Source organism: Lactiplantibacillus sp. C232 (genome assembly GCF_023806725.1).
GTDB classification, from domain to species: Bacteria; Bacillota; Bacilli; order Lactobacillales; family Lactobacillaceae; genus Lactiplantibacillus; species Lactiplantibacillus plantarum.
Genome location: NZ_JAMSKZ010000013.1, coordinates 1 through 57671 on the forward strand (window position 1 = coordinate 1; position 57671 = coordinate 57671).

General features: G+C 44.9%; 53 protein-coding genes and 1 other annotated feature (1 of these 54 running past the window's edge). Of the genes, 36 read left to right on the top strand and 17 right to left on the bottom strand.

All coding sequences use genetic code 11. The features are described 5' to 3' along the window. Positions 1-112 precede the first annotated feature (112 nt). Positions 113-820 carry an MFS transporter gene (locus MZO41_RS12000; protein WP_252129686.1) on the bottom strand — a complete coding sequence of 236 codons (708 nt, stop codon included), beginning with the start codon at positions 818-820 and terminating at the stop codon, positions 113-115. A 378-nt stretch (positions 821-1198) separates the two neighbouring features. On the opposite strand from MZO41_RS12000, the gene MZO41_RS12005 reads away from it, so the two are divergent. Further along, the gene (locus MZO41_RS12005) at positions 1199-3703 is read left to right on the top strand and encodes a CAP domain-containing protein (RefSeq protein WP_058906920.1); all 2505 of its coding nucleotides are present in this window, start codon (positions 1199-1201) and stop codon (positions 3701-3703) included. Positions 3704-3834: 131 nt separating this feature from the next. Here the strand turns inward: MZO41_RS12005 and MZO41_RS12010 are convergent, their stop codons facing one another. Next, on the bottom strand, positions 3835-4149 hold the full coding sequence (locus MZO41_RS12010) for a helix-turn-helix domain-containing protein (RefSeq protein WP_021355861.1): 315 nt from the start codon (positions 4147-4149) through the stop codon (positions 3835-3837). A 162-nt stretch (positions 4150-4311) separates the two neighbouring features. On the opposite strand from MZO41_RS12010, the gene MZO41_RS12015 reads away from it, so the two are divergent. From MZO41_RS12015 to MZO41_RS12110, 20 genes are all read left to right on the top strand, one after another. Beyond that, positions 4312-7023: an SEC10/PgrA surface exclusion domain-containing protein gene (locus tag MZO41_RS12015; protein ID WP_058906919.1), complete on the top strand. Its 2712-nt coding sequence runs from the start codon at positions 4312-4314 to the stop codon at positions 7021-7023. A 34-nt stretch (positions 7024-7057) separates the two neighbouring features. Then, positions 7058-7648 (top strand): hypothetical protein, encoded by a 591-nt coding sequence (locus MZO41_RS12020; protein ID WP_033098993.1) that lies wholly within the window; start codon positions 7058-7060, stop codon positions 7646-7648. Between the two features lie 2 nt (positions 7649-7650). Then, a complete protein-coding gene (locus MZO41_RS12025; protein ID WP_225868887.1) occupies positions 7651-8715 on the top strand; it encodes a DUF4767 domain-containing protein in 1065 nt (354 codons plus the stop codon). 66 nt (positions 8716-8781) lie between these two features. Beyond that, entirely contained in the window at positions 8782-9138 is a 357-nt protein-coding gene (locus tag MZO41_RS12030; RefSeq protein ID WP_013355305.1) for a hypothetical protein, read from the top strand. A gap of 594 nt (positions 9139-9732) precedes the next feature. After that, positions 9733-10116, top strand: a complete 384-nt coding sequence (locus MZO41_RS12035) for an MORN repeat-containing protein (RefSeq protein WP_128650890.1) — start codon at positions 9733-9735, stop codon at positions 10114-10116. Continuing rightward, a complete protein-coding gene (locus tag MZO41_RS12040; RefSeq protein ID WP_003641171.1) occupies positions 10106-11953 on the top strand; it encodes an acyltransferase family protein in 1848 nt (615 codons plus the stop codon). Before MZO41_RS12035 ends, MZO41_RS12040 begins: the two co-directional genes overlap by 11 nt. A 240-nt stretch (positions 11954-12193) precedes the next feature. Then, positions 12194-12448, top strand: a complete 255-nt coding sequence (locus MZO41_RS12045) for a GlsB/YeaQ/YmgE family stress response membrane protein (RefSeq protein WP_003641172.1) — start codon at positions 12194-12196, stop codon at positions 12446-12448. Between the two features lie 11 nt (positions 12449-12459). After that, entirely contained in the window at positions 12460-13005 is a 546-nt protein-coding gene (amaP, locus tag MZO41_RS12050; RefSeq protein ID WP_003641173.1) for an alkaline shock response membrane anchor protein AmaP, read from the top strand. A 12-nt stretch (positions 13006-13017) separates the two neighbouring features. Further along, positions 13018-13200: a hypothetical protein gene (locus tag MZO41_RS12055; protein WP_003641174.1), complete on the top strand. Its 183-nt coding sequence runs from the start codon at positions 13018-13020 to the stop codon at positions 13198-13200. 14 nt (positions 13201-13214) lie between these two features. Continuing rightward, positions 13215-13637: an Asp23/Gls24 family envelope stress response protein gene (locus MZO41_RS12060; protein ID WP_003644046.1), complete on the top strand. Its 423-nt coding sequence runs from the start codon at positions 13215-13217 to the stop codon at positions 13635-13637. A gap of 60 nt (positions 13638-13697) precedes the next feature. Then, positions 13698-14138, top strand: a complete 441-nt coding sequence (locus MZO41_RS12065; RefSeq protein ID WP_003641176.1) for an Asp23/Gls24 family envelope stress response protein — start codon at positions 13698-13700, stop codon at positions 14136-14138. Between the two features lie 203 nt (positions 14139-14341). Beyond that, positions 14342-15142: a fumarylacetoacetate hydrolase family protein gene (locus tag MZO41_RS12070; protein ID WP_016511031.1), complete on the top strand. Its 801-nt coding sequence runs from the start codon at positions 14342-14344 to the stop codon at positions 15140-15142. Between the two features lie 131 nt (positions 15143-15273). Continuing rightward, on the top strand, positions 15274-16284 hold the full coding sequence (locus MZO41_RS12075) for a DUF4767 domain-containing protein (protein ID WP_013355308.1): 1011 nt from the start codon (positions 15274-15276) through the stop codon (positions 16282-16284). Between the two features lie 361 nt (positions 16285-16645). Continuing rightward, positions 16646-16978, top strand: coding sequence for a PTS lactose/cellobiose transporter subunit IIA (locus MZO41_RS12080; RefSeq protein ID WP_003644049.1), 333 nt, complete (start codon positions 16646-16648; stop codon positions 16976-16978). 105 nt (positions 16979-17083) lie between these two features. After that, positions 17084-17656: a hypothetical protein gene (locus MZO41_RS12085; protein ID WP_003641180.1), complete on the top strand. Its 573-nt coding sequence runs from the start codon at positions 17084-17086 to the stop codon at positions 17654-17656. 181 nt (positions 17657-17837) lie between these two features. Then, positions 17838-20372, top strand: a complete 2535-nt coding sequence (locus MZO41_RS12090) for a M1 family metallopeptidase (RefSeq protein WP_058906918.1) — start codon at positions 17838-17840, stop codon at positions 20370-20372. A gap of 222 nt (positions 20373-20594) precedes the next feature. Continuing rightward, positions 20595-23468 carry a type I restriction endonuclease subunit R gene (locus MZO41_RS12095; protein ID WP_013355310.1) on the top strand — a complete coding sequence of 958 codons (2874 nt, stop codon included), beginning with the start codon at positions 20595-20597 and terminating at the stop codon, positions 23466-23468. Between the two features lie 13 nt (positions 23469-23481). Further along, the gene (locus tag MZO41_RS12100; RefSeq protein WP_011101215.1) at positions 23482-25068 is read left to right on the top strand and encodes a type I restriction-modification system subunit M; all 1587 of its coding nucleotides are present in this window, start codon (positions 23482-23484) and stop codon (positions 25066-25068) included. Beyond that, complete coding sequence (locus MZO41_RS12105) at positions 25065-26249, top strand: restriction endonuclease subunit S (RefSeq protein WP_119724044.1); 1185 nt, start codon at positions 25065-25067, stop codon at positions 26247-26249. Before MZO41_RS12100 ends, MZO41_RS12105 begins: the two co-directional genes overlap by 4 nt. 150 nt (positions 26250-26399) lie before the next feature. Further along, positions 26400-27317 (top strand): site-specific integrase, encoded by a 918-nt coding sequence (locus MZO41_RS12110; RefSeq protein ID WP_013355312.1) that lies wholly within the window; start codon positions 26400-26402, stop codon positions 27315-27317. Positions 27318-27327: 10 nt separating this feature from the next. On the opposite strand, the gene MZO41_RS12115 is transcribed toward MZO41_RS12110, so the two are convergent. Beyond that, positions 27328-27876: a restriction endonuclease subunit S gene (locus tag MZO41_RS12115; RefSeq protein ID WP_128650891.1), complete on the bottom strand. Its 549-nt coding sequence runs from the start codon at positions 27874-27876 to the stop codon at positions 27328-27330. 7 nt (positions 27877-27883) lie between these two features. Here MZO41_RS12115 and MZO41_RS12120 point away from each other — a divergent pair, with 7 nt between their 5' ends. Beyond that, entirely contained in the window at positions 27884-28447 is a 564-nt protein-coding gene (locus tag MZO41_RS12120) for a restriction endonuclease subunit S (RefSeq protein ID WP_261797959.1), read from the top strand. A 303-nt stretch (positions 28448-28750) separates the two neighbouring features. Here the strand turns inward: MZO41_RS12120 and MZO41_RS12125 are convergent, their stop codons facing one another. Both MZO41_RS12125 and MZO41_RS12130 read right to left on the bottom strand, forming a co-directional pair. Continuing rightward, positions 28751-29281, bottom strand: a complete 531-nt coding sequence (locus tag MZO41_RS12125; protein ID WP_013355314.1) for a histidine phosphatase family protein — start codon at positions 29279-29281, stop codon at positions 28751-28753. Between the two features lie 114 nt (positions 29282-29395). After that, positions 29396-33169: a MucBP domain-containing protein gene (locus tag MZO41_RS12130; protein WP_013355315.1), complete on the bottom strand. Its 3774-nt coding sequence runs from the start codon at positions 33167-33169 to the stop codon at positions 29396-29398. Positions 33170-33377: 208 nt separating this feature from the next. Here MZO41_RS12130 and MZO41_RS12135 point away from each other — a divergent pair, with 208 nt between their 5' ends. The 4 genes from MZO41_RS12135 to MZO41_RS12150 all read left to right on the top strand — a co-directional run bounded on the left by MZO41_RS12135 (position 33378) and on the right by MZO41_RS12150 (position 35552). Next, positions 33378-33497 carry a putative metal homeostasis protein gene (locus MZO41_RS12135; protein WP_003645748.1) on the top strand — a complete coding sequence of 40 codons (120 nt, stop codon included), beginning with the start codon at positions 33378-33380 and terminating at the stop codon, positions 33495-33497. 88 nt (positions 33498-33585) lie between these two features. Beyond that, on the top strand, positions 33586-34080 hold the full coding sequence (locus tag MZO41_RS12140; RefSeq protein ID WP_003644055.1) for a kinase: 495 nt from the start codon (positions 33586-33588) through the stop codon (positions 34078-34080). A gap of 68 nt (positions 34081-34148) precedes the next feature. Beyond that, the gene (locus MZO41_RS12145; protein ID WP_003644056.1) at positions 34149-34901 is read left to right on the top strand and encodes a helix-turn-helix domain-containing protein; all 753 of its coding nucleotides are present in this window, start codon (positions 34149-34151) and stop codon (positions 34899-34901) included. Between the two features lie 99 nt (positions 34902-35000). Next, complete coding sequence (locus tag MZO41_RS12150; protein ID WP_003644057.1) at positions 35001-35552, top strand: helix-turn-helix domain-containing protein; 552 nt, start codon at positions 35001-35003, stop codon at positions 35550-35552. Positions 35553-35622: 70 nt separating this feature from the next. On the opposite strand, the gene MZO41_RS12155 is transcribed toward MZO41_RS12150, so the two are convergent. Beyond that, a complete protein-coding gene (locus tag MZO41_RS12155) occupies positions 35623-36549 on the bottom strand; it encodes a LysR family transcriptional regulator (protein ID WP_003644058.1) in 927 nt (308 codons plus the stop codon). Between the two features lie 186 nt (positions 36550-36735). Here MZO41_RS12155 and MZO41_RS12160 point away from each other — a divergent pair, with 186 nt between their 5' ends. Continuing rightward, a complete protein-coding gene (locus tag MZO41_RS12160; protein ID WP_013355316.1) occupies positions 36736-38625 on the top strand; it encodes an FAD-binding protein in 1890 nt (629 codons plus the stop codon). Positions 38626-38900: 275 nt separating this feature from the next. Here the strand turns inward: MZO41_RS12160 and MZO41_RS12165 are convergent, their stop codons facing one another. The 7 genes from MZO41_RS12165 to MZO41_RS12195 all read right to left on the bottom strand — a co-directional run bounded on the left by MZO41_RS12165 (position 38901) and on the right by MZO41_RS12195 (position 46067). Next, positions 38901-39374 (bottom strand): MarR family winged helix-turn-helix transcriptional regulator, encoded by a 474-nt coding sequence (locus tag MZO41_RS12165; protein WP_003641193.1) that lies wholly within the window; start codon positions 39372-39374, stop codon positions 38901-38903. Between the two features lie 108 nt (positions 39375-39482). Next, complete coding sequence (locus tag MZO41_RS12170; RefSeq protein ID WP_003644060.1) at positions 39483-40112, bottom strand: NAD(P)H-dependent oxidoreductase; 630 nt, start codon at positions 40110-40112, stop codon at positions 39483-39485. A 169-nt stretch (positions 40113-40281) separates the two neighbouring features. After that, on the bottom strand, positions 40282-41577 hold the full coding sequence (asnS, locus tag MZO41_RS12175) for an asparagine--tRNA ligase (protein WP_003644061.1): 1296 nt from the start codon (positions 41575-41577) through the stop codon (positions 40282-40284). Positions 41578-41615: 38 nt separating this feature from the next. After that, entirely contained in the window at positions 41616-42623 is a 1008-nt protein-coding gene (gene asnA, locus MZO41_RS12180; RefSeq protein WP_003641196.1) for an aspartate--ammonia ligase, read from the bottom strand. A gap of 76 nt (positions 42624-42699) precedes the next feature. Then, positions 42700-42952, bottom strand: a binding site (T-box leader). Positions 42953-43075: 123 nt separating this feature from the next. Next, the gene (locus MZO41_RS12185) at positions 43076-44482 is read right to left on the bottom strand and encodes a C69 family dipeptidase (RefSeq protein WP_252129687.1); all 1407 of its coding nucleotides are present in this window, start codon (positions 44480-44482) and stop codon (positions 43076-43078) included. 35 nt (positions 44483-44517) lie between these two features. Continuing rightward, the gene (locus MZO41_RS12190) at positions 44518-45750 is read right to left on the bottom strand and encodes an RNA polymerase sigma factor sigma-70 region 4 domain-containing protein (protein WP_003645742.1); all 1233 of its coding nucleotides are present in this window, start codon (positions 45748-45750) and stop codon (positions 44518-44520) included. Between the two features lie 50 nt (positions 45751-45800). Further along, positions 45801-46067: a hypothetical protein gene (locus MZO41_RS12195; RefSeq protein ID WP_003644064.1), complete on the bottom strand. Its 267-nt coding sequence runs from the start codon at positions 46065-46067 to the stop codon at positions 45801-45803. 219 nt (positions 46068-46286) lie between these two features. Here MZO41_RS12195 and MZO41_RS12200 point away from each other — a divergent pair, with 219 nt between their 5' ends. From MZO41_RS12200 to MZO41_RS12210, 3 genes are all read left to right on the top strand, one after another. Then, positions 46287-46484, top strand: coding sequence for a helix-turn-helix domain-containing protein (locus MZO41_RS12200; RefSeq protein ID WP_003641200.1), 198 nt, complete (start codon positions 46287-46289; stop codon positions 46482-46484). A 257-nt stretch (positions 46485-46741) separates the two neighbouring features. Continuing rightward, positions 46742-48550, top strand: coding sequence for a DNA helicase RecQ (gene recQ, locus MZO41_RS12205; protein ID WP_003644065.1), 1809 nt, complete (start codon positions 46742-46744; stop codon positions 48548-48550). 42 nt (positions 48551-48592) lie between these two features. Next, positions 48593-49474, top strand: a complete 882-nt coding sequence (locus MZO41_RS12210; RefSeq protein WP_003644066.1) for an RluA family pseudouridine synthase — start codon at positions 48593-48595, stop codon at positions 49472-49474. Positions 49475-49665: 191 nt separating this feature from the next. Here the strand turns inward: MZO41_RS12210 and MZO41_RS12215 are convergent, their stop codons facing one another. After that, entirely contained in the window at positions 49666-49992 is a 327-nt protein-coding gene (locus tag MZO41_RS12215) for an ArsR/SmtB family transcription factor (protein WP_003641203.1), read from the bottom strand. Positions 49993-50327: 335 nt separating this feature from the next. Here MZO41_RS12215 and MZO41_RS12220 point away from each other — a divergent pair, with 335 nt between their 5' ends. From MZO41_RS12220 to MZO41_RS12245, 6 genes are all read left to right on the top strand, one after another. Further along, positions 50328-51110 (top strand): flavodoxin family protein, encoded by a 783-nt coding sequence (locus MZO41_RS12220; RefSeq protein ID WP_013355320.1) that lies wholly within the window; start codon positions 50328-50330, stop codon positions 51108-51110. A gap of 420 nt (positions 51111-51530) precedes the next feature. Next, on the top strand, positions 51531-52532 hold the full coding sequence (locus MZO41_RS12225; protein WP_013355322.1) for a hypothetical protein: 1002 nt from the start codon (positions 51531-51533) through the stop codon (positions 52530-52532). Next, positions 52496-53746 (top strand): YibE/F family protein, encoded by a 1251-nt coding sequence (locus tag MZO41_RS12230; protein ID WP_013355323.1) that lies wholly within the window; start codon positions 52496-52498, stop codon positions 53744-53746. Before MZO41_RS12225 ends, MZO41_RS12230 begins: the two co-directional genes overlap by 37 nt. Further along, on the top strand, positions 53743-54507 hold the full coding sequence (locus MZO41_RS12235) for a YibE/F family protein (protein WP_003641207.1): 765 nt from the start codon (positions 53743-53745) through the stop codon (positions 54505-54507). Before MZO41_RS12230 ends, MZO41_RS12235 begins: the two co-directional genes overlap by 4 nt. 2 nt (positions 54508-54509) lie before the next feature. Beyond that, positions 54510-55127, top strand: a complete 618-nt coding sequence (locus MZO41_RS12240; RefSeq protein ID WP_225871433.1) for a GNAT family N-acetyltransferase — start codon at positions 54510-54512, stop codon at positions 55125-55127. Positions 55128-55258: 131 nt separating this feature from the next. Further along, positions 55259-55927 (top strand): histidine phosphatase family protein, encoded by a 669-nt coding sequence (locus tag MZO41_RS12245; RefSeq protein ID WP_003644074.1) that lies wholly within the window; start codon positions 55259-55261, stop codon positions 55925-55927. 208 nt (positions 55928-56135) lie between these two features. On the opposite strand, the gene MZO41_RS12250 is transcribed toward MZO41_RS12245, so the two are convergent. The 3 genes from MZO41_RS12250 to MZO41_RS12260 form a co-directional block, all read right to left on the bottom strand. Next, a complete protein-coding gene (locus tag MZO41_RS12250) occupies positions 56136-56465 on the bottom strand; it encodes a bacteriocin immunity protein (protein ID WP_003641210.1) in 330 nt (109 codons plus the stop codon). 143 nt (positions 56466-56608) lie between these two features. Then, positions 56609-57625 carry an alpha/beta hydrolase gene (locus MZO41_RS12255; RefSeq protein ID WP_021356405.1) on the bottom strand — a complete coding sequence of 339 codons (1017 nt, stop codon included), beginning with the start codon at positions 57623-57625 and terminating at the stop codon, positions 56609-56611. Beyond that, positions 57609-57671, bottom strand: the end of a protein-coding gene (locus MZO41_RS12260; protein ID WP_033098986.1) for an MFS transporter. It continues 1338 nt past the right edge of the window; only the last 63 of its 1401 coding nucleotides appear in the window; its start codon lies beyond the right edge, outside the window; it ends in the stop codon at positions 57609-57611. Before MZO41_RS12260 ends, MZO41_RS12255 begins: the two co-directional genes overlap by 17 nt.

Genomic DNA, 57671 nt, shown 5'->3' on the forward strand with positions numbered 1-57671 from the left:
GCGGATCCACCGAGGGTTCAAAGGACTCCAGGACACCTTGGAAGCATCATTTATTTAAGTTAGATACATATTATATGTACGAAGGCATTTCATTTACACAAGATTCTTGACGCTACCCATAGAACCCAGTCATCCAAGTTAATGTAATCAGTAGGGCAGCGATGGCGTGAGGAGTGTGGACTAATGTTTTAAAACTTGTAAAATAACCGTCAGGCTGGGCATTCTGACTCGGTAATGAAGGTATGGCAATGGTTAAAATCGATAATGCAATCAAGGTTAGCATGGCTGAACCCCAGAAAGCCATATGCCAACTACTGAGTTGTGCTAGTAAAGCACCGAGTGGTACACCGGTAGCAATTGATAATGAAAGTGCCGACATAACGATGCCCATGACTTGGTTAAGTCGTTGACCATTGAAGTAAGTACCGATAAAAGCCCAAATGTTTGGGACAAATAAAGCTGCACCGATGCCAGCGATGGCACGGTAAAGATAGAATGTTAGCAATGAGTTTGCTAATCCACAGAGTAGTGTTCCTAGTAAGAAGATGCCACAGCCACTGATTAGCAAAAAACGTTTATTAAAGCGGTCACCTAATGGGCCGAATAAAGGTGCACCGATGGCATAACATAGTGCGTAAACGGTGACTCCGTATGCCGCGGTGTTAGTCGGCACATGCAGACTAGTAGCGATAGCGGGGAGTAGTGCTGAAATAATAAATGCGTCAGCACCAGTCACAAAAGCCCCACAGAAAAGGCCAATAATAAGCCAATTTTCAGTATGTTGGTTATGGATAGTGATTTGATTGAAAATAGGACTCACTCCTTTTGAATTAGGTACAACTAGGAGTTTAAGGGCCTTACAATAGAGAAACAAGTGAATAAAAGTATACCAGCGACTGTCGTTAATCGGATAGAAATATACCACCCTAGTTTCGTTTGTTTTTGAAAACAGTGGCTATTAATGATAACTAGGTAATGTTTGATTAGCAATTGTTGATTATCAAAATAACTTTATACTGTAAAATTGGAACAATGGTACTTCCTGATTTGCGACTTCTTCAACGACTAAAATTCATAATAGTCCTGATTAAATAAGGCTTTCCAATGTTCAATCAGGACATAAGGGTGTAAACACCATCTAGCATTATGGCATCATTGGTTTATAATGATATTTATATTAGCTTATTGGAGTGAGTTTATGAATAAGAAATTATTGTATACCAGTATTACCACTGCGGCATTATTCGTGGGGACCCAATTGGGTGTTAACAATGCGCAGGCCGACACGGCAACTGATAACAGCGATACGACGAATCAGACGAGTGCCACGCAGGGGAGCGCTCAGACGGCAACTAACGAAAAGTTAGCAACGGTCAAACCGACTAGTCAGCAACAGTATCAAGCCAACGTGCAGACTGCCAAGGGGAACGTGGTCACGGCTCAAAACCAAGTCAATACAACACAAGCTAAAGTGGCGACTGCGCAGGGGCAAGTGACTAATCAAAGTCAATTAGTTGCGATTGGACAGTCCCAGTATGATGCTGGTAAAGCCCGAGTTGACCGTGCACAACAAACACTGGATGCTAACAATCAGGTCCTCGCTGAGGCTGAGAATAAAGTCGACGCTGCTAAGTCGCAAACGGCAGCAGCTGAAACACAAATTCCAGCTGACCAACAGCAAATTGCGGCCAACAAAGTCGCTATCGCCAACCAGCCAGCTACCGAGAAGAAAGCACAAACGGCTAAGGACGCGGCTGACACGGCCTTGACGCAAGCTAAAACTGAACAGGCCACGGCCCAATCTGATGCCGATGCAGCCAGTGCCGTCACTGCCGCTAAACAGGCGACGGTTGACCAAGCATCTGCCGCCCAGCAAAAAGCGGCCACCCAAGCAAATCAAGCTAAAGTGGCCGTAGCATCAGCGCAAGATGCGGTTAATAAAAATACCCAGGCAATCAATTCTGCCAAGACAGCGATTCAAAATACGACCAGTCAAATTAATGCGAATAATCAAGCTGTTTCCACAGCGCAAGCCAAAGTGACCGCAGCTCAAGCAGCTTTAGCGGCAGCAGAACGGCCAACGACCACGACAGAATCGCAAAATAAGTATGACGCTGCCGAATTCCCACAATCTCAATTGACTGGGGCCGAAACAGTCAGCGTCGCCTATCCAAGTAATGGCAAGTATGTGCCTAATGCGGATAAAATCAATCAGTATATGTTTGAATATATCAATCAGCTACGGGCGCTGAATGGTCAACCAGCATTGAAACAGACGTCGACGTTGCAAAATAATGCGATTGCGCGAGCAGCTGCCCAAGTCGACGGTGGCTTGGATCATACTGGCTCAAGTTATGCAGAAAATTTAACACAAGTTTATCCGCAATGGTTCATGAGCGATCAAGAAACGGCCTATAATGCTGTGATGGGTTGGTATGATGAATCCAATAACGTTGAGTCCGGTTCCTTTGGTCACCGCGTCAACCTAATATACTCGACTGGTGATGCCGGAGTAGCCATCAACTTGGCCAAACACGTGGCGGCATTTGAAGTCGATAATGCCGGGATGACGGAAGCGCAGCAAGACAAGTATGTTGATTTGTTCGACAATGCCCATACGAATGCCGCTACTGGGACTAAGGCCTTACCAGCTGTCACGTTCAATTACGTCCAGACGACCCCCGCTGATCCGAAGAAGATTGCAGCGGCTAACGCAACGTTGATTGCTGCAACGGCTAGTTTGAATGGTTTACAAAATACCGGGAAGACATTAGCAACCACGCTGGCTAACCAAAATGCCAGTTTACAAGCTTTACAAAACCAGACAAGTGGCTTACAAGCGACTGTTACGACTAAACAGGCCCAAGTTCAAGTCGCTGCAACTAGTTTGAAAGCGGCTAATGTTGCTTTGACGCAAGCTCAAGGGCAATTAGCAACGGCGCAACAGCAACAATTATCGCCCGTTCGTAATTTGAAGACATCAATCGCGAAGACGGCTGCGGCACAAGTAACTGCCACGCAAGCCGCTAAAAACTTAGCCAGTACCAAGACATTGATAGCCGATTTGACCGCTGAAAACGCCCGATTGGCGGCCGAAATCGCGGCCCTGCCCGCGCGGATTGCAAGCATGAAGGCCCAAATTGCTACGGCTGAACAACAACTCGCTGCTGCCAAGGCCGTACTCGCGCAGGGGCAGGCTCAAGTCGATACAGCAAACGAGCAACTCGCTGCTGGAAAAGCGCAACTGGATCGTAAAAAGACCGATTTAGCACAATTTAAGCAGGTACTCGGCGCTGCCAGAGTTGATCTCGCCGTTGCACAAGGTGATTTAACGGCTACTAAAGCCTTCTTGGCACGCGTCGAAGCTAACAAATTTACAACGACGACGGCTGCTGCGGCTGATGGAATTGCTGAAACAACAAATGTTGACCAATCGACTGGTGTTACCGCACCACATGCGACAGCTACTAAAACCGTAGCGAATAGTAATGGTACCATTAATGCCACGAGTACTAGCGTAGATGTTTCAGATGGCGATGTGACAACCAAGCTGGTTGCGGGAGCTAAACAACAGCCAGTTGCCGCACAGGCCACGGCTTTACCACAGACGGATGAAAAACAGTCATCGAGTTTGATGGCAGTGGGATTATTTGCCGCCAGTTTGGCACTATTTGGTTTAGTTAAGCCACGCAAGCATGCGTAATTTATAGCGTTGAATTCTTATTCAACAGTAAACAGATAAAATAACCTGAGTTCCAAATATCAAACCAATGATATTTGGAACTCAGGTTATTTTTATGGATAAATGAGTGAAAGCATTAACAATCGATATGATTATTTATCAATGGGTGTTCTGTTTTGCTGAAATAGATTTAAGAACTGTAGTAACAATCGGACCTCCTCATCCGTAAAACCGAGTGTACTCATCTTAACCGGTAATTTGTCAGAAATTCCAAGTAAATAATCAGATGATGTGTCGAGAACCGAACAAATTTTGATTAAAACTTCAATACTAGGGTACGTCTTTCCTTGTTCATAAGAAGTAATAGCCCATTTGGAAATGTCGAGCTGTTGCGCTAGCTCAACTTGAGTTAGCTTCTTTGCTTTTCTTAATGATTTTAATTTGTCACCAAAATATTCCATTGTCATAATAACTTCATTTTATAGAAAACAGTCGTATTTAAAATACAATAGTAGCATTAGATATACTAAAATGGCGTTCTTTATGATATTATAAATGCTAGAAAAGGATTCTTAATACTCTTTTTTATAGTGTGTTTTGTTGATGTAAGACTATTGGAGGAAATTATTATGAAAAAATCGCGAATTGCTTTGATGTCAACGGCTTTAGTTGCTGCAGGCGCAACGGCGATTGGAACTGCAACGACTGCACAAGCCGATACGACCAATCCAACGACTAATAATACGACAACGGGGCAGACGCAAACGGCCAAGACGAGTCAATCAGAACTTGATGCAAACATTAAGGATGCGCAAACTGCTGTAAATAATGCCAAGGATAAGACGGGGCAGGCGCAAACGGCAGCTGATGCAGCTAAAGGGGCCGCGGTACAGTCAAAAAGCCAAGCGTCGACTGCGCAAGCAACAACGACTAAAGTGCAAACTGATTTGAGTACGGCCAAGACCGCCGAAGCCGAGGCACAAAAAGTTGCAGATAGTGCGACTGATGATGCGATTAACCAAGCACAAGACGCGGTGACTAACCAACAAAATCAAAACCAGCAATTAACGCAAACGGTTGATACGGCTAAAACGGACGTTGACAAGGCTGGTGATAGTGTGAATAGCGCCCAAACTGTAGTCGACCAAACGAATACTGATGCGACGCAAGCTAATCAAACGGTTGCTAACGCGCAAGCACAAGTCGACCATGCCCAAGACGTTGTGGACGGCAAAGATAGCGCGACGGCCCAACAAAATTTGGCAACGGCGCAACAAGATCTAAGTCAAGCGCAAACCAATGTTAAGCAGGCTAATGATGCAACGAAGCAGGCCAGTCAAGCAGTTAGTGATGCACAGACCAAAGTAACGAGTGCGCAAACGAGTGTTGATCAGGCTAATCAAGCCCAAAGTGCTGCCCAACAAAATATTAATACGGCGACACAAGCACAAGCTGCGGCGCAAAAGGCGTTGGATGACGCTAGCCAACATCAGGGGAGCACCCAAACTTTTACTTTAGGTACTGAGTATGTTAATGCTTTGAAAGCATACAATGACGCGGAAGGCTACAATCTAAATAGTAGTGATCCCGTTGTTCAGCGCCTAATCAAGGCATCTGACGCAATGAGTCAGATGCTTAAATTTCAGTCGAACGCGGTCGATAAGAATATCAAAATCAATGGTCGCCAAGATTTGACTCCCGAAGTATTAAGCCAATTATCAACGTACGCCGCCCAACTAATTAATTCGATGCGGGATGAATTTGGGGCGCCACATGTCATTGTTACAAATGGTAGTGTCAAGTTTGCTGGTGATATTGCTGATGAAGTCACTGCTGATCAGTGGATATTAGCGGTTGAAAATGCCCATGACGTTCCAGCAATTAATCGAGCTGCCGCTAAGAATGGACTGTTTTCAAAGGCAACCGCTAACATGTATGAAGATGCTGCCCTTGCAAAAGCGACATCTAATCTCGGTGAATGGCATTTAACCTTAGATGATTTTAAGCAAATGATTTTTACTTCGTTACAATCATTTATGGCTAATGACGAAGAATGGAGCCATGCTAATAGCATTTTGGGCGCTGCAGCTCATGGTAAAGACCAGTATTTTGGTGTGTCCTTTAGCGACAGTATTGGTGAGAATGTCCTAGGTGCTCCGGGGAAAACACTTAATTTTGATTCTCACTTCGCGTTTGTTCCTCAGGATTCTTCGTACTGGGTCGACGAAAGTAAATTTGATAAGACGGCTATTAAAAATGAAACAGTCAGCGCTAATGAAATCAAGCAATTAGAAAGCGACCTTGCCACTAAGAAGACGGCTACGAATACCGCCAAGACTGCTTTAGCAACGGCAAATACCAATACGACCAAGGCCCAGAATACGTTAACTGCAGCTAAAACTACTTTAGCAACCGCTAAGCAGCAACAAGCCAATGCCCAAACTACCTTAACCAACGCTCAAGCTGCTGTTAAAACGGCAACGGCTGCGGTTGCCGCTGCTCAAAAAGCTGTTGATGAAACTAGTGCAAGTGATGCCACTAAGCAGCAAGCATTGAGTGATGCCAAAGCGGCGCTAAAAGCTGCGCAAGCGGTTCAGTCCCAAAAGCAGGCGAGCTTAACTGCGGCTAAGGTTAAACTTGCAACCGCTAATCAAGCACTTGCCCAAGCTAAGGTCAAGTTGGCGAATGCGGAGGCTGCGCTAAAGGCTGGGCAACAAGCGTTAGCTAATAAGAAAGTGTATTTGGATTCACTGACGCATGCGGATGCTAATTTGGCAGCCGCTAAGCAAGCCGTTGTTGATGCGCAAGCGGCCTATGACCAGGCGGTTCAAGCGCTTAAGGTTGCTCAAACAACTGCGGACAGTGATGCAGTGACGTACCAACAATTACAACAAGTTGCTGATGTGGCTAAGCAAGTATTGGTCGCGGCGCAAGCTAAACTAGACCAGTTATTGCAGACTAAAGCACTTAATGACGCCATTGATCGTACAAACCAGGAGACGAGCCAGTCTAAGTCGGCCCAAGGGGAAAGTATGACAAATACTGAACATGATATGACTAATGGTGGCGGTACTACATTGAATACGAAGTACGCATTAGGTACTGAACACGCTACAACGGGTGGTGACACGGTGACCTTGAAGGCACATCGCGCGTTGAGTGCTGAGCAGGCCACAACCTTGCAACAACGGAAAGCCGCAATGGCTGCGGCTACCACTAAATCAACTAGCACGTTACCACAAACGAATGAAAAGGCTGATCGTACTGTTTCAGTACTAGGACTCATGGTGATTGGATTAGTTGGGTTACTGGGTGTAACTAAGCGTCGTAAGCGAATTTAATAAAAAATTGGAATAGAAAGCGGGAAAGTAGCAAATGACGAGGGAAGAACTTTTGGACTTTTTGAAAAATAAGCGAAGCGCTACGGCGGGGGTAGCTAGTGCGCAACAGGCGCTGGCCGCTGATCAGGATAAATTAGCTAAGGATAAGAAACGGTTCCATAAAACGATTATTGGATTCGGTATCTTGGCTGTGGCGGCGTTACTGTTGCAAAGTGGCGCCAGCCTGGTCATTACTAGTGCGGCCATTGCCATCGGGTTGTTCGTATTCAAGTATCTGCACTATCTGTCACCAACTAATGAGGTGATTCAAAAAGATCAAGCAAGCTTACAACAAGAGCTGGCTAATCCAGTTTATCAACAAGAGGCCAATGGGTTCCCAGAGAAATTCTACAATTACTGGGATGCGTTACGGCTTTGGAAGTTAGTGAATGAAAATCGAGCGCGGGATTTACAAGAAGCCTTCAATCTTTTAGAAACGCAGCATTTCCAAGAAGATCAGCTGGCAGCACAGGAAGAAATCAAGAGTCTTCAAGCAGATATTGCAGCTAATGCGCACGCAACGGCGGTCAATTCCGGAATTGCTGCGGTTTCTTCAACGATTTCGGCGTTGAATTCACGGAAATAATGATGAATGGCTTGAAAAAATTCGTGCTGAGTACCACGAGTATCGTGATGTTAGTGACCCTGTCGGCATGCGGCGGGAAAAATGCGCAAAGTCCGGCTAGCGCATCGAGTTCGTCAATGAGTGTGACAACGCGTAAACGGACTTCATCAGCACGCAAAAGTCTCGCGGCATCTTCACAAACAAACAAGACAACAGCAACCGGAACGTGTATGAACCTGGCTGAAATTAAAACCGGCAATTATCGTAGTTTGACGGGTAGTGACTGGAAGATGATTGGTGCCAAAGTGAACTATCATAAAGGTAATGGTATGGAATTTGATACTAGTCAGGTCAACGGGCAATTATCGATAGCTAAAGATAAGATTACGACTGGCACGTTGACCGTCACGAAAAATAGTATTGCGGTTGATGGTAAAAATGAGGTTACCCAGCTTCGTAATAATGGCAAAATATTCAGTGTCTCAACTGAAAACGATGATGGTAGTAATTGGGCAATGACGTTCTATCCAGCCGGTACGACTAGTGATTATCAAGTTGACGGTACTGGCAGCACTAACCGTCAGAATTTAATTACCGTTTGGACTAGTAATAATAATTATACGCAGGTCTTTGCACAAAATATGACAAGCACTAGTTCAACAACAGCAGCTAATCAGAAAGACGGTGTGCTGTGGAATACTAGCAAAAACAAGCAGTTAGACGCATTTATGACGCAATGGTCACAGACAATGAACCAGGATTATGCCAAGTATGATGGCGTGCATGAGTTAGACATTTCGACCGGATTATTGTATCCGCGTGATTTGTCGGATGTCATCGTCAAGGGACAACGGGCTTCGATTGCCTGGGCACCCAGTGGTAAGGGCACACATGAATACAACGTTGTCGCGATTTACAACCACGATGGGACCGAGCCGCCACTGCCTAACCATATTACCTATTTCTTTGCGTTTAGAAATGACAGCCCAATCGTGCTCGTTGATCAAAGCCGGGATGGGACGCCTACTCTGGGAGAGACTGAGAATGTGAAACTTAAAGAGGGTTTTGTTCGAATTGCCAGGAATTAATAAAAAATGAAAGCTTGAATGATCGTCATGCAGGTAAATAAGTATATACAGCAACGGAGGAAGTAGATGACAGTTTCTAAGAAAAGTATCATCGGCGTTATTATTGGTATTGTAGTGATTGTGATTGCCATAATTGCACTGAAGCCACGCGGTTTGCAGGGAACGTATACAAGTACAAGTGAAGAATTGGGAACCGATACGATCGTTTTTGATGGCAAAAACTATAAAGAAACAGTCGTAAAAACGGTTGACGTGTTGGGACATAAAAAAACTTACAGGGACAAATATAGCGGCACATTTAATGTGGAAGATAATGAGGTAACCTTTGAGGGCAAAACCGCTAATGGGGCGACTGCTAAACTTTCTAAAGATAAAAAAGTATTATCAATACAAAATGGTCAGCAGCTAATGAAAAAAGAGTAAGCATAATAGCAAAAGGCGGTCACTAATTGGATGGTCAGTCGGTAGCACATGCTTAAATGTAGTGTATATTGAAGAAAAGACAATGAAATTCTCAAACTATGATACGTGTAGCGCGCTGCCCATCAGCAAGGGTGCATAGTACTGCTCAGACGGAGTCGGTTACTTTGAGATATTGTCAATTCTTTGTTGATATGTTGCTCAGGGCAAATTGGGTGACTGGAACTGATTTGCTGTAACGATGAAAGTAATTACTTAAAAAAGCAGTCAAATGCGATGAGTTGACTGCTTTTTCGTGTCTCAGAGTAGTTATGATTGATTTTTAGTTGAGTTTATCAAAGTTGACGTAGATGATGGTGAAAAATCAATAAGTGGTAATTTTCATCTACCCGATAGACTGAATATTTAGTAATATATTAATTAGTATAACTATTAGAACTGTTTTAATTATTTAATTAAACAAATTTATATGTGCTATTACTTGTAAATCATTGTTTTTGGGCAATGATTGAGATGGTCTGTGTAAACCCGTAGACGAATGGGAGAGTCTGTGGTGTTGATTACAAGGGGAATTAAGGTTGTGAAAGGAATAGAGGTATGGGAAAAATCAGTAGCAGAATGGTCTTTGAAATTATCACGATTATCGGTATTGTCACTTTTGCCGTTATCAGTCTAACACCATCAACGGCGAAGCAGCAAAGTGTGCAATTGGATCACGGACGGATGAGCTACAGCGGAGCCGTTTTGAAGCACAAGTTTGACGGTCAGGGTACGTTGCAGGTTAACAAACAGGGGCGCTACGTGGGTAATTTTACCAATGGCCGGTTTGAAGGTGCAGGCGAATTCATTGCACCGAACGGGTGGCGCTTGCAAGGCAACTTCAGCAAGGGTGCGTTGAATAGTGTGGTCAAACTGCGGGTCGGCAACAAGACTTATGCCAAAAAAATTACGGGGGACGGTAAGTTAGAAAATGCGGATTAAATGGTTTAGTTTAGTACGGATAACGGGACTCGTGCTGGTATTGACGTATCACTTTTTCCAAACCCAGTTTACTGGTGGCTTTATCGGGGTGGACATCTTCTTTACCTTCTCAGGGTTTTTGATTACGTCATTAATGGTGGACGAGTTTGCTCGTTCGGATAACTTTAAACTAATGGCTTTCTATGGTCGCCGGTTTTATCGAATTGTGCCACCATTATTTATTGCGGTGTTATTGGTGCTACCGCTAACTTACTTGATTGACCACGATTTTGTGACCGACATTGGTAAGCAGGTCGCGGCGGCTCTCGGATTTACGACTAATTATTTTGAAATTGCGACGGGTGGCAGTTATGAAAACAAGTTTATTCCGCACTTATTTGTCCATACGTGGTCATTAGCGGTTGAAATGCACTTTTATATTTTATGGGGCCTGATTGCGTGGTTGGTCGCTAAAATTAGTCGGCGGTTGGCGAGTGGTCGGCGCGCATTGACCCGTTTTCGCTGGGGCTTAGGGCTGTTGACCACTGCCTTTGCGATTGAAAGCTTTGTCATGATGTACTTTGGTGCGGTCGGCTTAAAGGACTTTTCACCAGTCTACTTTTCAAGTCTGACCCACTGTTTTCCGTTCTTTGTCGGCGGGCTTATCGGTGTCCTGAGCGGCATCAAAGCTCAAGGGCCAATCTATCGTTGGACCACGGCGCACTGCAATCCGATCATTGCGGGCGCGGTGATGCTTATTAGTTTTATCTTGTTAGTTGCTTTAGGCGACCGGATGAAGTTCGATGCGCTACAAACGTATCAGGGTGGGCTGTTACTGGCTACTGTACTCGCTGGCATCATGATCTATGGCGCCCGGTTGTTGCATGACCACACGCCGAACCTCAAGGAACCGCGGTGGATGACGTTCTTAGCGGATGTGAGCTATAGCGTGTATCTCTATCACTGGCCGTTGTACGTGATTTTTTCACACATGATGGTCAACTGGTTGGCGGCGCTGCTCACGACGGTACTGTCGATTATCCTATCCGCGTTGTCATACTACGTGTTAGAACCAGTGATTGCGGGCAAACGCGCTCACGTTTTCGGTCATACAGTGACGTGGCGACAGTTGCAGTTACCCGTTATCACCGCAGGAGTGTTGTTGGCAGTTAATACCGGGGTCGTAGTCAAAAATGCGCCGCAACTTTCGACACTGGAACAGAATTTATGGGTGAGCGGGATTTACCAAGATATTGATAAAATCGGAACGACTCATGAAGCTGTGCTCGCGGCCGTGACGCCCAAGAAGAAGCAGGCAACGCCTAAAGGTGACCAAGAAAAGGCACCAGGCGTTTCCATTATTGGTGACAGTGTCACGCTGGGGACGCGGAGCTACCTGGGCGATCACGTCGCGAACAGCAATATTGATGCGGAGGGCGATCGGACGATGAACCTGGCATATAAAGTCATGATGAACCAGCAGCGAAGCCATACGTTACGGCAGTACGTGGTGATTTGTATTGGGACCAACGCGCTGGATGATTACGAAGAACAAACCATGAAGATCATTCATGACTTGGAGCCGGGGCACAAGTTGATTCTGATGACACCTTATAATGCCCGGGCCGATGCTGACTGGAATTCATCAAAGTTGGCCGTTTTGGAACGGCGTCTGCCAGCTAAGTATAAGTTCATTACGGTTGCCGACTGGGGCAAGATTGCGGCGCAACATCCAGAAGTTTTCAAAGGGACGGATGGCGTACATTTCGGTGGCATTCGGGCTGGTGATATTTTATACGCCAAGGTAATCAATCAAGCATTGACGGCAGCCAAACAGACTCCGGCTAAACCAGCCTAATCTAGCTAAGTCAGAGCAGTTATTAGTAGTCAATTTAATAGAAATAATCAGCTTGCGATGTAACAATTGGCAGGCTGATTTTTTTATGTTTGTGGTTAAATTGCGAAGCGGCGGGATTCGTTGATGGTAATTGTTCAGATTTTAAGTGACAATTCGACCAGTGTGCATATTAATTGTCCCAAAATTAAATTATGGTTATCATAAGCATGTACTCAAATATAACTGTAAGGAGTGATTAGAATGTTAGGATGGCTATGGTCATTAATTGTTGGTGGTGTCATTGGTGCGTTAGCAGGTGCGATTACCAGCCGTGACGTTCCAATGGGGATCATTGGCAATATTATTGCCGGTTTAGTTGGTGCCTGGATTGGTCAAGCATTGCTTGGAACTTGGGGACCTTCGTTAGCTGGTATGGCATTGGTACCCTCAATCTTAGGCGCTATTATCTTAGTATTAATCGTTTCTGCAATCTTCGGCATGCGTAAGAAACGTTAGGCGGTGATTAGATGAGCCGCTTAGCTAAGTTTACGGTGACGTTAGTCGGAATTGTATTGGTGTTATTAGCGGTTTTTGAACTGGGTCAGTTGTACCCGATCCCGTGGTTGACGTCCTGGTTAGCTGATCTGACGATTAACTACCCAATGGTTTGGAGTATCTTATTGATGGTCTTTGCCATTATTGCCGGAATCGTTGGTATCTTATTGGTAATTGTCGGCTTGTTTCGACCAGTTAAAGTCAGCACGTTGACGTATGATGGCAAGGTTGGCCAGTTAACGATTCCGCAACGGGCTTTGGAACGTGATTTGCAGTACCGACTCGTTAATCAGTTGAATCTGATTGATCCTGAGGTTCACTTGAAATTACGGCGTCGTCGCCGGGTACGAGTAAAGATTGATGCGATGGTTAATACTGACGCATCGTTAGAAACCACGGCCCAACAGGCGGCAACCTTGGCACAGGACTATTTGAAGAATCAATTGGGATTGACGGTCGAACAACCAGTAGTGCAAGTTAAGCCAGCAAATCACCAGCGTAAGTTAACCGTGGTGTAAAGGAGGGTCCTGATGAGTAACGCACAGTATGGTTTTCTGATTGGACTGCTTTTAGGTATCGTCTGGGTATTAACCAGTTTTTCGGCAGTCTTATTAGTCGCAGTTTTAGGGCTGATCGGCTGGGCGATTGGACGGTTTGTCCACGTCGATTTGGCTGCAGTTAGTCAGAAGTTGAGTGAGTATTTATCTAAATAATGGGAGGAATTACAATGGCACAACCAGAACAACAATTACAGACTCAATTGACGTTTGATGACGGTGTGATTGAAAAAATCGCCGGTCTAGCTTCACGCAATGTTGACGGCGTGTTATCCCTAGAAGGCGGCATGTTAAGCAATTTAACGAACCGCTTTCGTGATGAAGCTGACCCGACGCAGGGGGTTGACGCCCAAGTTGGTAAGAAACAAGTTGCTTTAGATATGACGATGATCGTTGAATATGGTAAGGACATGCGACAAATCTTCAATCAAATTTGTCAACGTGTTCAGCAAGATGTTGAACGGTATACTGGCTTGAAGGTCATTGAAATTAAGGTACATGTCAGTGACGTCATGAGCAAGCGTGATTGGCAAGATCAGGCCACTGGCAAACCAAATACGGATCAATCAACAGATAAACGGCAAGTTGAATAGCATGGTCGTTTAGAGTAGTCATTGGTAAGACGATTTTTGACAAAACAAGGAGGAATTTTGATGGAAGCAACAGCGACATCTTTAAAACCAGAAGTTGTTTTTGACGATACGGTATTGGCAAAGATTGCTAGTAACACGGCCCAAGAAGTCGAAGGGGTATTGAGCTTACAGGGAAATCTGATTGATGATATTTCCAATCGCTTTACGGATAAGGATCGCCCGCAGACCGGCGTTTCAGTTGATACCGATGACGATGACCAGACGGTTGGAATCGAATTGACGGCCATTCTAGCTTATGGTAAGAATGGTCAGGAGATTCTAGCACGGGTGGCGGATAAGGTTGCCAAGGCCGTTAAATCAATGACTGGTTATCAAGTGACTAAGTTAAAATTAGTCGTTAAAGACATGTTAACGACAGAAGAGTGGCGGCAACAAAATGACAAGCAAGAAAAAGCACCAGAAAAGAAACATCCAGAACCAAAGGATGACGGCCCACATTAATGGCAGCCGTAATGGTTAAAGGTACTCGCAAATTAGGCGGGTACCTTTTTTAGTGATGAGCGTTACATGAAGAAGTATCCTGAACTAAGTTCGTAATTGCGTTTGAACGTTCATGAAGATTGTCCGGAATGACCGTCACGCAACTATCATTATTGTTATGATTCATGAGATGAGTGTACAATAATATTAATGAGGTGATTAATATGAAAATTGGCATGCGGGCCAACCGACCGTTTATCATTACGGATGAACAGCATGGACAAACAGTTTTAAATGCGAAGACAGTTTTGGAAGCGCTACATATGCCAGCAGCGGACCGGCAACTTGGCTCGCTTGAAACGTTTGCGCCGCAAGAATTAGCGGCACCAATCACGGCCCCGCGACAGATTTTTGCTGTGGGGATGAACTACCGCGACCATTCGGCGGAGATCCACATTACGCTGCCGAAGGTTCCAAGTATTTTTACGAAGTTTAGTAGTTCACTGGCACCAGCGAACGTGACCGTGGCGACGCATGGTCCTGAGACCGACTGGGAAACCGAGCTAGTCGTGATGATTGGCAAGGGTGGGCGCGATATCGCGACGGCTGATGCAATGGCGCACGTGGCCGGAGTGATGGTTGGTGAAGACTTATCTGATCGAGCCGTTCAGTTCGAGAATGATAATCCACAGTTTTCAATAGGTAAATCGTTTGAAAATTACGCACCAGTTGGGCCGTGGTTAACGACCGTCGATGAGTTAGCTAACTTAGACGATGAGGTGATCACGACCACCGTCAATGGTCAGACGATGCAGCAAGCGCCGTTGAGCCAACTGATCTTCAAGGTACCGGATTTGGTGCACTACTTGTCGACGGTCTGTGAGTTACAACCAGGTGATTTGATTTTTACCGGGACGCCTAGTGGGACCGGCGTTGGTCGCAATCCCCAAGTCTTTTTGCAAGCCGGCGATCAACTGTGCGGTCAGATTACACATTTAGGGACGTTAAATATCACGATTAAGTAAATAGCCATAGTCGGTAAGTGAGATGGGTGAAGATTTATATTGTAACGCCCAGCACAATGCCGACTTTTTTTGGTACCATAAAAGTAATTATTGAATAGGGGGATACCGGTACGGGACCGGTGAGGAGCAACATGAAAAAAGTGTGGGTCGGATTATTATTAGGAAGTTTATTATTAGCGGGATGCACGACGTCGCCCAAGTCGTCAGCGCCCAAGACGAGTCAAAAAGCAACGTCAACCAAGGTAGCGGCAAAGCAGGCTGCTAGCCAAAAAAGTACCGCTAGCAGTGATTCTTCATCACCGGCTGAGGCAACCTTGTGGAATACGGGCAAGCAAGCGGCTTTATCAACGTTTATGGCCGCTTGGCAACGCGAGATGGGCCAGACCTATGTCGGGACGTATGATGACAAGGTTCCTGACCATTTAGGTTTTCGTTTTCCCAATGCTTTGCTTAATGGTAGCTTAGCAGGCCGAATCAAGTGGGGCTCGCAGTCAGTGGATCTCAAGTGGTCCAAGGACGGCGAAGACCGTAGTGAATTTCAAGTGGTGGCCGTCGCAACGGGTGGTAAGGCGGAAGCACAATATCCAAACACGTACTTCTTTTGCCTCCATCATCGGCGACCAGTCGTCTTTGTGACTCAGACGACCAACGGGGACGAGTTGATCATTCATGACACGCAGAACAGTGCTTTGCAAGCCGGCTTTGCCAAGATCATTACGGGCAGTCGACCGACGACGCTGACAGATAGTGCGCTGAACGTGAACATGAGTCGTGATGCGAAGGCTAATCAATGGCCTCAAAGTTATCAGGGGACTTGGTATTACTATAATAAGTACGATCACAAGATTAATTCGATGACGCAAAATGATACCGACGGGTTGAAGCTATCTTATGCGGCAGCTGAGGGACAAAAATGGATTCATATTATGGGGGCCGAGCAGACTGCTGGGGCCGGTAACTTTGAATACGTGCGTTATCATTATTTTGATGGCCGCCAAATTCCAGTCTTAATGAATGCTAGTGGTGCTGGGGCCTGGTTCGATAATAACGCCTATCCTTCAGCAGCCGCGGCAAATCAAATGCGTGACTGGCAATATGGAGATGAATCAAAGACCAGTCCGGCCGCTGACTCATTAGATTAATTAAGGGTGTCATGATCGGTAGTGCGGGCAGGGATAAATTAATCACTGTGAAAATATAATATTAATATAAAAGCCGGGACAAATGCACGTAAATTGCCCCGGTTTTCATTTTGTAAAGTTTATGTATATATTGAAAAAATCGGAATTGTTTTCTGAAAATAATGCTATACTATGACATAAGTTAACGGTGTCAAGACATCTAACGGTCGGCGCATTCATGTGAACGGCACGACATTTTAAAGCTGATTGTCGATCATGATTGCTGTCATTTGGGGGAATGGCGCGATGATGAAGATTACCGTCAACACAAGTGTGTACGATTGGTCAAAGAGTAGGAAATACAAAGAAAAAAGGTGTAGACATGCAGAAAAATACGGAACACACGCTCAACCTTACGATGACGATGATTTTGAAAATCGGCAGCGCCCGGTCAATGATTGCGGCTGCCTTAGCCGAGATTGCGGCCTATCGCTACGAGGCGGCACGTGAAAAATTACGTCAGGCCGAAACTGAATTGCTAACGGCCCAGCGGTTACAGGTACGCCGACTGATCGAGAATGCCAAGGCTCAACGGTTTGTGCACTCGACACTCTTTATGAATGCCCAGTCGGCACTAGTCAACGTGATGGGCGAGTTACAGATGACTGAGAATCTGATTGGCGCTTTTGAACGCTGGGAGCCAGAAGCGGCTTAATACGAACGTTAAGCTGACGAGTGAAAGGTCGCGTACTGGTTCATGATTAGATTTTGGAAGATGGTATTCGGTAGCAACTTAGACGGATAGAGATGGGGTTAAAAAATGACAGTTACTTTTAGTAATGAAGATGATCACAAGTTTCATAAGCTTACTGACCAATGTTTTACTGCCAATCCTAAATTACTGACAAAGGCAAGTATATCAGTACCACTAACTACCCGTACCATTCAGCCACGCCGTTATTTGGTGGTCACCAAGATCAATCAGGCTACCTTAGCGACAGCTACGTGGCAACCAGTCACCGGTGCAATTGCGCTACATAAGCATGAACGTTTGATTTATGATTTGGGAGCGCTATACGTCGGCCATTTTCAAGTTGCCATTGACGTGGCCGGTTCGCCAATGGACGCGCCGTTACTGATGCGGACAAGGTTTGCCGAACAGTTGCAAGAGTTAAGTGTCGATGCTAGTCGCGTGACCAGTTGGTTGCCCACAGCCTGGATTCAAGACGACACGCGCCATGTTGAATTATTGCCGACCACGGTCCAATTCGAACGCCGCTATAGCTGTCGCTACATCATGTTGGAGCCGGTGGGTCAGTCGCTGAAGTGGCAGCCGGTGTTGGCGGATGCGGAGTTTGAAGAAATTATCGATGACTTTAGACAAGCGGCGTAATATCGTCGTTCGCACTAATGATTATCGATATCGTACGGTGCAAGGAACCGTGTCATCATTAGTGATGGGGGTTGTCGAGAATTAGTTGCTAGTCGCGTGACAAATTCATGGGCGGCAGAGGACGCATTCCACCCGCAATTGTCGTATAATGAATATATTCTTAAAAAACGAGGAGAATAATATGGCAACCACAACTCATTTTTACGAAACATTTCAACCAGAACATTACGATCTTTATATCAATATTAACCGGGCGGATAAGCTGATTTCGGGGAAATCAACGATTACCGGGGATGCTAAGGCGCAGGAAGTGCTGATTCATCAGAATGGTTTGACCATTGCTGGTGTCCAAGCCGATGGTGCGGACGTGCCCTTTACTGTGGATAATGCGATTCAAGGAATTCGAATTGAACTTGCCAAGGCCGGTCAAACAACTTTGACGATTACGTACAGTGCCAAATTGACGGATACGATGATGGGTATCTACCCATCATATTACGAAGTCAACGGTGTGAAGAAAGAACTAATCGGGACGCAGTTTGAAACGACCGCGGCCCGGCAAGCCTTTCCGTGTGTCGATGAACCAGAAGCTAAAGCGACTTTTGATCTTGCCATCAAGTACGATGAACATGATGGTGAAACGATCTTAAGCAACATGCCCGAAGATCATGAAGCCGATGGAGTGCATTACTTTGAAACCACGGTGCGGATGTCGACTTACTTGATTGCGTTTGCCTTTGGTGAATTACAAGGCAAGCAGACGAAGACCAAGAGTGGCGTGACCATCGGTGTTTTCGGTACTAAGGCCCACAAGGCTAACGAGATCGACTTTGCTTTGGACATTGCCAAGCGCTCAATCGAATTTTATGAAGATTTTTATCAGACGCCATATCCATTGCCACACTCATGGCAATTGGCCTTACCAGACTTCTCAGCTGGTGCGATGGAAAACTGGGGCTTAGTTACTTATCGGGAAGCCTACTTACTATTAGATCCTGACAACACGGCCCTCGAAACGAAACAACGGGTCGCCACGGTGATTGCCCATGAACTTGCCCATCAATGGTTCGGTGATTTGGTTACGATGAAGTGGTGGGATGACCTCTGGTTAAATGAAAGTTTCGCCAACATGATGGAATATGTGGCGACGGACGCCTTAGAACCAGACTGGCATATTTGGGAAACTTTCCAAACGTCCGAAGCATCAATGGCGCTTCAACGGGATGCCACGGATGGGGTTCAGTCAGTCCACGTTCAGGTGGAAGATCCGGCCGAAATCGACTCGATTTTTGACGGTGCGATTGTCTACGCTAAGGGTGCGCGGATGTTAGTAATGGCGCGGGCCTTAGTTGGTGATGATGCCTTACGAGCAGGTTTGAAGCAGTACTTTATCAATCATAAATATGGTAATGCTAAGGGTGATGACTTGTGGAACGCCTTAGCGGATGCTTCTGGGATGCAAGTTGGGGACATCATGCATTCATGGCTGGAACAACCTGGCTATCCAGTGGTCACGGCAGCGGTTGTTGACGGTCAGTTGACCTTGTCACAACAACAGTTCTTCATCGGTGAAGGTGAAGAAGTCGGTCGTCAATGGCAGATTCCGTTGAATAGCAACTATGAGGCGGCACCAGCGATTATGAAGAACCAAGCTGTGACGGTCGGCGATTATGCCAAATTACGTGATGCGAGTGGGCAACCATTCCGCTTGAACGTTGGGAATAACTCCCACTTCATCGTCAAGTATGACCAAACGTTATTGGATGATATTCTAGCGCATGTTGATGACTTAACTGCTATTGACCAGTTACAGTTGTTACAAGACTTACGCTTATTAGCGGAAGGTCGTCAAATCTCATACGCAGCCGTTGTGCCATTATTAAGCCGGTTTGCAGCCAGCCATTCAACGGTCGTTAACGCAGCGTTGTACCAAGTTGCGGGTAACTTACGTAAGTTTGTTATGCCAGATTCTGATGAAGAAAAGCATTTACAAACGTTATTTGACCAATTGAGTGCCGCTCAGGTTAAACGGTTAGGGTGGTTGCCACAAGCGGGTGAATCTAACGATGATCAGTTGACGCGGCCATACGTCTTGAGCGCGGCTTTGTACGCCAAGAGCAGCGCGGCCGTATTAGCTGCCCATGAGTTATTCGAAGGTAATCGTGATAAGTTAGCGACCTTACCAGCCGATGTGCGGGTCTTCATTTTACGGAATGAAGTCAAGAACTTTGGTAGCAAGGACTTATTCGATAGTTTATTGACGGCGTCACGGCAAACAGCCGATGCTAGTTACAAGGCTGATATTTGTGACGCATTGACCGCAACTACGGACCCCGAATTAATCAAACAGTTAGTTGTGAAGTTTGAAGATGCGGATACGATTAAGCCACAAGACTTGCGGGCCTGGTTCCGCGGCGTCTTGGCTAATCCAGCTGGTGAACAAGCAGCTTGGGATTGGATTCGCGACGAATGGTCATGGTTGGAAGCCACGGTTGGTGGTGACATGGAATTTACCACTTACATCACCGTCATTTCACGGGTCTTCCATACGGCTGAACGTTTAGCAGAATTCAAGGCGTTCTTTGAACCAAAAATCAATACGCCAGGTTTAACGCGTGAAATTAAGATGGATACTAAGGTAATCGCCAGTCGCGTTGCCTTAGTTGAAGATGAACGTGATGCGGTGAATGCGGCAGTCGCGGAAGTTGTAAAATAAGTTAGTATTTGTTATGAAGGTAGTTCGATGCTGGAAGTTTCGGCGCGGACTACTTTTTTAGTTTGCAATAAGAGCAAGAGTAATTGACAATGACTTAATAATTGATGGAATTCCTTAACACTGACCTACAGCGTTAGTTAAATATGATATGATATTGGTAATTACAGAGAGTAGACGTGATTAGTATTACGGCTAATTAATGTCGTATAGATGGGAGGACTTATGATGGCAAGTGGACATCAATCTGAGGCGGAATTAGAGAATCACCTCATTCGAAAGTTGCAAAGCATTGGCTATCATTACGTTGAAATTCCCGATGTTGAAACGCTAAACGCGCATTTTCGCGCGGTCTTGAGTGAACGTAATCAAGAACGTTTAAAGGGAACACCACTGAGTGACCGTGAATTTCAGGCCGTATTAAATGATTTGATTGGCGCTAAGACGCATTATCAAGTTGCCCAAATTTTACGTGGTTCGGTTGTTCAGCCAACTGGGAAAATTAATATTAAACGTGATGATGATAGCAGCTTATACCTAGAAATTTTTAATGGAAAACAATTTGATCAGAATATTTTTGAAGTTAGCCATCAAATGACGGTTGAAGGTCGTCATGAGAACCGCTATGATGTGCTGATCTTGATCAACGGGATGCCAATTGCCCAAATTGAGTTGAAGCGGCAAGGGGTTGAATTTACCCAGGCTTTTAATCAAATTATTCGCTACCGAACTGAATCGTACGCACAAGCAAAACTCATGCGACTGGTTCAGGTATTTGTCATTTCCAATGGCAATGAAACGCGGTATTTTGCGAATGGCGATGGTGAGTTAAATTCAAACTTCATGTTCTACTGGACGGATGAACATAATAACTGGTTGAATGACTTGGACGCTTTTACGACCACTTTCTTGAGTAAACCACGGTTACATAGTTTAATCGCAAAATATACGGTGTTCGATAGTAGTGACCATAAAATGTTATTAATGCGCCCTTATCAAATATATGCCACTGAGGCAATTATTAAGCAAGCTATCGACCACCCCCATGAAAATGGGTATGTGTGGCACACGACGGGTTCTGGTAAGACGATTACCTCCTTTAAGGCCAGTCAGTTGTTATTACAAGAAACGGATGCTGAAAAGGTTATCTTCATGATTGACCGTGCTGACTTGGATATTCAGACGGTAAAGAATTTTAGTGCCTATCTGCCTGAAACAACTGGGGGCCAGAGTCCCTTGGATCGGACTGACAATACTGCTGCATTAGTCAAGCAGCTGTCCTCTAATGATAATGGCTTAATCGTGACGACCATTCAGAAGATGAATAATGCGGTCTCTAATGATCGGTATAAAGATATTCTGACACCGTACCATGACCGCAAAGTAATCTTCATTGAAGATGAAAGCCATCGTAGCCAGATGGGTGAAATGCGAAAAAACGTGAACCATTGGTTTAAGAATGCCCAACACTTCGGGTTCACAGGAACCCCGATTTTTCAACAGAACATGGGACCCGATGGGCGGACCACAAAAGATCTGTACGAGAATCAGTTGCATCAATACTTGATTCGTGATGCAGTTCGTGATGGTAACGTGCTTGGCTTTTCGATTCAGTATCTGTCGACCTTTGAAGAGACTGACCATGACATTACAGACGAACAAGTACCAGGAATTGATACGCAAGAGGTCTATGAGTCCGAGGAGCGATTGACCAAGATTGTCGAGCATATCTTGTTGAACCATAGCCACATTACAAAGAATAAGCATTACAATGCGATCTTTACGGTAGCGAATACACGCATGGCTCTAAAGTACTATCAGTTGTTTAGAAGGTTGGACCCTGATCATAATTTGAAGGTCACGACAATCTTTACGTGGGCTGCCAATGAGGACGACAACGAGGAACACCAAAAACAGGATGATGTCACTTCACGGATGGGATTAGATCAAGTCGTGAAGGACTATAATCAAATGTACGGTACGGATTTTTCAACGGATAAATTCAAAGATTATTTTGCGGATGTTTCTAAGCGGATGCGCGATCATAATGACCAAACGCCGACGGATAATATTGATATTTTGATTGTTGTGAACATGTTCCTAACTGGGTTTGACTCCAAACGGTTGTCCACACTATACGTGGATAAAAATTTGCAATGGCACGGTTTAATCCAAGCATTTTCTCGAACCAATCGTGTTGAGGGCAAACAAAAACCATTCGGAAATATTATTGCTTATCGCAATATCAAAAATAAGACGGATGAGGCTGTAGCGTTGTTTTCAGACGGGGACAGTTCCGGCTTCTTAGCACCAGATTATGATGAATTAAAAGCTGAATTTACTGACAAGATTGGCCAATTACTGACGGTGACTCCAGATGTCCAGTCAGTGGACGACCTCTATAACCGAGGCGATGACGCACTATATGAGTTTGTGATGGCGTTTCGGGCGGTCCTCCGGGTATATAATCGTATTCGCGTGTATGATGATTTTGAATGGGCGCAATATGAACCTGAATTTTCGGATCAGCTGATGGAAGCCTTTCGGGGCAAATATTTTACGGCGTATCAAACGATTTATCAACGCAAAACGCAGGAGCGCGTCTCAATATTAGATGACGTTGACTTTGATATCAGTCTATTGGAGACTGATACCATCAATGTTGACTATATTGTGAACTTAATCTCAGGCATTGACTTAATGTCGTCGACCGAACGTAAGCAAGATATTCAGAAAATTGAACATTTGTTGGATAATGCGACCAATGACCAATTAAAGTCGAAGGTTGAATTGTTGGAACAATTTTTGAATGAAGTTTTGCCAACGCTCGATACAGACGATGATATCGGCATGTCGTTGAGTAACTTTATGGCCGAGAGCCAGCGAGCTGCCATTAAGGGCTTTTCACAAGAACACCACCTTTCGGAAGACTTCGTTAACGAGCAGATTTCTGACTACAACTTCTACGGTAAGACCAAGGACAAAGAGATTATTGACAAGTTAAGTGCTAATGGGCTCGGCTTTCGAGAGAAACGGCAGGCCAAACGCGAGATTAAGGATTTTGTATCGACTATCGACCGAAAGTATTCACTAAGCTAGGAGAATGAATTTAATGAGTCATATTGAACAGGCCGAACAACAGGCTGAACTACAAAAAAGATTATGGGCTGTGGCAAATGATCTGCGCGGTAACATGGATGCCAGTGAGTATCGAAACTATATCTTAGGATTAATCTTTTATCGCTTTTTGTCTGAAAAAGTTGAAAATTACGCAAATGAGTTACTTCAAGACGATGATGTTGACTTTGCAGATGCGGAACAAGATGCTGACCTGATGCAAGATTTGAAGGATGAAGTGATTGACGTCTTAGGTTTCTTCATTGAACCACGATATCTGTTTACAACTATGGTCAAGAAGATTAACGCTGGCGATTTTGACGTTGAAATGTTACAAAATGCCATCAACGAAGTCCAGAATTCGACCTTAGGCAAAGAGTCAGAAAATGACTTTAAAGGGCTATTCGAAGACTTGGATTTGCAGTCATCACGGTTAGGAAACACAGTTGCCAAGCGTAGTGAACTGATTGCCAAAGTGATTCTATCCTTGTCGAATATTGATTTTGGTGAACAAGATATTAAAATTGATATTTTGGGTGATGCCTACGAATATTTGATTGGTCAATTTGCCGCTTCAGCTGGGAAAAAGGCGGGCGAATTTTATACGCCACAACAAGTTTCTAAGTTATTGGCAAGAATTGTTACGGCCGGTAAAGATCGTTTGAAGACGGTTTATGATCCTACGATGGGCTCCGGGTCGCTGTTATTACAATTGGGTAATTACGCAACGATTGGAAACTACTATGGTCAAGAAATCAACGGTACGACTTACAACTTGGCGCGGATGAACTTGTTGATGCATGAGGTTAGTTATAATCGGTTTGATTTACGTCAAGGCGATACTTTAGAGGAAGATCACTTTGATGATCTAACTTTTGACGCTGTCGTTGCCAACCCACCTTATTCGGCTAAATGGAATCCAGATGATAAATTAGATGATGAACGTTTTCGGAAATATGGGAAGACGGCACCGAAGTCGAAGGCGGATTTTGCGTTTGTTGAACACATGCTCTATCACTTAAATAATGAAGGCACGATGGCAGTTGTATTACCACATGGTGTCTTATTCCGCGGTGCTGCGGAAGGAAAAATCCGACAGTACATGATTGAACATGACAACGTCTTAGATGCCGTCATCGGATTACCAGCGAACTTATTCTACGGAACTAGTATTCCGACCGTTGTATTGGTCTTCAAGAAGGGGCGCGAACGTCAGGATATCTTCTTTATTGACGCGTCTAATGATTTTGAAAAGGGTAAGAACCAAAACAACTTAACGGACGAAAATGTCGATAAGATTTTGGAAACCCTTGAAAAACGTGAAGATGTGGATAAGTATGCTCATCGTGCAGAAGTAGCTGAGATTGTCGAAAACGAGTATAACTTAAACATTCCGCGATACGTCGATACATTCGAAGAGGAACCACCTGTTGATGTGGATAAGTTGGTCAAGGAAATGGGCGAAGCGGATGCCAAGATCAATGACCTACAATCTGAATTATCCGGAATGATGGCCGATTTAGTGGCGACTGACCCTGTCGCTCAACAGCAGCTTGAGGCCATTAAGAGGATGTTACAATGAAAAACGAAAATTTAGTGCCAAAAGTGCGGTTTAAGGGGTTTAGTGACCCTTGGGAGCAGCGTAAGTTAGGTGATATAACTGCTATCACTATGGGACAATCTCCAAGTTCTGCAAACTATACAAATAATCCCGAGGATCATATCTTAGTTCAGGGAAATGCCGATATGAAAAATGGATACGTATTACCCCGTGTATGGACTACTCAAATAACAAAAAAAGCGGAAGCTGGAGATTTGATTCTTTCAGTCCGAGCTCCCGTTGGTGATATAGGTAAAACTGATTATGACGTAGTTCTTGGTCGAGGGGTTGCATCAATAAAGGGTAATGAATTTATTTATCAAACACTTAAATATATGAATGATATAGGTAAGTGGACTCGCTTTAGTACAGGGTCAACGTTTGAATCTATTAACTCAGCTGATATTAAAGATGCAAGGATTGGATATCCTAAATTAAATGAACAAAATTTAATAGGAAACATTTTAGAAAAAATGGACAGCATTATCGCTGCCAATGAGGATAAACTAGAACAGTTAAAAACTCTCAAAAAGTTGATGATGCAAAAGATTTTTTCTCAGGAATGGCGCTTCAAGGGATTCACTGACCCATGGGAGCAGCGTAAGTTAAAATGGTTTTTACGTGTTTCAAAGTTAAAAAATATAGATGGCATTTTTGATAAAAATAGTGTGTTATCAGTATCTGGAGAATTTGGTGTTGTAAATCAGATTGCTTTTCAAGGAAGGTCATTTGCAGGAAAGTCTATTTTAAATTATGGAATCTTGGATCATAATGACGTTGTTTATACTAAGAGTCCCTTAAAATCTAATCCTTATGGAATAATTAAAACTAATTTAGGCAAGGCTGGTGTGGTCTCTACCCTATATGCTGTATATGCTCCTTTGAAGACAGTATACTCACCCATCCTAGGTTATTATTTCAATCTGGATACGCGAGTTAATAACTACCTACGTCCTTTAGTTAATAAGGGTGCTAAAAATGATATGAAAGTAAGAGACGAAGCCGTACTTGAAGGAAAAGTTTGTATTCCAGACTCTATAGAGACACAGAAAAGGATTTGCAATCTATTTTCGTTGATTGACAACCTTATCGCTGCCAATGAAGATAAACTAAACCAACTTAAAGAGTTGAAGAAATATTTAATGCAAAATATGTTTGTTTAAATTCATGGATTTTTACGGACTATCCCTGCTGAACAGCGATAGTATTAATTTATTTGTAAGTGTCAATTTTAGCCAAATGAATAATTATTCATGTATAAATGAGTTAGCAGCCGCACGAATGGTTGTTAACTCATTTTTTGGAGGTTTATTATGGCACAGCATGTTAAGTTCCATCAATATTTTTTTCAGTGGATGCAACTCTACAAATTAGATGCGGTTCGTCCAGTGACTTATCGCAAATATGAAATGTCACATCGTCAATTGGTAATGTTAGCGCCGGATTTAAAGATGAGTGACTTATCAAGGCTGACATATCAGCAATTGCTCAATGATTATGCGGAAACCCATGAACGGCAAACGACAATGGATTTTCATCGTCATTTAAAGGGCTCGCTTATTGATGCATTGGAAGAAGGTTTTATCGATCGCGACCCAACACGAAAAGCAATTATCAAAGGAATTAAGCATCGTCAGCATAAAACAAAGTATCTACATCAGTATGAGTTGCAGGCATTGTTAAATGAATTAAACCTGAACAACGAAGTCAATTGGGACTACTTCATCTTGCTGATTGCTAAGACTGGAATTCGTTTTGCAGAAGCCTTAGGTGTTACTCCTGCTGATTTCGATTTTGCTCACCAAACACTTTCAATTAGTAAAACTTGGGATTATAAATCTGCCAAAAGTGACTTCGCACCTACCAAAAATAATTCATCAGTCCGTAAAGTACCGCTGGATTGGCAGACTGTGATTCAATTTTCCCAGTTGACTAAAAAGCTGCCCGAAGATCATCCAATCTTTGTTCAAGCAAAAGTTTATAATGATACGGTTAATCATTATTTGGAGCGTCTATGCAAGCACGCATCTATTCCTGTGATTTCAGTCCATGGTTTGCGACATACACATGCTTCATTATTATTGTATGCGGGTGTTAGTATCGCCTCAGTAGCTCGACGGTTAGGTCATTCTAATATGACGACTACACAGCAAACTTATTTACACATTATTCAAGAATTAGAAAATCAGGATAACGATAAGGTCATGAAACATTTAGCAAGTCTAATATAGACGATAGGATTTACATTAATAAAGGCAGATTAAAACGTCCTCGAATGCTGAGGACGTTTTTTAAATTATACTCATTGGCAGCGATAAGGTTACTAAGTAATATTAAGACTTTTCCTAAACGTTGTTGTTCCATTAGGCATGGTAAGTAAATCGTATATGGAATAATATGCTTATTGTTTATTTGGGGGATTGTGGAGGTATCGGAAATTTTAGATAGATTTTCTTCTGAAATCAAGAAATAGAGGAAATATAAGTCTGTTTCTACTGGAGTTAAAGCCATCATATTAGTATCCATAAACATTTTTTTCTCTAATATTCTAACTTTATTAGTTAAAATTGCGGCCCCTCTTTTTGAAAATACAATTGACCCACTCTGAATCATCTTTTCAGCATTCCCCTTAACAGTATGTTTGGTACTGTTTTGAAAAACAGTTGAATTATTCAAGTCATCTACCTTTAAATATGGTTCGTCTCCGTCGACAAACTCACTGGGTGCATCTCCAGACTTAATAATCACATAGTTTCCGAGCTTACGCTGCTCCCAAGTTTTCAGGTTTATTTATCATATATTAGGAACTGGTACTTGGGAGCAGCGTAAGTTACTAGAAATTGCAGATCGTCTTTCGAAATCATCTAATAGTGAGAATTTAGCACATGTTGAATATGCCGATATTATATCAGGAGAGGGGAGACTTAAATCGGAGAGTCTTATTCAAAAGCGTACCGATAGCAGGTCAGGTATTCAATTTGTTGCTCAAAATGTTCTTTATGGTAAATTACGCCCATATCTCAATAATTGGTTATTCCCGAACTTTCCTGGGATTGCAGTTGGTGACTTTTGGGTTTTTCAAACTAAGAAGGGTATATTCGCTCCGTTCTTGTACGCCCTAATACAAAGTCCAAAGTATCAGCAAGTTGCTAATATCTCTACGGGAACCAAGATGCCTAGGTCTGACTGGAAAAAGGTATCTGGGATACACTTTGAAGTTCCAATCGAATTTAATGAACAACGAAAAATAGGTCATTTTTTTCTAAGGCTTGATAGCCTTATCGCTGCCAATGAGCAAGTCCCAAAATTAGTCATTAAAATAGTAAAGAATTCTCTCGTCAATTTATTACTATTTAACTAATAGTTTTAATTACCAATAACGAATTAATCGTGAGCAAAATAATCATCTTAAGCACAGTTTGAAAGTTGGATTCAGGCACCTAGAGAGTATAAATCAATAATTATGCCACATTTGGTTTAATACTAGTATAATTATCAAGATCAAAAATAATTATGCTGATTTGTGGGTGCTTCTGCATTATTTGAATAACAACCGTAGAAGTACCTTTGAAAAGCACCAATTCGCAAGCCAAGCAGAAATGCCAAGTTGACTATCTCATAATCTGGTTCACCATACCAAATGAAATCATGTTTCCCTAACTACCTAATCAACCGCAATAACACGCACACCACAATAATCCACGTCTTTCTGATCGCCAAACTGTCGCATGACCTCGCCGTGCGTGACGCAGGCGATGCAATCGTAGGAGGTAGCATACTTATTCAAAGTTGCCAAAACTCGGGTCTTCATTTCAGCTGCCGTTTCGTAAGGGAGGGGACTAGCGATGGTGCGTTTGCCGGCGTGTTGGCGATAGAGCTTGTAGGCCGTGGCCGCTTGTTCATCGGTATCAGTCCGAATACCCGTGTTATCGGGTAGCCACTCGTGTAATCCAAGTTCGACCTTTAGTGGGATATCATTAAAACGCACAATTTCCAGTGCCGTTTGTAAGGCGCGTGTGTAGGGGGACGACAGAATTAATTGGACTTGTGCAAATAACGGCTGCTGGGCGCATTGTTGTGCCAGCATAATACCACGGTCGGTTAAGCCGCCGAGTTCACGGCCGAAACCAGTTAATCCAGCTGTAGTGACCTGTTGATAAGTTGGTTCGGAGTGACGAATGAGATAGACTTTCATCGATTAGGACTTCCTTCATTGGAATTATAATGATTAATTTCATTATAGGCACCTTTGATCAGAAAAAACGACACTTCGAAAAATGAAGTGTCGTTTTCGTTAGACCTAATGACGTTATGATTGCCGATGTTTACCATAGAACCCGAACGTGACGACGGATAATAACAGTCCTAGGATGACCGCTAATTTGCCAGTCTGTTCGTCGGTTTGTGGTAACTGGGCTGAGTGTTCAGTGACGGGACTCGTTGTTTTGACCAAACTTGCCTGGGCGGCCACGGGTTTAAGCGTTGGTTTCACGGTCGCTGCTGGTTTTACAGCTACCGCTGGTTGAGTCGGTTTAATACGGTCTGGCTGCGTTACGGTCGTTCCTGGTTCGTTAGGCGTCTCGGGTGTGGTTGGCTCAACAGGCTTAGTCGGTTGTTCCGGTTGTTCGGGATCAATAATATCGTCGGTACCAGTCGTGTCAGTTGCTTGGTAGACGTACGTGACGTCCACGTTATCAGCAGTGAAGAGACCCATGGCATTTTCCGGCTGACCAACGAGTTCATGATCAGTGAACGTCAGGGGCACGGTTTGATAAGTGGTTCCCGTCTTGCCGCTCAGCACGGTTGGTTCGTTTAGTTTAATGCCGTCTTTGGTCATGTAATGCACCGTAACGGTTCCTTGGGTATCTGGAATTGTGGGGGTGTTTACAGTGTAAACATAGGTCACAGTCTTCGCGGTAGTTCCGAACGTCCCACTGACGTCACCCTGCACAGCCTTGAAGGTGTAACCATCGATAACCAGCTGTTCAGTCGAGTAGCTGTCACCTAAATACCCGCTGTGAACAACGTCAGGATGGATAGACTTACCATGCTCATCCAGATACTTGGCGGTGACGGGTAGCCCAGCCGTCCGTTCATAGACGTAGGTCACAGTCTTAGCAGAAGTCCCGAACGTCCCACTGACGTCACCCTGAACGGCTTTAAAGGTGTAGCCGTCGATAACAAGTTGTTCGGTCGAGTAGTTGTCACCCAAATACCCGCTGTGAACAACGTCAGGATGGATAGACTTGCCATCTTGATCCTGATACTTGGCAGTGACCGGCTGTCCAGCTGTCCGCTCGTAAATGTAAACGACGCGTTGTGGCTGCAAAGTATAGGTACCAGTCGTGTTACCCTGTGTCGATTTTACCGTATAGCCGTTAATGTTCAGCGGTGACGTTTCATAGGGCTGTCCTAATTGACCTTGACCGCTTAATACGTTATCGGCGGCTAACTGCTGGCCGTTTTCGGCTAAATACTGAACTGTGATATCGCCCGCATCCTCGCGAGTGTAGACGTAGATGACAGTTTGCGCTTGGTCGCTGAATTGCCCAGTAGCGTTCGCTGGTGTTTGAATTAAGCGGTAGTTTTCAATCGTCTTGGCGTTCGTCTGGTAGGGTCGACCTAGCTGACCGTTACCGGTTAGGATGTCGTCGGGAGCTAAAGTCGTGCCGTTAGCGTCTTGATACTTCACCGTGATATGGCCAGCATTTGAGCGCGCATACTGGTAAATAACGGTTTGCGCGTCGGTTGAAAAGGTCCCGGTGGCGTTCGCGGGTGTGACGACTAGGTAAAAGTTAGGAATTGAAATGGCTGCCGTTTGATAGGCTGCTCCTAGCTGCTCTTTGCCGTCTAAAAGCTTGTCGGGTGCTAGTGGGTTACCAGCACTATCTTGATACTTAACAACAATCTGACCAGCATCGCGGCGCACATAGACGTAAATGACCGTCTGTTCCTGGTCTGTGAAAGTGCCCGTGGCGTTTGCCGGCGTTGTCATCAGGGTGTAATTTTCAATGTCTAGTGGTTCAGTCGTATAAGCTTGGCCGAGTGATTGGGAGCCGGAAATTGTCTTATCGGGCTTTAATTGGTGTCCCTGCTTATCTTGATATTTCACCGTAATGTTACCGGCGTCTAAGCGGACATAGACAAACGTGATGCTTTGCGGATCAGTCGTGAAAATGCCAGCCGCATTGCCGATAGTTTGCTGTAATTTAAAATGGTCAAAGGTTGGCGCATCTAAATTGTAGGCGTTACCGAGATTGTGTTTTCCAGGTAGAATTTGCGGTTCGTAGACTAAGTTGCCGTTAGTATCGACCATATGAATCGTAATGTCGCCGGCGTCCTTACGAGTATAGTAATAAGTGACGGTCTGGGCATCCGCCGTGAAGACACCACTGGCATTGCCGACAATGTTCGTAAAGTCATAATTTGGTAGCTCGTCATCAATGCGCTGAGTCGTGTAAGGCTGACCGACGATGCCGTTTAAGGTGAGGTCAGCAGTGACTAGGGATTCACCGGTAAGCGCGTCGACGTATTTGACCGTGATGGGCGCAGCAGTGGCAGCTAAGACATACGGGCGGACGACGACAAAGTTGTTACCGTCAGAAGCGGCGGTCATGAAATAATAATCGTCCATGGGAATAACCGTGGTACCGTTAAAGGTCGGACCTGTTAGTCCGGGTTGCTGGGGCTTCATATTCGTGTAGTAGATATGACCGTTGCTGTCGTAATAACCACCGCCCGCACCGTTGAAGTACCAGCGAACGTAAAGCTGACCGTTTTTGTAGAAAACAGTTTCACCGACGCCATTATTGGGCTTCAGTTGAACCTTAGAGCCATCTGGTAAATAGCAATCAATCGCCAGCGTCGCAATATTATTATCTGCACTAATATAGGCGGGTGGTAAGGTGATAAATTGGTTACTGAATGTGCCTTTCAGATTTTTAAATCCTTTAAGTGGCGAAAAATCTGAAATGTGGTTATAGGCGGCATCGACCTCCGTTAAATTCTTTAAGTTTGCGAGCGGTGAAATGTCCGTGATCCGGTTTTGCTGAATATTGACCACTTGGAGTTTTTGTAAGTTGGCTAATGGTGAAATATCAGTGACATCACTATAGTAGCTGCCAGACGGTGCGTTCAAGTTGTTATTGAGCCAGACTGTCGTAAGGTTAGTAGCATATTGCAGTCCTTCTAATGAGTAGGAAGTCTTGCCGTCGATATAAGTGTCCTTGCCATAGTAGGTGGTCAGTAGTAGCATATCTGCCTTAGTGATGTCTGCAGCTGAGTTCCAGGTACGATCTGGGTTCTGTTTGCGCAGTTGACTGAGTACCTCTTGTTGCAATAACGTGTTCGGCATCCAATCGTTAATATTTTCTGACGCGGTGCGGCTAATGGCACGGACGACTGGTTGGTTAGTTTTCAAAACCAGCTTTTCCTGGTTTACATTGGTAACAATTTTATCATCGGTTGACGCTGAGCTAGTCGCTGACTGAGTATTCACCTCGGTGGTAGTGGAGTTGGACGACGCGGGTACGGCTTGCTGGCTTGGTTGCTTGGAAGCTTGATTATCGGTTGTCGTTGCTTTAGCTTGACTATCAGTCGCTGATTCAGTGTTTGATTCGGTAGTTGGTTCAGTAGTTGATGCGGAGGTTGTTTGAGCTGGTGCGGTTTGAGTTGGGTGCTTAATATCTGTGGTCGGTGTTGATTCTGACGTGGTAGTTGCTTGAGATTGTGATGCTGGATTTGCTGATTGTTGTTGTGGGTTGGTGTTCACTGACGACGAGTGCTCAGAGGGACTTCCGGTTGATGTGGTGGGTGACGTGGCTGCGACTGCTGACTGGCCGGATTTTATCGTGGATACTGATGTAGAAGTATCCGCTTTCAAATTGACCTGAGTAGCGTTAACTTGAGTATTCGTATTCAACTGACTGTTGGTCGGTTCGTTGGTTGTGGTCGTGACTGTATCGTCGGCAGCCGCCGCCTGACTGGCAATCGTTAACGTTGTCAGTATCATGGCGGTTGCGCTCGTGATTACCCATCGCGATTGGTGACGTTTATTCTGATTATTAACATTGTTTGGTTTCAAAGATCCCCACTCCTTCAAAATACTTATATAATGTCGTTGACAATTTAAGGGTAACATTGTCATTGCCGTTAGTCTAATAAATGATAATTTAATTATTGGGAGCTAATTGTATCTGTCAATGTCAGCTGGCTGCATAATAGTTGACGTAAGCATAAGATTGATTATAATTTAAATGGTAATAATTACTATTTATCAGGAGGCACCCATGATGGAAAAACAAGATTTAGCAAGTGCGCGCAGGCGTCTACGGGGGACCAACTTAAAATCGCGGAAACGCGCATTGAAGATTTTACATGATGCCCGACGTAACGCCAGTAAAGCCAAATAGTATCAGCGAACGTTAGCTAATTTGGCTAACGTTTTTTTGTTAGCTGTGCGGTATGATTAAGATACAGGAATGAGTGGAGGACATGTGGATGGAAACAACTTTGGTGATTATTCGGGGAAATTCTGGGAGTGGCAAGACGACGCTAGCGCAGGCGTTGCAACGACGCGTGGGCCATCATACGTTGCTAGTGTCCCAAGATGTCGTTCGTCGCGACATGCTGATGAGTCATGATTACCCGGGAAATATTTCAATTGGTCTGATTGAACAAATTGCGTGTTATGGGCTGGGACGTGTGCCTGTAGTCATTGTGGAAGGCATCTTAGCACGTGATCGGTATGGAAAAATGTTGGCGCGGCTTAGTCAATCGTTTCCACGCGTCCTTACTTATTATTTTGAAGTGAGCTTTGCCACGACCTTGGCGCGTCATCAAAAGCGTCATCGTGATTTTGGTGTGGAAGACATGCGTCGGTGGTGGCTTCCACATGATACGTTGGGCGTTGCTAACGAAGTCTTAATTGGCGAGCAACAAGATTTAACCACGGAAGTTCAACAAATTATGACTACCATACATGATTGTGACTAAACAACCATGAGTTGATTGGTTTGATCGTGGTTGAGGATTAAGCTGAAATCATAAAGGGGGGCGAGCCAATGTTACTCGCAGCATTATTGAAAACGCGTCGCTGTCAGTATGGATTGACACAGGCACAATTAGCGTCCAAGTTATTTGTTACGACTCAGGCGGTGTCTAAGTGGGAACGCGGAAAGGCGATTCCGTCAATCGATAATTTACTGGCACTGTCGGATCTGTATAATCTATCCTTGGATGAATTAGTGCGTGGTAGTGCTTTCTTTCCAAAGCCATATATTGTTGGTCGGCGACTAAGCTTTGGGCGACTTCTGGGTCTCGGATTATTTTGGCTATTTGTTTGTCTATTATTTACTGGTTTTGGTTATCAGCCGTGGTGGCTCTTTTTATCACTTTATATTGTTGGATTGATTGTGGTCGTTCCAGTGGGAATCAATAGTTACTGGGTGATTCAGCCTGCTACCATTGAATTGCATACGTATGCTGCATCGACATTGACGAAGTTTCGCCAAATTGTGTTCAATTGTCCACGGTGCCAACTAATCCACTATACAGATCTGCAGCGAGTTACCATCAGTTATCGGTGTCGCAAACGATTTTCACCATTTGATTTCAATCCGGATTATTTTCAATTGATTTTAAAGACTAATGCCCAAACTTATCAGCTGGAATGTGCGTTGAAGGCCAGCGACTATTTACCGCAATTTGTCAGTTATTTGCAACGACAAGGTGTGACGGTTGATGATCCTCAACAAGTTGTGGAATTGTTAGTTTCAGGAAAGTCGTTGTATCAGCATTTTCATACCGAGACTTGATCTTGAGCGGTTGCAACCAACCGTTGCGGTAGCGCTTAAGTGTGTTGCAATGAATTGGTGCACTCAATAGTCTAGTATTGTAATAGAGGAGCGGGTAGGATGAAAATTGTGATTGGCAGTAAAATAAAAGAGCAACGACAACAGCATGAATGGTCCCAGCAGACGGTGGCGGAGCGGTTACACGTCTCACGGCAAACTATTTCCAAGTGGGAATTAGGAAAAAGTTATCCAGATTTAGAGTTATTGGTAGCACTGAGCAAACTATTTGCTGTCTCAACGGATGAGTTATTAGGTTTGAGCAGAAGACCTGTTCAGCGACCATGGTGGCAGTTGTTATTGCGTAAAAGGAGTCGAACAGATATGACGGTGAAATGGTACAGCGGGGGGCAGGATCGGGCACGTGTTGCTGTGGGCATAATTAGTGATTTAGTTGCTAATCTAAATACCACGAATGAGCAACCGTTACGACAGCTGCTGGCAACTTATTATCAGGAACTATTGGAACAACGAACTGGTTCAGTACTGGGAGTATTCGACAGAATGAACTTAGACATCTCCAAATGTCTGCGGCAGCAACAAATCAAACTATCACCAGAAAATGAGCAACTAATGCAACAGCTGGTGGGGTTGAACATGATTTACTACCGGTGATTTATTTTGAAAGTAAAACGCAAACTGTCAATCATCTAGCTTAATAGATGCTGACAGTTTGCGTTTTATGTTAAAAATCAATCGCAGGATTAAAGGTTTGACAAGCTTGTTCGACTAGATAAGCAATCGGTTTAGCTAGCACGTGACTTGGTAAGTAGGCAATACTAAAATCAAGGCTGAGCTCGCTTGTTGGTAATTTGAACGCATTGATAGGGTACTTGGCTGGTTGAGTGGCTAGTTTTGCCAACATTGCAGTGGCTAGAACAATGCTACCAAGTCCTTGAAGTGTCAAGCTTAGTGCAAAGCGAGAGTTATCGACTTCAATGAGTGGAATCGTTTGAATGCCTTTATCGGCAAAGTAATGGTCAACCAGTTCTTGAAAGCGAGCTTCACCGACTGCACGGATGACAGGCTCACCAGTCATTCCTGTAAGAATGGTGGGGGTGAACGGTCGCCAAAATTGATTGGACTGATATATTCCGGCTGTTTTTGGAATGACTAAAGACAAAGAAATTGTCTGCAAAGGGATGGTTTTGACGTTAGTTTGATGAATTGTTTTGCCAATAAAAAAGTCTAGCTGATGACTAGCTAGCAACGTTTCTGCTTTTGATGTTGTGATTTCTAGTATTTTAGTGCGAATGTTCGGAAAACGTTGATAAAAAGCAGGTAGTGTTTGACTAAACCAAGCATTAGCCATTGGTGGTGTAATCCCAATCGTCATACTTTGATACTTATTTTGACTGATTTCTTTAAGTTCAGTGTTCATTCGCTGATGGAGACGGGCGTCACTTTGCAAATAAGTCAGTAATCTTTCTCCAGCATAAGTTAATTCAAGTGGATGATGGCCGCGGTCGATTAAGGGGGTCCCAAAATGAGTTTCCGCACTTTTAATTGTGCGGCTAATGTACGGCTGACTGATGAATAAACTTTGTGCAGCTTTCGTCATACTATTGTGCTGTTGAATAGCTTCTAAAAATACTAACAATTTATTTTCCATGAAATCGCCACCTTTAATGCTTAATCTTATTAAAATCAAGTATAACCCATTACTCATTTGTAATAACAGATAATCAGATTGTTATTTCTATAAAAATGAAAGCGGTTATATAATACAGATGTAGTTAAAAAATGATTCTGTTTGTGATTTAAATATCAATTTCAATTGTGCTTTAGAATACGTTAAATGGATTTTGAAAGGGTGGTCAGCATGCTCCAAAAAATGAATCAGGTTAAATGGGATTATCAATATGATACGGTAGTTATTGGCTTTGGTGGTGCCGGGGCGACAGCAGCGCGGTTTGCGGCGGATGCACATGCGAAGGTATTGCTCACGGATGCAGCGCCGAATGGTCATGAAGGAGGCAATACCCGTTATTCTGCCCAACTCTTAGGAACGGTAGATAGTTTCGATGAGGGTAAAAAATATTATCAAAACTTAACGGCACCCATGCAATTAGACGATAGTATGATTGATACTTTCGTAGCGGGCATGGCGAATATGCGCGACTATGTTCAAAAGTATCTCAATGTTGAACCGGTGAGTGTCAAAAATGATTTTACAGCTGCTGATTCTCCAATTTCATTAGACAGTGCAGTTCATGAGTTTCCTGAATTTGATGGAGTTCAATCCTATGACTTTACAACTGTCCATCATGGCATTTTTGATGCAGCTTTGTGGAAAATTCTTCGACAAAAAGTGTTAGATCGGCAGCAACAGATTGATGTCTGGCTTAGTGCTCCGGCACAACATCTGATTCAAGATCCCACTACGAATACAATTATCGGTGTCCAAATCGAACGTCAGCATCGTTTAGTTAATGTTCGAGCTACCAATGGTGTAGTCCTAGCATGTGGTGGTTTTGAAAATAATCAACAAGCCATCCAGGACTACCTTGGTGCTGAGCACTTGGCACCATTAGGCACGCTGTTTAATAAGGGTGCTGGTATTAAGATGGCCCAAGAAGTTGGCGCGGACTTTTGGCACATGCAAAATTATGAATCACTCGGATTTTTACATGGTCTTTCGATTGCCGTACCACAAGGTGAACGTGGTCGCTTGATTTTAGGCTGGCCGGAAGTTAACCATGGTAGCGTTATTACGGTGGCTGATGACGGTAGTCGGTATTTTGATGAGAGTGAAGCCAACCGGCACGGTCACATTTATGATCATGGAATGTGGCGAGTACCGCGGACAAATGTCCATCCATACCTGGTTTTTGATGAGACTCAGTATCAACAGATGTTAGCAAGTCAATATACGCCGATTAATAATCTCACCGATTTAGTTGTGAAGGCCACTACTCTAAACGACTTAGCACGAGTTATGGAAGTTGATGGTACGGTACTTACCAAGACCGTTCATGATTTCAATTATTTTGTCGAGTCTGGTACTGACTACGCGTTTAATCGGCAGGTTGATACGATGCGGGCATTTGATGGTGGGCCATATTATGCGCTTAAGTTAACAAACAACGTACTTAATACCCAAGGGGGACCACGTCGTAATGACCGGGCAGAGATTTTAGATGCAAATCAGCAACCTATTCCGCACTTGTATGGTGCAGGTGAATTGGGCGGTATTTGTGCAAATCAGTATCAAGGTGGCGGTAATTTAGCTGAATGCCTGATTTTTGGAAAAATCGCTGGTGAAAATGCAGCTAAACCTAAGGAAGAAACGACACAATTAGTCGATGAAAAAGCAGTGGCTAAGCCGGATGCGAATACTAGTGCTTCGGTGCATCAGACTGGTGCCAATGATTTGCTAGCTGAAGCATCACCGGACATCACAGTTGGTGAACACCAATACTTAGGGCGCTCAGATGATGGCATTGGTGGGCAAGTTGTGGTTCGTATCACGTATGTTGACCAACAATTAACTCATGTTGAAGTAGTTGAACAACATGAGACTGGTGAAGTTGGTGGTCAGGCAGTTGCCGAATTGCCGGCAAAAATGGTGGCTGCTAACACTTATGATGTGGATGCAGTTTCCGGCGCTTCTGTATCGAGCCGTGCCATCAAGGCCGCAGTCAAGGACGCGCTATCCCAGGCCGAACAGACCGTGTCAAATGATTAACCACTGATCGCACAACCCACGAATCACCTAGTGCTTTTAGTATCTTTTAGTGCGTAATACCGGTAAACTAGAATTAACAAATTCAATCAATGGAGGCCGCTCATGCGTATTACAAAAACGAGTTTGCTCCTCAGCAGTTTATCATTGGTACTCAACACGTTGTCATTGATTATGGCAATTCGCAAGTATCGATTACAAAATCACTAATCATTAGAAATTCAAAAACACCGCTGTGACTAACGAACGCATTAGTCGTAGCGGTGTTTTTGGTTTTATTAAGCTTCATAATCCGTCAAATCAGCCAAGAAGCGTTGAATCACCGCAAGTTCTGCTGGTGAGTAGTGTTCATGAAGGAGCGTGATTGCTTGATGATTGCGGGTTGCATGCATCTTATCATGATAGCGGGCCAGCTTACGACCACTCGGCGTTAAGCGGTAGAAGATCTTTTTGTGATCATCGGGTTGCTGGAATGAGCCAATTAAGCCCTGCGTTACGAGTCGTTTGGCTGCCCGGGTCACACCACCTCGAGTGACGCCGAGGTTAGTAGCTAAGTCGATGCCCGTTTGTGGACCGGCCTCTAGTTCAGATAATAAATGTAGGCCAACGATGGAAATATCCGGCAACAGGCGGCGTAGATTGGCTTCGGTGATATGCTGCTGTAACCATTTCTGTTCACCAGTAGTGGAAGCACGCTTGGTTCGAATCGTTTTGAGCTGCGTTAGAATTGTCTGTTCCGTGGATATTGACATCGATTGATCCCCCTTAGATAGTTGTGCGTCATGGCGACTGGTTCTCGTGGTGGTTAGCGCGCAATTATCAATTAATCATTAGCTTTTATTACTATTATTATACCGGTTTTAAAATTCACCGGCGAGTTTTTCTGCTGCTACCTGTGCGGCAGTGATGGCCTGTTCTCGCTGTTCTGGAAATTGGTCCAATCCTTCAATGAAGATGGTTCGGTAATCCTGAATCCCATACAGTTGCATCATGCCACGGAGGTAGGGGTCGCCTGCTTCAACCTGGTTGTGCTGATCAGGTTGGTGATAGTAGCCACCCGCAGCCTGAATGTGTAAGACGTGTTTGTCGGGTAATAAGCCGACCGGGCCGTTGACCGTGTACTTAAAAGTTTTACGGGCGACTGCGGTTAAGTCTAAGTATTGTTTGAGTTCGGCTGGAAGAAAGTGATTGTACATTGGATTAACGAAGACGATCTTGTCGGCTGCTAGAAATTCAGCTAGCCAGGCGGCGTGACGGCTAAGTAGTTCAGCTTCCACTGACGTTAGTTCTTCACCGTATTTTTGTTTACGCCAAGCTTCGAAGGTTGTGTCGTTCAAAGCGGGAACGCCGTCCTGATAAAGATCGCGTGTCGTAATCTCATCGTTCGGATGGGTTTGCTGATACGCAGTTTTAAAACTCGCTGCAACGGTCAGTGAGGCACTGGGGACGGTCGTGTGTGGATGAGCATTAATCATTAATAATTTTGTCATTTTAAACAGCTCCTTAATTTTGTTGACAAGCAACATTTTATCTTGAATATTGTTGCTTGTCAACAAATAAGATAAAAATTCCCCACACATTCGAAAATGCGTGGGGAATTTAAAGGATGCACGATTAATTTTGATTAACCAATGCTACTAGCACTAGGTTGGAGCGACTTTACGGGTAAATACGGTGCAACATACGTGGAAACGGAATGGTTTCGCGAACGTGATCTTGCAAAGTGATCCAAGTCAGAAAACGTTCCAGACCCATACCGAAACCGGAGTGCGGCACCGAACCATATTTGCGTAAATCGAGATACCACTCGTAATCCTGCAAGTCTTGACCGCTGGCTAGTAACCGTTCCTTCAAGTAGTCATAATCCGTTGAGCGTTCGGAACCGCCGATGATTTCGCCGTAACCTTCAGGTGCTAACAGGTCAGCTGCAATGACGACATCATCGCGCGTCGGGTGTGCCTGCATGTAAAAGGCCTTGATTGCTTTGGGATAGTTTAAGACAAAGACCGGTTGGTCAAAGTGTTCTGCCAAAAATGTCTCTTCCGGTGAGCCAAAGTCGACACCCCAGTCGACGTCAAAGCCGTTCGCTTGGAGTAGTGTAATAGCATCGTCGTACAAAACTCGCGGAAATGGGAGCTTGGTGTACTTTTGCAACGTCGCAACATCGCGGTCCAAAACGGCCAGTTCGTGGGGGCAATGGTCAATCACGGCTTGAACGAGGTAGGCCACCAATTGTTCTTGGACTTCCAGACTTTCATCTTGATGCATCCAGGCCATTTCAGGCTCAAGTTGCCAGAATTCTGTTAAGTGGCGACGAGTCTTGGATTTTTCGGCCCGAAAAGTTGGTCCAAACGTGAAGATTTTGCCGAACGCCATTGCGCCAGCTTCACCGTATAACTGTCCGGATTGTGATAAATAGGCGTCCTGACCAAAGTAATCAGTTTTGAATAATTCAGTCGTCCCTTCAGGAGCGGAACCGGTCAAAATCGGCGCGTCAATCTTAATAAAACCGCGGTCATTGAAGAACTCATAAACGGCTCGAATGACCTCATTGCGAATTCGCATAATTGCGTTGGGACGCGATGACCGTAGCCAAAGATGGCGATGATCCAACAGGAAATCAATACCATGGTCCTTGGGCGTGATCGGGTAGTCGTGACTAGTCCCAACCACTTCAAATTGTGAGATGGCAAGCTCGTAGCCAAAGGGGGAACGGGTATCTGCATGAATCGTGCCGGTGACCCAGAGGCTAGTTTCTTGCGCGAGGTCGGTCAGTTGTGCAAAAGCTGTTTCACCGAGCTCGTTTTTGAGAGCTACCCCTTGAAAAGTTGCTGTGCCATCGCGTAATTGAAGAAAGGCAATTTTGCCGCTAGAACGCTTATTACTGAGCCACACCCCAATTTTAACTTGTTCATTGACATGGTCAGCGGCGTTGATAATACTAATGGTTTCCATGATATTGATCACTCCTTCTTGTTGGATTTTAAATCAGATTAAAGTAAATGAATGTTATGTTCGGCACATTGGTCGATCATGGCTTGTGGCCACAAGGCAGCTTGTACTTCACCGACATGGGCTTTGCCAAGTAATAACATGCAGAGCCGTGATTGACCAATCCCGCCACCGATCGTGTAAGGGACGTCCGCGTTCAAGATCATTTGGTGGTATGGCAAGCTAAGCCGGTCTTCGGCGTCCACGTCTTTAAGTTGTTTCTTCATTGATTCAGCATCGACCCGGATTCCCATACTTGAGATTTCGATAGCTTGGTCTAATGGTTCATACCAGAAGAGGATATCGCCGTTCAACTTCCAGTCATCATAGTCGGGGGCGCGGCCATCGTGACGTTCGCCGGAATCAAGCTTCCAGCCAATTTGCATTAAGAAGACACAGCCGAGTTTCTTGCAAATGGCGTTTTCGCGTTCGCGCGGCGTCATGTCAGGGTACATGTCTTCGAGCTCTTGTGTGGTTAAGAAGTGAATTTCGTCTGGTAAGTGGTGAACGGCTTGTGGGAACTTGTACCAAACTTCGTGTTCCATGTGCTTGATCACTTTAAAGATTTGACGTACCGTGGCTTTCAAAGTTTCAACGGTTCGTTCTTCCTTACTGATCACTTTTTCCCAATCCCATTGATCGACGTAGGCGGAGTGGTAGTTGTCTAAATCTTCATCCTTACGAATAGCGTTCATGTTCGTGTAGAGACCTTCATGCATATCAAAACCGTAGCGCTTTAAAGCGACCCGTTTCCACTTAGCAAGTGAGTGAACGATTTCGATTTGTTCATCACCCATGTCTTGCATAGTGAAGGAGACAGGTTTTTCGACACCGTTTAAGTTATCGTTCAGACCAGTTTTCTTTTCAACGAACATCGGTGCTGAAAGCCGAGATAAGTTTAGTTGCTTCCCAAATTCATCTTGGAACGTTTCACGAATGTAACGAATGGCCTGTTGGGTTTCTTTAACGGATAATTTAGGATCGTAATCCTTTGGAATAATTAAATGCATATGCGTGGTCTCCTTTAAAATAAGTTCAGATTTTAGTTACAGGATAAAAGAAAAGAGCCTTCCATCCCTTGAATTATCAAGGGACGAAAGACTCTTTCGCGGTACCACCCAAGTTGTTTACCTTACAGTAAACCAGCTTTAAAATAGTGTACAAACATACACCACCGATGGTAACGTACCGGTTAACGGCTAATCCTACTTTAACGAGGTTATTTCAGTTAGCAACTAAGAAAGTGTTTTTCGGATTAGTCAAGTTCTGGTCGGGTTTCCACTCACTCCCGATTCACTGGCAGGTTGACTAATCGTACTCCTCTTTCCTCCGTTTTTTATCTTGTGACATTTATATTAGCACGATTCTGGTATTTGTAAACCACTAAATTAAAAATAAATTAGTTTAGTCTCATGAATTCACCATAAAAATCTTAGCTAAAACCGCAAGCTACCGGGCTTAATTAATCGTTTAAATTATAACGTAATTTCATTTTTTCAGAACCGGCAATGACCATATCGCCGAGTAATTTAGTTTGTAACTTCATCGCGGTATCGGCCAATTGTTGGTTAGCCGTTTCAAGATAGGCCGTGACGTCTTGGTGGTTAGCCAAGTCAGCGTCGGTATCATTCTCGATTTTACGGTAAGCACTCATGGCTTCGAGTTCGTAACTATTCCGCATATCCACGTAAAAGTCGTAGTCGGTGTCACCCAAAAGGGCGGTTGTACAGCTTAACCAGTACATGTGGTTGAGATTAAAGGTGCCGTCCGCATCTTTGTAGCTAGCTGGCGTGTCATTGACATTTGCATAGAATGGTACGACCGTGTTGAAGGTATTGGCACCAAAGGCTAACCAGTGAATACCGGCAACAGCAGCGGGGACGTTGTTGCGAATCTGTAAGATGTGCACATCGTGGTTACGGTTGATCCCGATTGGCCGGAAAAGGGTTTTGTCAGCTTCAGAGCCACTTCCGTAAACATCGTATTTCGTGTTTTCAAAGTGAGAACTCAAAACGAACTTGACGTCTTCGATAGAAATCTTACGGTTAGCATGGCAGATGAATGGTAAGTCTTGTTCCATTGGATCTTGTACAACGTCCGGCGTGAAGTATTTCTGACCGAACCAAGCCCGGGGGTTGTTGTAAACCGTATCTTTGATTGAAGCACTCCCAAAGATATGCCGCAAGTTGACACGGTCAAAGTCAGGATTCAAGTGGTAATCTTCAATCAATTGTTCAAGGTCAGCTGAAGCTAAGGTATCCTCAGCGTTAAAATCGAAATCGTCAATATTCATGCGGTTCGGAGCAACCACGTAAGCATCGTCAGGAATACGTTTAGCAACCCAGTGGTGACCACCAATGGTTTCTAACCACCAGATTTCGTCTTGATCAGAAAAAGCGATACCGTTTGGTTCGTAAGTCCCGTATTGTTCAAGCAGGGCACCTAGACGAGTAACGCCTTCCTTGGCGCTGTGAATGTATGGTAATACTAGGGTGCAAAGGTCTTCTTCACCAATTCCGCCGGCAACGAAGGGATCGATTCCCAAGATACGCGAGTTCGTGGTGATGGTTTCGGTTGCGGACATGGCGATGTTCTCACTGTTGATCCCTGCTGCTGGCCAGGTTCCATTGGTCAAGATTGAGTTGGGAATTGAAGTATACCGTAAGGGATTGTCAGGTAAGTCGACTTCGACCTTACTAATGACGGACTGATAGTGCCGGGGTTGATCTGCGGGATTGACCACAACTAATCGTTCGGGGTCTAGGGCTTCGTGACCATCATCGTTTCGTGAAATAATGGTCGAGCCATCGATTGAGGCTTTTTTACCGACGAGAATCGTGGTACATGAACCTTTAATACGTTTTTCCATGATATTAAAACACTCCTTTTAAGCTATTAATATCATTATACGCTTTCTGAGCGGGTCGGGATAGAACGGGCTTTTTTGAGAATATAATTAATCCCGCTAATACTAAAACCGGTGACCGCCGCAATTTCACGGTAAGTCTTGCCACGTGCCCGTAACTGGTGAACTTGCGCGTGGCTGGCATGTTGTGGTGTGGGGCTAGGCGTCTGGATTGACGGAACCACCGCTGGCACCGTAGCTGGTAGTGCGATCGGTGCAGGCGGTGTAGTGATTACCGGCGTTTGGTGAGTTAGTTCAGCAAGCTTAACCATGACTAATTCAGTTGTCTGAACATCCCAAATGGCGTTATGCTGGTGTGGATTGCTGATATTAAAAAGTGCGGCTAAGCCATTTAATGGCAGATCATGGCTACCGACCTTATGGTTGCCACGATTGATCAAGGTATTCGTATAGGCTTGGGCATCAAAAATCGTGACCGGGCGACTGACTAGCTGCTGTTCGGTGGGGGTCAATTGCTGATAATACTGAGTTAGTAATAATCGAATGTGTTTCATGTCCTGTGTCTGATCCCAAAAAACGAGGGGGAGTTGTGGCTGGATAACTTGCTGGATGAATGCTTTTAGAATCGTCAAGGGGTCGCCTTGCGCCTCGTAAGCGACGGTCGTTAAGCCAGTTGCTGATAAACCGGCCAACTTTTTGTCAGGTAAAAAGTTAGGATCATCGAAGTAACGATTGAAAAAAGGCGCTGTCTGCGTATGATGGGAAAAACCGATGGCACTGAGCTGGAAGATACTAGCCCGTAATTCGGGTGATTCGATGACGTGCCAACTGACGGCTTTAGCGGAGCCATTACGACGAAAGCGAGTGCCGAACTCGCAGTCGATGATTACGTAAGCGGTCGGACATTCACTCAATTCCGTTGGTGAAGGTAGGATCGTGGGTTGGCTTAGTTCACCGGCCGGCTGCGCAGGGGGAAACTGGTATCCCAGCGTCGCCAGAAATTGAACGGTATCCTGCCCGAGCTGGTTATTGGTTACTTTAGCGACCTTCTTTTCAGTTAAGACAATTTCTTTACGCGCCACGAATAAAATATGATAGCGCTGCTGTTCATCACAGATAATTTCGGTCACGTTGCCGGCAAGGCTGTATTCTGAAGCGAGTGCTAATTGATGGTCCTTTTGAATACGGTAAACGGGATGGTTGACAAAGTATAGACAATTCAAGTTATTTGAGATCTTACGCTCAAGTAAGGTTAGGTTCGTTGGCATCATCGACAACAGCTCCTCTGATCTAAGTACTTATATTTTAGCGGCTTTGTACATTAGCTGGCTAGTGTTTGCACTGCAGATCGAACCATGAATTTGGTAATCACGAATTGGTGCCTGGTGTTATAGTGACCGTAGAGTGCTAGTTGTGCGTCAGGTTGGAGTTGGTAAAATAAAGTCAATGCATGCTTGACGATGATGCAGTTGATGGGCGTAGGCTCGGTCGCCTTTAATGGCGTGACTTGTAAGTACAACATAAAGGGGTCCAACTTTAATATTTTGCTTTTATTTAAATACTTAACGGTTAGATTTTCTGACTGCATGCTAATCACCTCAATACGAGTATACGAACATACGTTCTTAAATGCAAGCAAAATAACTGCGTTAACAAATTTATTTTAAGATGAGCGTTAGGTGCACTGGACTGTTTCGAAATAATTTATTAAAAATCGCAACGAATCAGGCAAGTCACGGGGAAAAAGCTACAAAAAATTGAGAACTCTTGGTATGATGAATAGTAGTGAATGAGAGGAGGCCGAGTCATGGATCGAGGACGACGCGCAACGCTGGAAGAACGAATTGCGATCGTAAAGTATACGCTGGACCATTGCAACGATTATCGAGAAGCCGCTAAGCATTTTAATGTTTCGTATCCACAAGTCTATACATGGGTACGAAAATATCGACAACACGGCATGGAAGGTTTGGTGGATCACCGTGGCCGACCCAAGCAAGGCTAAGTCAGCATTGTACATATAAACTGTGTGGGCGAGTGCCCTTTGATGGCCAATCTGACATGGTCGTTTAATCAATATCGGTCTCTTTAAAGTGTCCGTTCCTATAAAATCAATAGGGACGGGCACTTTTCGGTATTTTGATAGTTTTCGTGGCGCAAGTGCGACTTAACGTACCTAGTGATTACCGGGGCGCGTTCTTGTCATGGGCCGGTATTCTCGGTAGAATGAGAGTATTAATTCAAAGAGGGAGTTTACGTGTGATGATTGACTTAGCGGCGGCACAGCAAGTATTAAAGACCACGTTCGGATATGATGAATTCCGACCGGGGCAAAAAGCAGTGATTGAACAAGTGTTGGCCGGTGAAAACACCCTAGCGATTATGCCGACTGGGGGTGGTAAGTCATTATGTTACCAAATCCCAGCGTTACTTTTTCAGGGGCTGACCGTCGTTGTCTCACCATTAATTTCTTTAATGAAAGATCAGGTAGACGCGTTAAATGATAATGGTATCGCGGCGACTTTTATTAACAGTTCACTGGATTTCCAAGAGATTAACGAACGGCTTCAAGAACTACGGGCGGGGGATTATACCTTACTTTATGTGGCACCCGAGCGGTTAGATTCGGATTATTTTATTCAAGCGCTGGGCCGGTTGCCCATCCAACTGTTAGCAATTGATGAGGCCCACTGTATTTCACAGTGGGGGCACGATTTTCGTCCCAGTTATTTAGCGCTCAGCACGGCGATTGAACAATTGCCGACCCATCCGCAAGTTCTAGCTTTAACTGCGACGGCAACTGAGCAAGTTGCTGCGGATATTTGCGGCCGCTTAGCGATCGATCCACAACATGAAGTGAATACTGGTTTTGCCCGCGATAACTTGGATTTGACGGTGGTCAAGGACCAAGACACGGACCGTTACATTTTAGATTATTTGAAAGTTAATCATGGTGAAGCCGGGATTATTTACGCCAGCACCCGTAAAGAAGTGATGCGTCTGACGAGTTTGTTGCAAAAGCATGATATTAAGGCCACGCCGTACCACGCTGGGCTAGATGATGCGGTTCGGCGGCAAAACCAAGAGGATTTCTTGTACGACCGTGTTGACGTCATGGTGGCAACCAACGCGTTTGGAATGGGCATTGATAAGAGTAACGTGCGTTTTGTGATTCACGCGCAGGTCCCCGGAACTTTGGAAGCTTATTATCAGGAAGCCGGTCGGGCTGGCCGGGATGGGTTACCTAGTGAAGCGATTTTGATTTTTCGACCGGTTGATATTCAACTTCAGCACTTCTTTATTGATGAGTCGGAGATGGATACGGAGCACCGACACCTGGCGTATCAGAAGCTACAGGTGATGACACGGTATGCGAATACCCAGGGCTGTTTACAACAGTTTATCTTGAAATACTTTGGTGAAAAATCCGCGCCGTGTGGTCGGTGTAGTAATTGTACTGATCAGCGGGAATCACAGGATATCACCACGGCAGCTCAACAAGTCTTATCGTGCGTCGTTAGGCTTCATTCCCGGTTCGGTAAAGGGGTCGTGGCCCAGGTATTGACGGGCGCTAATAATCAACGGGTCCGCGAATCGAACCTCAATACGTTGTCGACGTACGGGTTGATGTCCGGGCAGCGACAGAAGAGTGTCGTGGAACTGATCGATTTTTTGACTGCGAGCGGTTATTTGCAGTCGGTGGGTGGTCAGTATCCAACACTGACAGTCTCAGCGAGTGGAGTGGCCGTGCTTAAAGGAACGACCACGGTACACCGAAAGACGGCCCAAAAGGTGCAACAGACGGTACCAGAGAACAGTGCCCTCTTCGAACAGTTGCGGACACTTCGGCGTCAATTGGCGGAAGAACAGGGCGTACCACCATTTGTGATTTTTTCTGACCGGACGCTTCATTCGATGTGTGACCTGATGCCAGAAGACGACGCAGCTTTCTTAATGGTCAAAGGGGTCGGGGCCAGCAAACTTGAAAAGTATGGTGAAACCTTTATGGCGACGATTCGAGCGGCAGCTCATGCGGAATCAGCAACTAGCACCGATGAGGAAACTGATTAGATGGCTGATTGGTAAACTACGAGATGAAATGGAGTAACACGTATGGAATTTACTTGGCAACACCAGGGGCAATCAATGGCAATGAAACGATTCTTGACGACGCATGCCATCAGTATGCGAACAATCAAGGCAATCAAGCATGGCACCGGCGCGTTTCTTGTCAATAATCAAGTTCAAACGGGCGTTATTACCATTCATGATGGCGATATTGCGGGAATTCAACTACCAGACGAGGCACCGGATACAGCGGTAGCCGTCAGCGAACAACCAATCCAAATTGAGTATGAAGATGCTAATTGGCTCGTTCTTAATAAACCAGCCGGGTTAACCAGCGTGCCGGGGCCTAGTAATCGGACCGATACGTTGGTCAATCGAATCAAGGGTTATTTGATAGCCAGTCATGCCAGTAATCAACGACCGCACCTGATCACGCGGTTGGACCGGGATACGAGTGGCCTTGTGTTAGTTGCTAAACATCGGGTGGCGCAGGGGATGTTGACAGAGCCCCGAATTGCGGCGCAATTAGTGAAGACGTATCAAGCTTGGATCGAAGGGACCATTACGCCGGCTAGTGGCACAATTGATCGCCCGATTGGCCGGGTGGCTGACAGTCCTCGGCGAGTGGTCACCACGGCGGGCCAACGCGCCATTACGACGTATCAAGTGGAGGCGGACCAATTGCAGCATAACGTGAGTCGGTTACGGTTGGAACTTGTGACTGGACGGACGCATCAAATTCGGGTCCATCTAACGACGCTTGGGCACCCCTTATTAGGTGATGCGCTGTATGGCGGTAACTTGGCGTGGATTCAACGGCAAGCCTTACACGCCGCTAGTTTACAGTTCTTTGACCCCTTTTCGGAACAGACTTTACACTTTGAGGCGGCATTGCCAGCTGATCTGCAAGCCTTGAATCACGACTAAGTTCAGTTTAGGACCAGTGACCATCCGGATGAATGGTTAATAAAAATCGGCACTGCTAGAATGCGTTGAACATTCTGGCAGTGCCGATTTTTGGTTGGCAACCGTCTAAAATCAAGCTAACGTTTAGCGGGTAAGTTGCAGGCCCGCGTTATCCTGAAGGCTGCGGTGACTATTGAATGAGGCGCTAGTGCTTACGACTGACTAAGTGGCGCGTTATCAGCCGTTAGCGTCGCAAAAGTTGCCTGTAATTGCTGTAATGGTGCGGTTAACGTGAGAAAATAAATATGCTCGACCCCGTTACTACGCATATCAATGACCCCAGCTTCACGCATTAAGCGTAGATGATGTGAAACGGCGGGGCGTGAAATATTGACCAAGGCGGTAATATCAGTAACGTTGAGACCATTATCACTGTTCCCCAGAGCAATGATAATCTGACGCCGAATTTTTTCGGCGAAGATATTAATTAGTGTGGCACTTTCAATAAGTGCCGTTTCGGATTGTTGAAAATTAGCCATGGTGACTGCGTCCTTTCAAATTCAATTTACACTTAAGGACTAACTCCCCCCATCGGCAGTACGCTGAATTAGTTGTTAAGTGTTGGTATGACAGCTCGATTGTTCAAGTTCTGGTGAAATAGTTGCAGCCAAGAAAACTTTAAGTCTACAAGTTGTCAGTTAGACTAATTGTTATTGGAACGTTCGTACTTATGTATAATTAAAGCAAGTCGTTAATCGATTGTCAAACCTTTTTGTTAAAAGTAAGTACTATTAGCGGGTTTAACAATTGCTGTTCGTTTGATAACCATATTTTTATGTTGAAATGCGTTAAAATAAAAATAGCTTTTGAATGAATGATGGGAGTGGAAAATGTGAAAGTCTTAGGAATATTAGGTGCGCATCGCGCTGATGGCGTGACTGCCCAGCTACTGCAAGCCGTCTTAAAGGGGGCCGCGGCCAGCGCTGACACGGAACTAGTCAACCTCAACGATTATGAGTTGCGACCAGATCACGATAGTCAACCGAATGCTGACTTAGACGCGCTGGAAGCAAAATTAATGGCGGCGGATGTCTGGGTATTAGCTGCACCAACCTATTTGGGGAGCTTATCGGGGGTAATGAAAAACTTCTGTGACTGTTTTCGGGGGCGGATCGCACGGTTTAATTCCGTGGGTGAAGCGGTACCTGATCGCTTTAAGAACAAGCATTATGTGACGATCACGGATTGTTACGCGGGTGGTATTGAAAATTATTTGACCGGCGTGACTGACGCAACGTTTAAAACACTTGATAAATTTTTGACGATGGGTGGTCTCATCAAATTACGGGAGATTGTCGTAACTAAAACGTGGGGTATGCAAACCATCACAGCTGCTAAGCAAGCAGAATGTGAACGGGTCGGCGCGCGGGCTGCACATAAAAAGGAAAGGGATGACAGTACGATGAAACGGTATATTCAATTATTCTTCATGATTGCGGTAATGGCACTACTGACAATGGGAATCGAAGCGGGGATTCAACAATTGATTCCGCTGAACAATTTTTGGGCCTACTACGGCGTCTTTGTCGTCGTCTTTTACGTTCTTTTAGCAATGATTTTACATTTCTTCACTGTTGTTAAACACCGGCGTCGTTAAGGGATACGGCATGTGCATTCAGCAACAACGACATTAAAATTCAATTGATTAGCAAGCTGGGCTTGGCGTCTTAATCGCCGGAGGTCAGCTTGTTTTGCTATAATAAGAGCAATTACGAAGTACCAGCGATTATTTCAGTGTCCACGCGTATAATTAATATGGTATCGTCGAATTAGAAAATGAGGACACTTGGTACTGGTTGCCAGGCGTATGAACCATAATTAAAACATGTTAAATTAGATGAATTTTTATTTGGCAGCATGCTGTGATTGGTTTCGGTTTTGGCGCATCCAAGCTGCCGGTTTTTGAATCTAACTTTGTAAAAAAACTAATCATGGGTCATGCCCAAAAACGTGTTATTGATTTCAAAATTAATTTTGTTAAATAAAGGCTGTCAATCAAGGTACAAGGAGGAATAGCATGCAAGTTTTTGGACAATTTATTGCAACAGTCGGTTGGCTAGGATTGGCACTAGTCGCCAGCGAACTAGGTGCGACGTTAATTCATTGGCTCGGTCAGTGGGTCGGATTTCGATTAATTGGTGCTCGAATTGTCCGGATTACCGGTTTTCGACTTCAATTAAGTCGGGTTCGTGGTCATTGGAAATTAGAACGACCGCTGACGCGTCATCCACATATCGTGGCAGCACCCCCGGCGGATGCCAAACGGTTCAATCACGCCATTTATTGTTTTGGCGGTGGCCTGTTCAACTTACTGACGGTCATGCTCAGTTTAATAACTCTGAATCAATTTAAGTTTAGTTTCGATTTATGGTTGTTTGCGTTCATTATTTGGATCTGGGTCAATACGTTGAAAGCCGCCCAATTATTACCAATGAACTTGCACGGTTATCCCACGGCGGGCCAGGAATTTCGGCAGGCACGCGAATCAACGGCGGCGATGACCGCCGCGTATGTCACTGCGTGTGCTGCGGCCGTTAAGGTTCAGACCGGTAGTGTCCGTGACCTTGATGCGAGTATGATTGTTATGCCGCGCGATGGTGGCAATCGGAATTATTTAGTCGTCCGGCAAGCCTGGTTGATTCTGGAATGGGGACTTCAACATGGGCTGGACACCCCCGAACTGTTAGCGGGGTTGAGTCGCTTGGAGCCAAGTTTCAATACGTTGCCGCCAGCTGATTTGGCGAAGTATTTAGATGCGACATTGTACTGGAACTTGGTCACCAATCATCGTGACCCCCAGATCATAGCCTGGTATCAAGATGATGGTGTTCAACAGTTATTACGTCGTTACCAACCTTTGGCTCATTATAAGTTAACTGCCGTTTATGAATGGCGGGTCCATCAGCAGCCTGAACAGGCCCTAGCATTGATTGAAAAGGGACTAAAAATTGCTCAGCGCCTCCACGATGAGGAAGAAATTGCTTGGCTGAAAGCTTTACGCGTTCAAGTAACGGCCTAGATTACCGTAGAAACTTAGATTCTGTTAAAGATTGCCAGAATCGAAGTTTGTATTGGGGAATGGGTGGTAAACTGGTGACCATTGAAGTGAAAAAAGGTGAAAATGTGAAACAGCGAATCAAGCAACGGTGGGGGTTGTGGTTAACACTGCTGGTGATTGTTTTAGGACTAATCGGGGTTGGATTGACCCGGGTTAATGCGGGACTTTATCAGCAGACAGTTGCACAAGTGACCCACGTGCAGACTAAGAGTCGAAGCACGACGACGGATGAATTTGAAAATAAGGATGCGACAGTGACACAGTTGGTAACGGTCCGGGTGCTCAATAAGGCACATCGTGGTCGAACTTACCAGATCAAGAATACGTATACGCGCTCGGGCGCAATGGATCAGCCGTATCACGTCCGTAATCAAGTTTTCTTACGGATTCCTAGTGATCATAGTAGTGCAGTGACGATTCAGGGGTTAAAACGAGATACTGCCTTGGCGTTTGTCGCGTGGTTAGCCCTAGCACTGCTCTTGTTAATCATGCGTTTCAGTGGTCTGATGGCCTTTTTGAGTGTCGCGCTCAACGCTGTACTATTTTATGCCGCCATTCAGATCGATTTAGCTACTAATGGTGGCCACATTTACCTGCTCTTTGGCGTATTGGCTGTAATCTTCGCCGTGCTCACACTGTTGCTAGTGCTCGGTTTTAGTCGTCAAATGTTAGTAACATTGGGCGCGACTGTGGTTGGCACGGGACTGGCTGTCATTATTAGTCTGATCGTCTTTGCGGTGACCCATGAGCGTGGTGTGACTTATGAATCGATGCAGTACGTGACGCAGGTGCCCCGACCGCTATTTTTAGTCGAAACAGTTCTCGGTTCACTCGGAGCAGTCATGGATGAATCAACAGATATTGTTGCTTCATTGTTTCAATTGAAAACGGAGCGCCCGGACATTGCACCACGACAAGTATTTAAGTCGGGTATTCAAATTGGCCGGTCTATTATGGGGCCCTTGATCAACGTGCTATTTTTGATTTTCATGGCGGATACTTTCGCGATGACTTTGCTCTATTTCCGTAACGGCAATAGCTGGGGTTACACTTTTACAATGAATATGTCGTTGGGGATGGTCCAAAGTTTGATTTCTGGTATCGGTATCGTTTTAGCGATTCCAGTAGCCAGTTGGTTAGCCAGTCGATTGATGCCTAAGGCGGTGATGGCATGAACACGATTACCGTTTTAGGATTAATTTTACTAGGTTTGATGACATTAATTGGTGGTAAGACTGGAGCGACGGCCTTTTTGAGTTTGTTATTTAACTTTGGATTGTTGTTTTTAGCGGTTGTTTTGATTTCATGGGGCTTTCCAGCAATGGGGGTGTCGTTGGTCATTGGGACAATCATCTTGGCCTTCACGATTTTCTTTGGGGAGGACAACGAAGTGGCGGCCAAGCCAGCTTATATTGCAGCATTGATTGTTATGGTCATTTTAGTGCTGATTATTTTTCCCGTTGAAAATTGGATCATGGCGCAGGGCTTTAGTTTAGAAGATAGTGAAGATCTGGAAGGTATGTCGTTAGCCATTGGGGTCTCCTTTATTGGCGTAGCAGTAACTGAAGCAATTTTAAGTACACTAGGGGCCATTGCGGAAGCTGCTATTGCGATTGCGGCTGGTCTGAGTGAAATTCTGGCGCAGCATCCGCAGTTGCCAACTAAGCGACTCTATATCGATGGTATCAGTATTGGTAAGCAGATTATCGGGACGACTTTTAATACCTTGTTTTTCGGCTTTTTTGGTGGCTTCTTGGCGCTATTTATCTGGTTTGCGGGCTTACATTATTCCTTCGGGAGTGTTATCAATAATAAAATATTTGTTGCGGAAGTATTAATGGTATTATTCTCGTTAATTGGCGTTATCCTGGTAGTTCCCGTCACGACGTGGGTGATGACGATTCAACATCGGCAACAAATTAAGCACAACGATTGACGATGACCGCGGGATTTGCTACGGTTGAGAAAACAGTTGGGAGCGTTGTGATGATGGAAATTCGAACGGCACAACCGCAAGATAGTGCTCAAATTGCACCATTGATTGCGATGATTTACCGTGATATGGAAATGCCAGTCTTAAAAAATGTTAGCGAGGCCGACCTATTGGCAATGTTGACTGAGTTGTATCAGCGACCGGCCAATTTAGATGGGTTAGCGCAGACTTTTGTGGCGGTCATGGATCACAAGATCGTCGGTGTCGCGTTTGGGCACTTAGCGAAGAATGAAGTCGCTGTAAACGATTTGTTGCGGACGACTTCAGGTCATCATGCGGGGTTTGAGGCACCACTGGAATTAGGTGGTGAGACCCGGCCGAATGAGTGGTATTTAAGCATGTTGGCAGTTGATCCGCAAGCTCAGGGCCACGGAGTTGGTAGTGCCTTACTAGAAGCATTACCAGGACTCGTTGGTCAACTGGGGGCCACGAAACTGAGTTTAAACGTTGATGATGGCAATCCCCGGGCAGCTAAGTTATACCACCGGCATGGTTTTGTCCCGGATGGTCAGCTCATGATTGGCACACATCCGTACCAGCACTTGGTTAAGCCTTTATCATAATAACTGAAATATCGTGGTGTGTTTCTTAGACCACGGTATTTTTTTACGTCATTATGGCACTGAAGACTTTTCTATTGAGCATGACACAGTTAGAATTAAACTATTGAACGGATTAGGAAGGTGAACGTGCCATGCAGATTTATTTCATTCGTCACGGTCGAACACAATATAACTTAGAACACCGATTTCAAGGTGGACGAGCAGATTCCCCGCTGGTTGCTAGCGGAATCGATGGGGCAAAGGCCGCTGGTGATTACTTAAGCACCACCCAATTTTCAGCAGTATATAGCAGTCCGCAGCAACGAGCGCTGGATACGGCGAAATACATTGTGGCTGCCAATCAGTGGCAACCGCCGATTCAAATCGACGATGGCTTGCGTGAGTTTGATTTTGGTGATTGGGACGGCAAACAGGAAGCGGAAGTACAGCCGCAGTCCTACGCCCAAGTTATTTTTACTAAACCCGCCGAATACCGACCGGAACTAGCTGGCGGTGGCGAAAGTTATGCGGATTTTGTCACCCGAACGACTTCGACGCTACATCGTTTGATTGATCAAGTTGGGGTAGCTAGCACGCAACCACTATTAATCGTATCGCACGGTCTGGTGACGACGATGACTGTCAAGGCGTTAATGGGTGTCCCCGTAGCAGAATTACGAGCACCTTTTGTGGTCGATGGGCAAGTTATGAAGACAGTGGGCCACGGTATCGTGGATAATGATAGCCTGACAGTGTTATCGACGACGGATAATCAGCATTTTGAACTGACGACTTGGAATGAAACCGGGTACTTGAAGTAAATGGCTGAGCCAAGTACAACGCCTTACTTTAGCTGTTAACTTGACTCTGATCGATAAAATTTTAAGTAGTTAGTAAAGGGACGCTTCTGGCATGGTTTGTCAGGAGCGTCCCTTCGAAATTAACGGTTGATTCAAGTTATTTGTCTGTGTTCCGGTTCAAAACTGTTGTTAATATGATTTATAGTGAGCGCTCGCACGTGATAGTGCTTTACCACAGCCCACTAAAAATACTAGCTGCCGCCACGCCCCAATAATATTCGGAGGTGCGGGCGGTTTGGGTGTAGAGTGTGTTAATTGCTTGGAGTGGTTGGTGCATGTGATCACGCATGACGCGCATTGCCATGCCGTTAACTTTAGTGGCAATTAATAAATAGTTACCGTTCTTGTCAAGTTCCATAGCATAGCGAAGTAAGTCAGCACGAACTTGTGCGTCTTGTTTAACTTCAGGATCATTATAGGCAACGTCGATTTGTTGCATCAAACGCTTGGCTTTATCATTTTTGTTCACGTTAATCCCCCCATGCCAAGAGTATAGCACAAGTCTCAGACTTAAATGTTAGCTTAACGCGAAACCGCCCGCATTTCGGATAGTAAAATGCGGGGCGGTTTTTATCAGTCCGCTTGTTTTTTACATGTGATTTCTGCAACGTGATACTGGTGATTTTTGATATGCCCTGGTCGCTAAATTAACGCGGCCGCCATCACTTGGGCCACATCTTGGCTTTGCCAATACTGATCAACTAATGGTGCGAAAGCGTGGTTCAAGCCCTGATACTGAATAAACGTGGTTGCAGTATCGGCAGCGGCCAGGCGTTGTGCATAAGCCCAAGCTTGTGGTCGGAAGGGATCAAACTCGCCGACCATAATCGTGGTTGGTGGTGTCATTGTGAAGTCTTCCTGGTGTAGCGGTGAGATGAGTGGAGAATGTGAATCAAAGTTCTCCGGAACATAATAATCCGTCATGATGCTGTCAAGTTGCCGAAAGAGGCCGTGATAGTTGGTGAGAATGGCACGCTGTGAGTCAATAATCGGAAAGGCGGCCAAATCCCAGAGTGGACCGGCGTGGTCAGCATTTGGGGCGGTAACTGGGTACAACAGCAGTTGTTGATTGATACGATTGCTACCGAGTTGTTGATTCAGATTTGTTGCAGCCATGATGACGTTAGCGCCAGCCGAATCGCCAGCAACGGTAATCATTGTTTCAGCGTCACGTTGTTCCAAATATTGGAAAATCGCGAGCCCGTCTAAAATACCAGCGGGTGCTGGTGCTTCTGGCGCTAAGCTGTAATCGACATTAAGAATCTCGCAGTGACTTTTAGCTGCGACCAGCTTTAAAAGGACCGTATTATTGCCGGGAACACCGCCGTAAAAGGCACCACCGTGGAAGTAGACCAGTACTGTGTGATTAATGACATTTTGTGGTGTCAGCCATTCAACGCTGACCGTGCGATTCAGAGCCGTAATATTTCGACTTTGAACTGTAACAGCATCACCAACAGGGTCCGCGATGGCGGGGGTTAAACTACCACTGCGGAGCGCCGCTAGATCATTTTCAAGGATGGCTGGTTGTTTGAAGGCCGTTAGTGTTTGAAGGACGTGCGGGTCAAATTGTTCACCGGCGATGTCGTTGTTAAATGGTTTAACGATTTTGACGACGCCGTTGACGGTTGTTTGAATCGAATTAATTGTTGGCATCATATTCAACATCCTCCTTAGGTTCAACTTTAGCCGCTGCGTCGGCCTT

Coding starts and splice junctions, on each gene's coding strand:
- MZO41_RS12145 (WP_003644056.1), top strand. CDS start 34,149: ATGTTACTCGCAGCATTATTGAAAACGCGTCGCTGTCAGTATGGATTG.
- MZO41_RS12070 (WP_016511031.1), top strand. CDS start 14,342: ATGAAAATTGGCATGCGGGCCAACCGACCGTTTATCATTACGGATGAA.
- MZO41_RS12085 (WP_003641180.1), top strand. CDS start 17,084: ATGACAGTTACTTTTAGTAATGAAGATGATCACAAGTTTCATAAGCTT.
- MZO41_RS12220 (WP_013355320.1), top strand. CDS start 50,328: ATGATGGGAGTGGAAAATGTGAAAGTCTTAGGAATATTAGGTGCGCAT.
- MZO41_RS12015 (WP_058906919.1), top strand. CDS start 4,312: ATGAAAAAATCGCGAATTGCTTTGATGTCAACGGCTTTAGTTGCTGCA.
- MZO41_RS12020 (WP_033098993.1), top strand. CDS start 7,058: ATGACGAGGGAAGAACTTTTGGACTTTTTGAAAAATAAGCGAAGCGCT.
- MZO41_RS12090 (WP_058906918.1), top strand. CDS start 17,838: ATGGCAACCACAACTCATTTTTACGAAACATTTCAACCAGAACATTAC.
- MZO41_RS12195 (WP_003644064.1), bottom strand. CDS start 46,067: ATGCAGTCAGAAAATCTAACCGTTAAGTATTTAAATAAAAGCAAAATA.
- MZO41_RS12040 (WP_003641171.1), top strand. CDS start 10,106: ATGCGGATTAAATGGTTTAGTTTAGTACGGATAACGGGACTCGTGCTG.
- MZO41_RS12155 (WP_003644058.1), bottom strand. CDS start 36,549: ATGGAAAATAAATTGTTAGTATTTTTAGAAGCTATTCAACAGCACAAT.
- MZO41_RS12185 (WP_252129687.1), bottom strand. CDS start 44,482: ATGGAAAAACGTATTAAAGGTTCATGTACCACGATTCTCGTCGGTAAA.
- MZO41_RS12165 (WP_003641193.1), bottom strand. CDS start 39,374: ATGTCAATATCCACGGAACAGACAATTCTAACGCAGCTCAAAACGATT.
- MZO41_RS12095 (WP_013355310.1), top strand. CDS start 20,595: ATGATGGCAAGTGGACATCAATCTGAGGCGGAATTAGAGAATCACCTC.
- amaP (WP_003641173.1), top strand. CDS start 12,460: ATGAGCCGCTTAGCTAAGTTTACGGTGACGTTAGTCGGAATTGTATTG.
- MZO41_RS12065 (WP_003641176.1), top strand. CDS start 13,698: ATGGAAGCAACAGCGACATCTTTAAAACCAGAAGTTGTTTTTGACGAT.
- MZO41_RS12035 (WP_128650890.1), top strand. CDS start 9,733: ATGGGAAAAATCAGTAGCAGAATGGTCTTTGAAATTATCACGATTATC.
- MZO41_RS12125 (WP_013355314.1), bottom strand. CDS start 29,281: ATGAAAGTCTATCTCATTCGTCACTCCGAACCAACTTATCAACAGGTC.
- MZO41_RS12105 (WP_119724044.1), top strand. CDS start 25,065: ATGAAAAACGAAAATTTAGTGCCAAAAGTGCGGTTTAAGGGGTTTAGT.
- MZO41_RS12060 (WP_003644046.1), top strand. CDS start 13,215: ATGGCACAACCAGAACAACAATTACAGACTCAATTGACGTTTGATGAC.
- MZO41_RS12135 (WP_003645748.1), top strand. CDS start 33,378: ATGGAAAAACAAGATTTAGCAAGTGCGCGCAGGCGTCTACGGGGGACC.
- MZO41_RS12235 (WP_003641207.1), top strand. CDS start 53,743: ATGAACACGATTACCGTTTTAGGATTAATTTTACTAGGTTTGATGACA.
- MZO41_RS12045 (WP_003641172.1), top strand. CDS start 12,194: ATGTTAGGATGGCTATGGTCATTAATTGTTGGTGGTGTCATTGGTGCG.
- MZO41_RS12140 (WP_003644055.1), top strand. CDS start 33,586: ATGGAAACAACTTTGGTGATTATTCGGGGAAATTCTGGGAGTGGCAAG.
- MZO41_RS12100 (WP_011101215.1), top strand. CDS start 23,482: ATGAGTCATATTGAACAGGCCGAACAACAGGCTGAACTACAAAAAAGA.
- recQ (WP_003644065.1), top strand. CDS start 46,742: ATGATTGACTTAGCGGCGGCACAGCAAGTATTAAAGACCACGTTCGGA.
- MZO41_RS12255 (WP_021356405.1), bottom strand. CDS start 57,625: ATGATGCCAACAATTAATTCGATTCAAACAACCGTCAACGGCGTCGTC.
- asnS (WP_003644061.1), bottom strand. CDS start 41,577: ATGGAAACCATTAGTATTATCAACGCCGCTGACCATGTCAATGAACAA.
- MZO41_RS12030 (WP_013355305.1), top strand. CDS start 8,782: ATGACAGTTTCTAAGAAAAGTATCATCGGCGTTATTATTGGTATTGTA.
- MZO41_RS12200 (WP_003641200.1), top strand. CDS start 46,287: ATGGATCGAGGACGACGCGCAACGCTGGAAGAACGAATTGCGATCGTA.
- MZO41_RS12150 (WP_003644057.1), top strand. CDS start 35,001: ATGAAAATTGTGATTGGCAGTAAAATAAAAGAGCAACGACAACAGCAT.
- MZO41_RS12170 (WP_003644060.1), bottom strand. CDS start 40,112: ATGACAAAATTATTAATGATTAATGCTCATCCACACACGACCGTCCCC.
- MZO41_RS12215 (WP_003641203.1), bottom strand. CDS start 49,992: ATGGCTAATTTTCAACAATCCGAAACGGCACTTATTGAAAGTGCCACA.
- MZO41_RS12075 (WP_013355308.1), top strand. CDS start 15,274: ATGAAAAAAGTGTGGGTCGGATTATTATTAGGAAGTTTATTATTAGCG.
- MZO41_RS12225 (WP_013355322.1), top strand. CDS start 51,531: ATGCAAGTTTTTGGACAATTTATTGCAACAGTCGGTTGGCTAGGATTG.
- MZO41_RS12240 (WP_225871433.1), top strand. CDS start 54,510: ATGACCGCGGGATTTGCTACGGTTGAGAAAACAGTTGGGAGCGTTGTG.
- MZO41_RS12005 (WP_058906920.1), top strand. CDS start 1,199: ATGAATAAGAAATTATTGTATACCAGTATTACCACTGCGGCATTATTC.
- MZO41_RS12025 (WP_225868887.1), top strand. CDS start 7,651: ATGAATGGCTTGAAAAAATTCGTGCTGAGTACCACGAGTATCGTGATG.
- MZO41_RS12160 (WP_013355316.1), top strand. CDS start 36,736: ATGGATTTTGAAAGGGTGGTCAGCATGCTCCAAAAAATGAATCAGGTT.
- MZO41_RS12210 (WP_003644066.1), top strand. CDS start 48,593: ATGGAATTTACTTGGCAACACCAGGGGCAATCAATGGCAATGAAACGA.
- MZO41_RS12010 (WP_021355861.1), bottom strand. CDS start 4,149: ATGACAATGGAATATTTTGGTGACAAATTAAAATCATTAAGAAAAGCA.
- MZO41_RS12190 (WP_003645742.1), bottom strand. CDS start 45,750: ATGATGCCAACGAACCTAACCTTACTTGAGCGTAAGATCTCAAATAAC.
- MZO41_RS12110 (WP_013355312.1), top strand. CDS start 26,400: ATGGCACAGCATGTTAAGTTCCATCAATATTTTTTTCAGTGGATGCAA.
- asnA (WP_003641196.1), bottom strand. CDS start 42,623: ATGCATTTAATTATTCCAAAGGATTACGATCCTAAATTATCCGTTAAA.
- MZO41_RS12055 (WP_003641174.1), top strand. CDS start 13,018: ATGAGTAACGCACAGTATGGTTTTCTGATTGGACTGCTTTTAGGTATC.
- MZO41_RS12245 (WP_003644074.1), top strand. CDS start 55,259: ATGCAGATTTATTTCATTCGTCACGGTCGAACACAATATAACTTAGAA.
- MZO41_RS12080 (WP_003644049.1), top strand. CDS start 16,646: ATGCAGAAAAATACGGAACACACGCTCAACCTTACGATGACGATGATT.